Source organism: Pseudoalteromonas sp. SCSIO 43101 (assembly GCF_023650775.1).
Taxonomy (GTDB): Bacteria; Pseudomonadota; Gammaproteobacteria; order Enterobacterales; family Alteromonadaceae; genus Pseudoalteromonas; species Pseudoalteromonas apostichopi.
On sequence record NZ_CP072673.1, the window covers coordinates 57,672 to 114,390 of the forward strand.

The 56,719-nt window shown below is 41.5% G+C and carries 57 protein-coding genes and 2 tRNA genes (2 of these 59 only partly in view); 24 read left to right on the forward strand and 35 right to left on the reverse strand.

The window, feature by feature from the left end; genetic code table 11:
• From J8Z25_RS00305 to J8Z25_RS00320, 4 genes are all read right to left on the reverse strand, one after another.
• Nucleotides 1-402: the 5' portion of a DUF4124 domain-containing protein gene (locus J8Z25_RS00305; protein ID WP_167658791.1), read on the reverse strand. 99 nt of this gene lie to the left of the window's left edge; only the first 402 of its 501 coding nucleotides appear in the window; the start codon lies at nt 400-402; the stop codon falls past the left edge of the window.
• A gap of 109 nt (nt 403-511) precedes the next feature.
• Nucleotides 512-604: transfer RNA gene (locus J8Z25_RS00310), tRNA-Ser, on the reverse strand.
• A 53-nt stretch (nt 605-657) separates the two neighbouring features.
• Nucleotides 658-748: transfer RNA gene (locus J8Z25_RS00315), tRNA-Ser, on the reverse strand.
• A gap of 226 nt (nt 749-974) precedes the next feature.
• On the reverse strand, nt 975-1,115 hold the full coding sequence (locus J8Z25_RS00320; protein ID WP_166341396.1) for a hypothetical protein: 141 nt from the start codon (nt 1,113-1,115) through the stop codon (nt 975-977).
• 323 nt (nt 1,116-1,438) lie between these two features.
• Between J8Z25_RS00320 and J8Z25_RS00325 the strand changes: the two genes are divergently transcribed.
• A complete protein-coding gene (locus J8Z25_RS00325; protein ID WP_239976717.1) occupies nt 1,439-2,287 on the forward strand; it encodes a diacylglycerol/lipid kinase family protein in 849 nt (282 codons plus the stop codon).
• A gap of 54 nt (nt 2,288-2,341) precedes the next feature.
• On the opposite strand, the gene J8Z25_RS00330 is transcribed toward J8Z25_RS00325, so the two are convergent.
• The gene (locus tag J8Z25_RS00330; protein ID WP_130050080.1) at nt 2,342-3,271 is read right to left on the reverse strand and encodes a DMT family transporter; all 930 of its coding nucleotides are present in this window, start codon (nt 3,269-3,271) and stop codon (nt 2,342-2,344) included.
• A gap of 101 nt (nt 3,272-3,372) precedes the next feature.
• Between J8Z25_RS00330 and J8Z25_RS00335 the strand changes: the two genes are divergently transcribed.
• The gene (locus J8Z25_RS00335; protein WP_130050079.1) at nt 3,373-4,815 is read left to right on the forward strand and encodes an aminotransferase-like domain-containing protein; all 1,443 of its coding nucleotides are present in this window, start codon (nt 3,373-3,375) and stop codon (nt 4,813-4,815) included.
• A gap of 74 nt (nt 4,816-4,889) precedes the next feature.
• Here the strand turns inward: J8Z25_RS00335 and J8Z25_RS00340 are convergent, their stop codons facing one another.
• The gene (locus J8Z25_RS00340) at nt 4,890-5,690 is read right to left on the reverse strand and encodes a YggN family protein (RefSeq protein ID WP_167658793.1); all 801 of its coding nucleotides are present in this window, start codon (nt 5,688-5,690) and stop codon (nt 4,890-4,892) included.
• A 391-nt stretch (nt 5,691-6,081) separates the two neighbouring features.
• Between J8Z25_RS00340 and J8Z25_RS00345 the strand changes: the two genes are divergently transcribed.
• Nucleotides 6,082-6,270, forward strand: coding sequence for a PA3496 family putative envelope integrity protein (locus J8Z25_RS00345; protein WP_082389337.1), 189 nt, complete (start codon nt 6,082-6,084; stop codon nt 6,268-6,270).
• A gap of 52 nt (nt 6,271-6,322) precedes the next feature.
• On the opposite strand, the gene J8Z25_RS00350 is transcribed toward J8Z25_RS00345, so the two are convergent.
• Together J8Z25_RS00350 and J8Z25_RS00355 are read right to left on the reverse strand one after the other, a co-directional pair.
• Nucleotides 6,323-6,805 carry a glutathione peroxidase gene (locus J8Z25_RS00350; RefSeq protein WP_167658794.1) on the reverse strand — a complete coding sequence of 161 codons (483 nt, stop codon included), beginning with the start codon at nt 6,803-6,805 and terminating at the stop codon, nt 6,323-6,325.
• Between the two features lie 67 nt (nt 6,806-6,872).
• Complete coding sequence (locus J8Z25_RS00355) at nt 6,873-7,739, reverse strand: LysR family transcriptional regulator (RefSeq protein ID WP_130050076.1); 867 nt, start codon at nt 7,737-7,739, stop codon at nt 6,873-6,875.
• A gap of 160 nt (nt 7,740-7,899) precedes the next feature.
• Between J8Z25_RS00355 and J8Z25_RS00360 the strand changes: the two genes are divergently transcribed.
• The gene (locus J8Z25_RS00360) at nt 7,900-9,054 is read left to right on the forward strand and encodes an iron-containing alcohol dehydrogenase (RefSeq protein WP_250661497.1); all 1,155 of its coding nucleotides are present in this window, start codon (nt 7,900-7,902) and stop codon (nt 9,052-9,054) included.
• Here J8Z25_RS00360 and J8Z25_RS00365 read toward each other — a convergent pair.
• On the reverse strand, nt 9,051-9,350 hold the full coding sequence (locus J8Z25_RS00365) for an AzlD domain-containing protein (RefSeq protein ID WP_130050074.1): 300 nt from the start codon (nt 9,348-9,350) through the stop codon (nt 9,051-9,053). The genes J8Z25_RS00360 and J8Z25_RS00365 overlap by 4 nt on opposite strands.
• Nucleotides 9,347-10,066 (reverse strand): AzlC family ABC transporter permease, encoded by a 720-nt coding sequence (locus J8Z25_RS00370; protein ID WP_250661498.1) that lies wholly within the window; start codon nt 10,064-10,066, stop codon nt 9,347-9,349. The genes J8Z25_RS00365 and J8Z25_RS00370 overlap by 4 nt, the downstream gene beginning before the upstream one ends.
• A 139-nt stretch (nt 10,067-10,205) precedes the next feature.
• On the opposite strand from J8Z25_RS00370, the gene J8Z25_RS00375 reads away from it, so the two are divergent.
• Complete coding sequence (locus J8Z25_RS00375) at nt 10,206-10,856, forward strand: cytochrome b/b6 domain-containing protein (RefSeq protein ID WP_130050072.1); 651 nt, start codon at nt 10,206-10,208, stop codon at nt 10,854-10,856.
• A gap of 59 nt (nt 10,857-10,915) precedes the next feature.
• Here J8Z25_RS00375 and J8Z25_RS00380 read toward each other — a convergent pair whose 3' ends face one another.
• Nucleotides 10,916-11,368 (reverse strand): c-type cytochrome, encoded by a 453-nt coding sequence (locus J8Z25_RS00380; protein ID WP_130050071.1) that lies wholly within the window; start codon nt 11,366-11,368, stop codon nt 10,916-10,918.
• A 159-nt stretch (nt 11,369-11,527) separates the two neighbouring features.
• Nucleotides 11,528-11,998 (reverse strand): DUF2721 domain-containing protein, encoded by a 471-nt coding sequence (locus J8Z25_RS00385; protein WP_250661499.1) that lies wholly within the window; start codon nt 11,996-11,998, stop codon nt 11,528-11,530.
• A gap of 248 nt (nt 11,999-12,246) precedes the next feature.
• Here J8Z25_RS00385 and J8Z25_RS00390 point away from each other — a divergent pair, with 248 nt between their 5' ends.
• Nucleotides 12,247-15,948, forward strand: coding sequence for a S8 family serine peptidase (locus J8Z25_RS00390; RefSeq protein WP_250661500.1), 3,702 nt, complete (start codon nt 12,247-12,249; stop codon nt 15,946-15,948).
• Between the two features lie 129 nt (nt 15,949-16,077).
• Nucleotides 16,078-18,243 (forward strand): S9 family peptidase, encoded by a 2,166-nt coding sequence (locus J8Z25_RS00395; protein WP_250661501.1) that lies wholly within the window; start codon nt 16,078-16,080, stop codon nt 18,241-18,243.
• Between the two features lie 21 nt (nt 18,244-18,264).
• Here J8Z25_RS00395 and J8Z25_RS00400 read toward each other — a convergent pair whose 3' ends face one another.
• Genes J8Z25_RS00400 through J8Z25_RS00415 form a run of 4 tightly spaced genes read right to left on the reverse strand, consistent with a single transcriptional unit; the run spans nt 18,265 to nt 21,963 of the window.
• Entirely contained in the window at nt 18,265-19,740 is a 1,476-nt protein-coding gene (locus tag J8Z25_RS00400) for a sensor histidine kinase (RefSeq protein WP_130050068.1), read from the reverse strand.
• The gene (locus tag J8Z25_RS00405; protein ID WP_130050067.1) at nt 19,740-20,465 is read right to left on the reverse strand and encodes a response regulator transcription factor; all 726 of its coding nucleotides are present in this window, start codon (nt 20,463-20,465) and stop codon (nt 19,740-19,742) included. Before J8Z25_RS00405 ends, J8Z25_RS00400 begins: the two co-directional genes overlap by 1 nt.
• Before the next feature lie 58 nt (nt 20,466-20,523).
• Nucleotides 20,524-21,252 carry a spondin domain-containing protein gene (locus J8Z25_RS00410; RefSeq protein ID WP_130050066.1) on the reverse strand — a complete coding sequence of 243 codons (729 nt, stop codon included), beginning with the start codon at nt 21,250-21,252 and terminating at the stop codon, nt 20,524-20,526.
• Between the two features lie 9 nt (nt 21,253-21,261).
• Nucleotides 21,262-21,963 carry a spondin domain-containing protein gene (locus J8Z25_RS00415; RefSeq protein ID WP_250661502.1) on the reverse strand — a complete coding sequence of 234 codons (702 nt, stop codon included), beginning with the start codon at nt 21,961-21,963 and terminating at the stop codon, nt 21,262-21,264.
• A 205-nt stretch (nt 21,964-22,168) separates the two neighbouring features.
• Between J8Z25_RS00415 and J8Z25_RS00420 the strand changes: the two genes are divergently transcribed.
• Together J8Z25_RS00420 and J8Z25_RS00425 are read left to right on the forward strand one after the other, a co-directional pair.
• Entirely contained in the window at nt 22,169-22,540 is a 372-nt protein-coding gene (locus tag J8Z25_RS00420; RefSeq protein WP_130050064.1) for a DUF4870 domain-containing protein, read from the forward strand.
• A gap of 57 nt (nt 22,541-22,597) precedes the next feature.
• Nucleotides 22,598-23,032 (forward strand): YqaA family protein, encoded by a 435-nt coding sequence (locus tag J8Z25_RS00425; RefSeq protein WP_130052219.1) that lies wholly within the window; start codon nt 22,598-22,600, stop codon nt 23,030-23,032.
• Here J8Z25_RS00425 and folX read toward each other — a convergent pair.
• From folX to folM, 3 genes are read right to left on the reverse strand one after another with little or no spacing between them, the layout of a single operon-like run.
• A complete protein-coding gene (gene folX, locus J8Z25_RS00430; RefSeq protein ID WP_054554637.1) occupies nt 23,029-23,388 on the reverse strand; it encodes a dihydroneopterin triphosphate 2'-epimerase in 360 nt (119 codons plus the stop codon). The two genes, J8Z25_RS00425 and folX, sit on opposite strands and share 4 nt — an antisense overlap.
• A 2-nt stretch (nt 23,389-23,390) precedes the next feature.
• Nucleotides 23,391-23,945, reverse strand: a complete 555-nt coding sequence (folE, locus tag J8Z25_RS00435) for a GTP cyclohydrolase I FolE (RefSeq protein WP_063700628.1) — start codon at nt 23,943-23,945, stop codon at nt 23,391-23,393.
• A gap of 18 nt (nt 23,946-23,963) precedes the next feature.
• On the reverse strand, nt 23,964-24,683 hold the full coding sequence (folM, locus tag J8Z25_RS00440; protein WP_130050063.1) for a dihydromonapterin reductase: 720 nt from the start codon (nt 24,681-24,683) through the stop codon (nt 23,964-23,966).
• 305 nt (nt 24,684-24,988) lie between these two features.
• Between folM and J8Z25_RS00445 the strand changes: the two genes are divergently transcribed.
• Nucleotides 24,989-25,783, forward strand: a complete 795-nt coding sequence (locus tag J8Z25_RS00445) for a sulfite exporter TauE/SafE family protein (RefSeq protein ID WP_240701295.1) — start codon at nt 24,989-24,991, stop codon at nt 25,781-25,783.
• Here the strand turns inward: J8Z25_RS00445 and nadE are convergent.
• From nadE to J8Z25_RS00460, 3 genes are all read right to left on the reverse strand, one after another.
• Entirely contained in the window at nt 25,780-26,616 is an 837-nt protein-coding gene (nadE, locus tag J8Z25_RS00450; protein ID WP_130050062.1) for an NAD(+) synthase, read from the reverse strand. The two genes, J8Z25_RS00445 and nadE, sit on opposite strands and share 4 nt — an antisense overlap.
• A gap of 67 nt (nt 26,617-26,683) precedes the next feature.
• The gene (locus J8Z25_RS00455; protein WP_130050061.1) at nt 26,684-27,310 is read right to left on the reverse strand and encodes a YceH family protein; all 627 of its coding nucleotides are present in this window, start codon (nt 27,308-27,310) and stop codon (nt 26,684-26,686) included.
• Nucleotides 27,311-27,327: 17 nt separating this feature from the next.
• A complete protein-coding gene (locus J8Z25_RS00460) occupies nt 27,328-30,693 on the reverse strand; it encodes an ATP-binding protein (protein WP_250661503.1) in 3,366 nt (1,121 codons plus the stop codon).
• Between the two features lie 178 nt (nt 30,694-30,871).
• On the opposite strand from J8Z25_RS00460, the gene J8Z25_RS00465 reads away from it, so the two are divergent.
• Entirely contained in the window at nt 30,872-33,154 is a 2,283-nt protein-coding gene (locus J8Z25_RS00465) for a penicillin acylase family protein (protein WP_250661504.1), read from the forward strand.
• Here the strand turns inward: J8Z25_RS00465 and J8Z25_RS00470 are convergent.
• A complete protein-coding gene (locus J8Z25_RS00470) occupies nt 33,147-34,247 on the reverse strand; it encodes a GGDEF domain-containing protein (RefSeq protein WP_175580476.1) in 1,101 nt (366 codons plus the stop codon). The genes J8Z25_RS00465 and J8Z25_RS00470 overlap by 8 nt on opposite strands.
• A 263-nt stretch (nt 34,248-34,510) precedes the next feature.
• On the opposite strand from J8Z25_RS00470, the gene J8Z25_RS00475 reads away from it, so the two are divergent.
• Together J8Z25_RS00475 and J8Z25_RS00480 are read left to right on the forward strand one after the other, a co-directional pair.
• Nucleotides 34,511-36,043: a carbon-nitrogen hydrolase family protein gene (locus J8Z25_RS00475; RefSeq protein ID WP_130050058.1), complete on the forward strand. Its 1,533-nt coding sequence runs from the start codon at nt 34,511-34,513 to the stop codon at nt 36,041-36,043.
• Complete coding sequence (locus J8Z25_RS00480) at nt 36,043-36,360, forward strand: DMT family transporter (protein ID WP_250661505.1); 318 nt, start codon at nt 36,043-36,045, stop codon at nt 36,358-36,360. Before J8Z25_RS00475 ends, J8Z25_RS00480 begins: the two co-directional genes overlap by 1 nt.
• A gap of 47 nt (nt 36,361-36,407) precedes the next feature.
• Here the strand turns inward: J8Z25_RS00480 and J8Z25_RS00485 are convergent, their stop codons facing one another.
• Entirely contained in the window at nt 36,408-37,286 is an 879-nt protein-coding gene (locus J8Z25_RS00485) for a DMT family transporter (protein WP_178926463.1), read from the reverse strand.
• 235 nt (nt 37,287-37,521) lie between these two features.
• Between J8Z25_RS00485 and J8Z25_RS00490 the strand changes: the two genes are divergently transcribed.
• Complete coding sequence (locus tag J8Z25_RS00490) at nt 37,522-37,905, forward strand: MAPEG family protein (protein WP_178926464.1); 384 nt, start codon at nt 37,522-37,524, stop codon at nt 37,903-37,905.
• Between the two features lie 79 nt (nt 37,906-37,984).
• On the opposite strand, the gene J8Z25_RS00495 is transcribed toward J8Z25_RS00490, so the two are convergent.
• The 3 genes from J8Z25_RS00495 to J8Z25_RS00505 all read right to left on the reverse strand — a co-directional run bounded on the left by J8Z25_RS00495 (nt 37,985) and on the right by J8Z25_RS00505 (nt 40,329).
• Nucleotides 37,985-39,190, reverse strand: a complete 1,206-nt coding sequence (locus J8Z25_RS00495) for a M56 family metallopeptidase (RefSeq protein ID WP_250661506.1) — start codon at nt 39,188-39,190, stop codon at nt 37,985-37,987.
• 9 nt (nt 39,191-39,199) lie between these two features.
• Nucleotides 39,200-39,574, reverse strand: coding sequence for a BlaI/MecI/CopY family transcriptional regulator (locus J8Z25_RS00500; protein WP_054554650.1), 375 nt, complete (start codon nt 39,572-39,574; stop codon nt 39,200-39,202).
• 68 nt (nt 39,575-39,642) lie between these two features.
• Nucleotides 39,643-40,329, reverse strand: a complete 687-nt coding sequence (locus J8Z25_RS00505; RefSeq protein ID WP_130052216.1) for a pseudouridine synthase — start codon at nt 40,327-40,329, stop codon at nt 39,643-39,645.
• 81 nt (nt 40,330-40,410) lie between these two features.
• Between J8Z25_RS00505 and J8Z25_RS00510 the strand changes: the two genes are divergently transcribed.
• Both J8Z25_RS00510 and J8Z25_RS00515 read left to right on the forward strand, forming a co-directional pair.
• Nucleotides 40,411-40,716, forward strand: coding sequence for a DUF6482 family protein (locus J8Z25_RS00510; RefSeq protein WP_063700650.1), 306 nt, complete (start codon nt 40,411-40,413; stop codon nt 40,714-40,716).
• Nucleotides 40,717-40,763: 47 nt separating this feature from the next.
• Nucleotides 40,764-41,171, forward strand: a complete 408-nt coding sequence (locus tag J8Z25_RS00515; protein ID WP_178926466.1) for a GNAT family N-acetyltransferase — start codon at nt 40,764-40,766, stop codon at nt 41,169-41,171.
• Between the two features lie 14 nt (nt 41,172-41,185).
• Here J8Z25_RS00515 and J8Z25_RS00520 read toward each other — a convergent pair whose 3' ends face one another.
• The 8 genes from J8Z25_RS00520 to lptM form a co-directional block, all read right to left on the reverse strand.
• Complete coding sequence (locus tag J8Z25_RS00520) at nt 41,186-41,545, reverse strand: HopJ type III effector protein (protein ID WP_250661507.1); 360 nt, start codon at nt 41,543-41,545, stop codon at nt 41,186-41,188.
• Between the two features lie 9 nt (nt 41,546-41,554).
• On the reverse strand, nt 41,555-42,667 hold the full coding sequence (locus J8Z25_RS00525) for a retropepsin-like aspartic protease family protein (RefSeq protein ID WP_250661508.1): 1,113 nt from the start codon (nt 42,665-42,667) through the stop codon (nt 41,555-41,557).
• A gap of 66 nt (nt 42,668-42,733) precedes the next feature.
• Entirely contained in the window at nt 42,734-43,444 is a 711-nt protein-coding gene (locus tag J8Z25_RS00530; protein ID WP_167658810.1) for an HAD-IA family hydrolase, read from the reverse strand.
• Between the two features lie 12 nt (nt 43,445-43,456).
• Nucleotides 43,457-44,410 (reverse strand): tyrosine recombinase XerC, encoded by a 954-nt coding sequence (locus J8Z25_RS00535; protein WP_250661509.1) that lies wholly within the window; start codon nt 44,408-44,410, stop codon nt 43,457-43,459.
• Nucleotides 44,407-45,018 (reverse strand): DUF484 family protein, encoded by a 612-nt coding sequence (locus tag J8Z25_RS00540; protein WP_130050048.1) that lies wholly within the window; start codon nt 45,016-45,018, stop codon nt 44,407-44,409. Before J8Z25_RS00540 ends, J8Z25_RS00535 begins: the two co-directional genes overlap by 4 nt.
• Nucleotides 45,015-45,845 (reverse strand): diaminopimelate epimerase, encoded by an 831-nt coding sequence (gene dapF / locus J8Z25_RS00545; RefSeq protein ID WP_130050047.1) that lies wholly within the window; start codon nt 45,843-45,845, stop codon nt 45,015-45,017. Before dapF ends, J8Z25_RS00540 begins: the two co-directional genes overlap by 4 nt.
• Nucleotides 45,846-45,909: 64 nt before the next feature.
• Nucleotides 45,910-47,163, reverse strand: a complete 1,254-nt coding sequence (lysA, locus tag J8Z25_RS00550; protein WP_130050046.1) for a diaminopimelate decarboxylase — start codon at nt 47,161-47,163, stop codon at nt 45,910-45,912.
• Nucleotides 47,164-47,343 carry an LPS translocon maturation chaperone LptM gene (gene lptM / locus J8Z25_RS00555; RefSeq protein ID WP_130050045.1) on the reverse strand — a complete coding sequence of 60 codons (180 nt, stop codon included), beginning with the start codon at nt 47,341-47,343 and terminating at the stop codon, nt 47,164-47,166.
• A 148-nt stretch (nt 47,344-47,491) separates the two neighbouring features.
• Here lptM and cyaY point away from each other — a divergent pair, with 148 nt between their 5' ends.
• The 8 genes from cyaY to add all read left to right on the forward strand — a co-directional run.
• The gene (gene cyaY, locus J8Z25_RS00560) at nt 47,492-47,815 is read left to right on the forward strand and encodes an iron donor protein CyaY (RefSeq protein ID WP_036974421.1); all 324 of its coding nucleotides are present in this window, start codon (nt 47,492-47,494) and stop codon (nt 47,813-47,815) included.
• Nucleotides 47,812-48,468 carry an alpha/beta hydrolase gene (locus tag J8Z25_RS00565; RefSeq protein ID WP_130050044.1) on the forward strand — a complete coding sequence of 219 codons (657 nt, stop codon included), beginning with the start codon at nt 47,812-47,814 and terminating at the stop codon, nt 48,466-48,468. The genes cyaY and J8Z25_RS00565 overlap by 4 nt, the downstream gene beginning before the upstream one ends.
• Nucleotides 48,469-48,489: 21 nt before the next feature.
• Nucleotides 48,490-49,380, forward strand: coding sequence for a DUF2914 domain-containing protein (locus tag J8Z25_RS00570; RefSeq protein ID WP_250661510.1), 891 nt, complete (start codon nt 48,490-48,492; stop codon nt 49,378-49,380).
• A gap of 36 nt (nt 49,381-49,416) precedes the next feature.
• Nucleotides 49,417-50,355 (forward strand): hydroxymethylbilane synthase, encoded by a 939-nt coding sequence (gene hemC, locus J8Z25_RS00575; protein WP_130050042.1) that lies wholly within the window; start codon nt 49,417-49,419, stop codon nt 50,353-50,355.
• A 1-nt stretch (nt 50,356) separates the two neighbouring features.
• On the forward strand, nt 50,357-52,177 hold the full coding sequence (locus J8Z25_RS00580; RefSeq protein WP_130050041.1) for a uroporphyrinogen-III synthase: 1,821 nt from the start codon (nt 50,357-50,359) through the stop codon (nt 52,175-52,177).
• Nucleotides 52,174-53,283 carry a heme biosynthesis HemY N-terminal domain-containing protein gene (locus tag J8Z25_RS00585; RefSeq protein ID WP_250661511.1) on the forward strand — a complete coding sequence of 370 codons (1,110 nt, stop codon included), beginning with the start codon at nt 52,174-52,176 and terminating at the stop codon, nt 53,281-53,283. The genes J8Z25_RS00580 and J8Z25_RS00585 overlap by 4 nt, the downstream gene beginning before the upstream one ends.
• Before the next feature lie 30 nt (nt 53,284-53,313).
• Complete coding sequence (locus J8Z25_RS00590) at nt 53,314-56,010, forward strand: ATP-binding protein (RefSeq protein ID WP_250661512.1); 2,697 nt, start codon at nt 53,314-53,316, stop codon at nt 56,008-56,010.
• A gap of 103 nt (nt 56,011-56,113) precedes the next feature.
• Nucleotides 56,114-56,719 carry the 5' portion of an adenosine deaminase gene (gene add / locus J8Z25_RS00595; RefSeq protein ID WP_250661513.1) on the forward strand. Its footprint extends 396 nt past the window's final position, so the window shows 606 of its 1,002 coding nt (coding positions 1-606); its start codon is at nt 56,114-56,116; the stop codon falls past the right edge of the window.

A 56,719-nucleotide genomic window follows, 5' to 3' on the forward strand; every position in this document is an offset into this window, starting at 1 on the left:
GTTAATACGTTTGCTTTGTTTACTTATAGCGTCATCAATAGACTTTGCACCTAACCTGTTCGCAGCATCTTGGGTCATATTATTAAGTCTGTTAATACGCTCATTTTGCTGTTTTTGCAGCTCTTTGATTTCTAACTGAAGGCGGTCTATTTCGCGATCCGCTTTTTGAATCTTTAAGTAATCCTCGACACTTAAGTCGGTTGGTTTTTGTTGTTTCTGTTCTTGCTCTGTGGCTGGAGTGAGATTACTTACTGGTGATGGTGTAATTTTTACGATTTCTGCATCCTTACCACAAGGCTTCTCTGTAAAGGTGGCAACCCCGTCAATCATGCACTTATAAATAGTGGCTTGGCTGTAGGTGCTGGCAAATAGAGCAAGAGTAAACAGAGCAAAACGAAACATAGCATCACTTTGTGTAGCAAATAGATACTTAGCATGCATGAAATATAATGAGGTGTGCAAGTTTTTTGGGCATAAAAAAACCGCTTAAAAGCGGTTTTTAACAATAAAATGGTGGAGAAGGAGGGATTCGAACCCTCGATAGAGCTACAAACCCTATACTCCCTTAGCAGGGGAGCGCCTTCGGCCACTCGGCCACCTCTCCAGCGCATAATTCTGATTGTAATTTGCTGAAATAAATCAGCAAATAAAAATAAGTGGTGGAGAGATAGGGATTTGAACCCTAGAGGGGCTACAAACCCCTGCCGGTTTTCAAGACCGGTGCATTCGACCACTCTGCCATCTCTCCACGTCGTGATGCGAGAATAATACTTAGCTGAATCGGCTGTGTAAATAGGAAAAAGTTTGTTTGCTTGTTTTTTGAGCGTAAAGAGGGCGTTTTTTTGTAAAAAGGTTTAATTTTTTCTGTTTTTCACTGAAAAGAAGGGGATGGGGCAGTAAACGGAGGAGCTAAAGAAGGATCTTCGTTAGTGGTTGGGTGTTTACTGCACCTAAAAAGTAACCATGGTTGGGGATTACTTATGTTGTACTGCGCCGCCAAGTGCTAACTTTTTGCCGTAGCGATTAAGTTTTGCCAACATTTTAGCTTTGCGGTTTGTTGGTTTTACGGCAACATGAGTTGCAGCGTTTTGGTTTAATGTATTAATTGGGTTCATTACTTTGCTCCGGGTTGTGTTTGGTTGAAAACGTGGGTATTTTGCAATCAAACTGGACAAAAATAAAACGATAAAAATTGAGTCTGCCAGATAACTTTTTCTAATCCGAAAGTGTTTTATTAACATAGGGTTAAGCTTTTGCACTTACTCTTGTTTGCATGGTTATGCAGTTGTGTTTGTAGTGAAGTGCAGGTAAATAAAGGTTTTTAACTTTTTGTATTTTTATTTATGCGTTTTTAAAGTGAGAAAGTGACTAATTATTCAGATTAATATAATTTGAGTGAGCTTGGGTTTTCGCCACGTAAGAAAAGAAGTAACCGTTGATGTTGATAATAATAAAGCCAAGTGACAAAAAAAATCATAAAAACAGTGTTGATTGGCTACTAAACGAATGTAAAAAAAGAGAGATAGAACCAGAGCTATATTTAACTACAGGCAACTTTGAGAATGATTGCGCTGAAATTGCTCTTTTAGCTAGGAGCCAGACTCAAGTTGTGGTAATTGGTGGTGATGGGACTTTGCATTTAGCTGTTAATGCATTAATGACGAGTAGCTGTTCTATTGCGCTAATTCCGGCTGGCACGGGAAATGATTTTGCTCGTGGCTTTGCTTGTCAGCAACAGGCTTGGTATGAGGCTATTTTCAATAGCCGTACTAAGTTAATTGATATTGGCCAAATCAATCAGCGCTATTTTGTTAATGTTGCGGGTATTGGTTTTGACGCTGAAGTGGTCGTCGAATTAAACAAAGCTGGTCATTTTAGCTCGTTTGGTTATACATGGCAGGGCATTAAACAGCTATTTTCATTTCAGGCTCAGCCTCTTCAGGGAAAGTTTAATGGTAAAGCTCTCTCTTACAGTAATTTAGCGACGATTTTTGCCAATCATCACTACTTTGGAGGTGGTTTGAAAATTGCCCCTCAGGCAAAGTTAAACGATGGTCAACTGGACTGTTACTGCATGCCAGCTGGCGGCTTGTTGAAAAACCTGATCAGCTTTTTATATTTACTGCTAGTGAAGCACCACCGCTTGCAAGCACTGGAATATACCCGTTTAACAAGTGCTGAAGTAACCACGAAAGGGTTGGTTATTGAAGCCGATGGTGAGTTTGTGGGTTTTACACCTGCTAAAGTTAAGGTACACAAACAAGCGTTACGTTTTCATGTACCATAAAAAAGCGCCGGCAATATTTGCCAGCGCTTGGTGTTAGAGGCGACATAGTCACTTCTAACTGGGGACGGTGCTTTTTTGTTGCAGGTTACGTGCAGCAAAAAATGCTTTAATTTGTCGAGTTGGAGTCAGCACGATAGCATTACCAAATAACACTAGGCTAAATCCCATAAAGGTGTTCGCTTGCCATTCGAATCCTTCAAATAAGGTACTTAATACCACTGCAACCAGCGGGAATAATACAATGACATAGCTTGCGCGCTCAGGGCCGATATTTTTTAGTAGTGCAAAGTAACAAGCAAATGCGATTACGGTACCAAACACTGCTAAGTACAAGAGCGATATCCAATAACTGGCCGGGGCATTCAATGTAAGCTCAACATCGCTCACTAAAACGTAAGCTGCTAGGCTTAAAGCGCTGTATAACATACCCCAGGCATTGCCCTGAAGTACGCCAATATTGCGCTGAGAATTTCGGACGCTGACCATATTACCCAATGAAGCCACAAAGGTCCCAGATAGCGCAAGTAGTAACCCGACCAACGCACCATTACTCAAGTCGAATTGCTGAATTTGTGGCCAAAACAAACTGGCAATACCTAATACGCCCAATAAAGCGCCAAAGTAAATTCGTTTAGCAATCGGCTTTGCGAAGAATAGTCTGGTATTAATAATGTTCATTAATAGCAACATAGAGAACGCAATTGAGGCCATTGCAGAGCTGAGGTAGTTCTGCGCCCAATACAGTACTAAATAATTTAAACCAAAGTTAAATAAAGCCAATAATGCAAAAAATCCGTGATCACGCAGTGAATATTGCATAGGTAGTTTTTTCGCTAGCACAAAGGTCCACATTAAAATGGCTGCAATGGCAAAACGATAAAATAAAGAGACCTCAACTGCGACATCACCTAGTTGAAACTCAATAGCTAGCCAAGTCGATCCCCAGATCAGCACTGTAGCAAGGTAGAGAGCGGCGCTTTTCATAGTTAGTACCTAAAAATTGAAAGTATGTTCATTTTAATCTGCTTCTGTATACTTAACATATACAGAAAACTAAAAATGCAACCTATACAGTTTGGTGGGCTATGTCACAAGTTATCAGTCGCAGTAACAGTGAGTTCTTATATCAACAAGTTATTCAGCTAGTTAGAGATCTTTGCTTGCAGGGCTCGCTATTACCGGGTGAGAAATTACCTTCGCTCAGAAAAATGGCAGATAAGCTAAACATTAGCATTCCTACGGTAAAACAAGCTTATCAATTACTTGAAGGGCAAGGATTGATTGAAGCGAGAGAAAAGTCTGGGTACTTTTTAAAGTCTTCTCAGTTAAATCAATCTCGGCCAAAGCGAGTCAGGCTTAGTCGAGAGCCAACCACAGTAAACAAGCAAGGATTGATTGAGCAAGTTTATGGTGCCATCCATAAAGCCAATGTGGTGCCATTTGGCATTGCTAACCCAGTAGCCGCAGCTCCGACAGATAAGGCGCTGGCAAGAACAATGCGCCGAGTAATGACACTGGCTGGCGCATCGGCAATTAATTACGGCCCGATGGATGGTTTTGCACCACTTAAAAAACAACTCATTCATCGCTATTTGGACTTTGGCATTGGTGTTGATAGCGATGAGTTAGTGATCACCAATGGTGCCCAAGAGGCGTTGGCTATTGCCCTGAAGTGCGTTGCTAAACCCGGGGATGTTATTGCTATCGAGTCGCCTTGTTATTTTGGCATTATTGAATTAATTGAGAGCTTAGGCTTGAAGGCACTGGAAATACCGCTGTGCCCCGATGAAGGAATATGGCTTGATGACTTGGTTCAAGCACTCGATGAGCATGATATAAAAGCGTGTGTGTTTTCAACCTCATTAAATAACCCAGTTGGCAGTTTTATGCCTGATGCCAAGCGTGAGCAATTAGTGGCACTTTTAGAGCAGCGCGAGGTGGTGCTCATTGAAGATGATGTTTATGGCGACCTACATTTTACAGCTAAGCGTGCCACTCCTGCACAAGCTTATTCAAAAAAGGGGTTAGTGATCACCTGTGCCTCATTTTCAAAAACAGCCGCACCTAGTTACCGCATAGGTTGGATCATTGCAGGTAAGTTTGCTGAACAAGCAAGGCGACACAAGCGCGCGCTTAGTTGCTCTGCGCCGCTTATAAATCAGTGGACCTTGTATGAGTTTATAGCCAGTGGTGAGTACGACCGTAATATACGCTTGCTAAGACAGCGCTTGAGTACCAACAAAGAGCGTATGATTTGGTGCCTGCAGCAATATATGCCAAGTTGTGCGCGTATTAGTAACCCGCAAGGGGGCTGTGTTATCTGGGTTGATCTTGGTAGCCAATATGATGCGGTAAAACTATTTCATTTGGCACTTGAGGCAGGGATTAGTATTACCCCTGGGTTGATATTCTCAGCGGGTAAAAAGTACCGTAGTTGTTTTCGCTTAAGCTATGGTTTGCCTTGGTCTGAAAGTTTGGAACAGGCGATTAAAACGTTATCGCAACTGACCGTGCTGGCCAAAAAATAAAAAAGCGCAGAGCAAGCTCTGCGCGAAAGGACCAAGTGTTTTGGTTCAGGGATGTTAATTTCTTAACTGGTCAATTACTCTGCGTTCTGTTTAAAAGTAAATAATTGATATTCTTTTAGCTGTGGTACTAGAACCACTAATTCTTGTTCTTTATGAGCGATATCAGCAAAACTGCCACATAATGCATCTGCTCGCTCTTCTAGCTGAGCTGCTTGGGTTTCTACGCGAGCTTCGATTTGTGCGCCCATGTTTTCCATACGTTGCTCAAACTCATCCATGTCGCCACCCGAACCTAAAAGCTCAGAGCCAAGAGCCACTAAAATACTGCCCATCGATTGCATCATGGCTGACTCTACTGCTGATTCGATTTGCTCATCGAATTGATCTTCAAAGTTTTGGCCAAATTTTTCAAAGTTTTGTTGACCCATTGTGAACGCACCTTGTTGGTAGAAAGCGTTTTGCACTTCTACGCTGATATCGTCCATTAATTCTGAAATGTCACTTAGGCCATCAATGTTGAAAGCATTTGATACTTCTTCGATTGCTACGCCGGCTATTTTTACACCATCAAGTGCGATATTAGCTACTTCAGGAAGTTGGCTGCGCAAGCTGTCTGAGTAATCTGCAATTGCTTGCTGTTGTGAAGCATTAAGGGATACGCTTTGGCCATCGATATATAAAGTATGTTGGTCGATGATTTTCATGCTGCGATTATCGGCTGTGTATACTTCTAACTCACTTGGAGTGATACGCACATCATTTATAAATTCGACATCACATTGCTCACCGCTGAATGAAATATTTGTATCATTATCGTTATGAGCCATTGCGCTGGTAGCGATAAATAAAGAACTTAGTAACAATAACTTTTTCATTTTTTTCTTTCCTGTTTGAAATGACATAAAAATATAATCAAATAGGATGCCAAATATTATAAATTCATTTATTTCATTGGCTTATGGTGTTTTAGGGTTTTTATTGGAAGTGCACGGAATAATTTTTTAACCATTTTTTAGTCAAATTAACTAAAAAATACACATGCATAAATGACTTTTATCGAAACGATAAAAAACTCTCACTTTTCAGAAATCAAATTTAGCGCTATTTATTCACAATATTGACATATGACCTATTTAGCATGGGTGTATGGCTTTATTTTGGTGGTTTTTTAGATACTAAATAACTACTGAGCTTTTTAATCTTTGCCAATTCATCAAGCAAATTTTAATCTCAAGAATTGGTCTCAAACACTTTATGGAGTGGGTTGTGGGTAAGACATTTAGTTATGACGCGCTAGATGACGATTTTGTTGAAGACGAGTACGAAATGGTCGGGCGTAATCAACACGACAAGAAAAAGCAACGCGTTAAGAAGAAGTTGGAAGACTATCTTGAACAAAAACGCTTGCGTAGAAACTTAGGCGATGACGACTTTGATGAGTACTTGAACGACTAAGCATAAATTTAAATAAAGAGGCTATTTGCCTCTTTATTGCTTTAAGGCCTTATTACTTGCTCAAAGCGGCAAGAATGTCTGATTCGAACTGCTCAGGTTTTGTAAGTGGCGCGTATCGTTTAATTGCTTTGCCGTCTTTACCAATTAAAAATTTGGTGAAGTTCCATTTTATTTTGCGGGTAATAAAACCAGGCAGCTCTGATTTTAGATATCTAAACACAGGGTGAGCATGCTCGCCATTTACGTCAACCTTACTCATCATCAAAAAGCTCACACCATAGTTAATTAAGCAGCCTTCTTTTATTTCTTTAGCATCACCAGGTTCTTGTTTACCAAATTGATTACATGGAAAGCCAATTATTACCAAGCCTTGTTCATGGTACTTATCATGAAGTACTTGTAAGCCTTCGTATTGCGGGGTGAAACCGCATTTACTCGCTGTATTTACAACAAGTACGACCTTATTTTCAAAATCAGAAAAATCGACAGTTTGGCCTTGTAGGCTGGTGGCAGAGAGTTGGTGAAATTCGCTCATAATGATAACTTTTTATTATTGTTACACTGATTCTAACTTGCTTGTCATATTTCTAAAAGAGCAAATATTAATCAGCAAATGCATTGGTTAAATGTTCTATTAGTAAACGTACACGAAACGGTAATAGATCTTTTCTTGGGTAGACTAACCAAGATGCGTTATCGCCAACCTGAAACTCTTCAAGAATGCTTACTAATTGCCCATTATTTAAAAAAGGTTCCACGATATCTAACGCTAAATGGGCAATGCCAACTCCTGCTACTGCGGCATTTAAAATAGCCTGCGGGTGGTTGCTACGCCAATTACCATCGATACGAACTTCTTTAATTTGATCGTCAATATTAAATCGCCAGCGCTTTCGCATGGTAATTAAGCAGTTATGCTCAGCAAGGTCATAAGGCGTTTTAAGAGAAGGGTGACTGGCTATGTATTCAGGGCTAGCAACGAGGGTCATGACGCGCTTACATAAAGGGCGTGCAATTAAGTTTGAGTCTTGCATCCTGCCAAAGCGAATGGCTAAATCAAAGCCTTCTTCAACTAAGTTGACATTGCGACTATTAAAGTCGAGATCGACCTCTACCTCAGGGTAGCGTTTTACAAATTCTGCGACTTTGGGGGCGATTTGGTTAGCTACAAACTCGCCCGCACCCGTTATTCTTATTAGTCCTTTTGGTTGGCGCTGCTCACCTTGTAATTGATTGTTTGCATCAATTAACTCTTGGCGTATAGCTTTTAACTTAACAGCGTATTCACGCCCTGCATCAGTGAGACTAATTTTACGAGTGGTGCGCTGAAATAGCACAGAACCTAAACGATTTTCAAGTTGTTGTACTTGCCGACTGATATGTGAAGTTGATACTTCCATAGCTTTAGCTGCGTGTGTAAAACTGCCGTGCTCAACAACATATAAAAATTCCTCTAAGCCTTGCCACATTATCTTTACCCTAAGTTTTTCAGTAAATTTAAAGCAGTTTAAGTGGTTTATTATTGCATGTCTGCAAAAGTGATTATTTATTTGCTCCCTTTATCCCTGTATAAAAATAACTACAATAGTTGTGTCACTGATTAATACTCACAAATATAAGGGAGTAAGCATGTTAAATTTTAGCTTTGAGAATCCAACCAAAATTTATTTTGGTGAGCAGCAAATTAAAGAAATTCAAAACGAGATCCCAAAGAATGCCAAGGTACTTGTTACTTATGGTGGCGGCAGCATTAAGAAAAATGGCGTTTATGATCAAGTTAAAGCCGCATTGATTGAACATACTTGGTTTGAATTTGCGGGAATTGAGCCAAATCCAAGCTACCAAACATGCATGAAAGCTGTAGAGCTAGTTAAAGAGCAGCAAATTGACTATATCCTTGCTGTCGGCGGTGGCTCTGTCGTGGACGGAAGTAAATTTATTGCTGCTGCGGCTGAGTTTGCTGGCGAACCATGGGATATTTTAGCAAAAGGTGCTGAAGTGAAATCAGCAGTGGCACTGGGCGTTGTTCTAACACTGCCTGCAACAGGTTCTGAATCAAACACTTTCAGTGTGGTATCAAACTTAGATACTCAAGATAAGTTGCCGTTTGCAAGTGAGTTTGTGCGGCCTCGCTTTGCTGTCTTAGATCCCGCGGTGACATTCTCATTGCCTGAGCGTCAGGTAACTAATGGGATTGTTGATGCGTTTGTGCACACAATGGAGCAATACCTTACTTATGATGTCGGTGCCAAATTACAAGACCGCTTTGCTGAGGGGATTTTAATGACCCTTATTGAAGAAGGTCCGAAGGCATTCTCTGAGCCAGATAACTATCAAGTACGCGCGAATATTATGTGGTCAGCGACTATGGCACTTAATGGTTTGATTGGTGCTGGTGTGCCACAAGACTGGGCGACTCATATGATTGGTCATGAAATGACCGCGGTGTACGGTTTGGACCATGCACAAACATTAGCGATTGTATTACCTCGTATGATGGCTGAACAAAAAGACACCAAGCGTGGCAAGTTATTACAATATGCTGAGCGAGTATTAGGCCTTGATATCAGCGATGAAGATGCGGCTATTGATAGCGCAATTGCTGCGACAGAAGCATTTTTCCATAGTGTTAAAATGCCAACTCGTTTAAGCGACTATAAGCTCGATGAAAGTGTCGCAGATAAACTTGTCGCTCAGCTGGAACGCCACGGTATGACGGCTCTAGGTGAGCGTGAGCAAGTTACACTTGAGAAAAGCCACGCAATTTTACTTGCCAGTGTTTAACTTAAGATTATAAATAATCCCATCCCTGCTAGTGTTGTGTAGTAAATGTTATGTGTTCTATAAGCCACTATAACAGATACTACCGCAGCACTTAGGTAGGGATTTTGCCAATCTAAATTTATCCCTTCGTCATTAATAAACACAATGGGTACCCAAATCGCGGTAAGTACTGCTGGGGCGCTAAAACTTAAGAATTGCTGCATTTTCGGGCCAACTTTAAAGGGTAATGCGCGGTGCAAAAATAAGTAACGTGTGAAGAAGGTGATACACGCCATCAATAAAATAGTGGTCATCATTGTGTATGCTCCTCTTTTGCTTGCCAGCGACTAATTAGGTAACCGACAGTCATGGCAATAAGGGCTGCTGTGACAAGCCAAAGTTGAAAGCCCTGACTTTTTAATAGTGTTGCAACAACACCTGCTGTGATCACAGTAGCTAGTGTCGCTAGGTTTTTTACACCAGGAATAACTAAAGCAATAAAAGTGGCAGCGATAGCAAAATCAAGCCCCAGGTGCGTTAAATCAGGTAGTAAGCTACCTGCGACGATACCAAGCAGAGTCCATATATTCCAAGCAATATAAAAGCTAAACCCGGCACTTAGCGCGTAAATCAAGCGCACTTTCGTTCTATACGCTCTGTGATGATGCGAAAAAGCAAACAATTCATCAGTAAGTACAAAGCTAACTGGAAGTCGCCAACGAAACGGCTGGTCTATGACTTTGTGACGAATAGCTAAACCATACAAAAAGTGCCGCGAGCTAATAATGAGTGTGGTAAACAAAATTGTTAATAGCGGGGTATTTCCAGCCATTAACTCAATTGCGACGAGCTGAGCAGAACCAGCAAATACCAATAGCGACATAGCTTGTGTTTCAAAAGCACTAAAACCATTTTGAACGGCTAAAGAACCACATAAAATCCCCCAAGGTAACACCGCAAGACATAAAGGAAGCATGTCGAAAAACCCTTTTAGTAAGGCTCTTAATGTTGAATTATGCATCTTATCGCTCATGTTTGTTGTTATGGCTCAGATCAAAACAGCTGAAATAGAGGTGTGTCAAAATAACTGAAGTTTGTAATAATGTATAGCCGAACCCGTTATTGAAATTTCTGTCTGCAAGTCATTAGCGTCTTTTAAAGGGAAAGTTACAATGTCTAAAGTTAAAGTTTGGGATGGCTTTATAAGAAGCTTCCATTGGTTATTAGTTGCGGCCATCGCAACACTCTATTTTAGTGCTGAAGAAGGTATGTTGGAGCTGCATTTTGCTGCAGGCTACTTTACCTTGGCGCTTATTATCACACGTATTATTTGGGGTTTTATTGGTAGTCAAACGGCGAAGCTCTCTGCGCTCATTCATTCTCCTGTTGCTGCTATTAAGTCGTTTACAAGCAATGAGCACAAAGCGGGTCATGGTGCTGCGGGTAGTTATATGGTGATAGCCTTTTTTGCTTTACTCATCGTGCAGTTAACTTCGGGTCTAATGACCAGTGACGATATTTTAACGGATGGCCCTCTAGTAGAGCATGTTTCTTCAGATACTGTAGAGTTTGCGGGTTGGTTACATCATTTAAATTTTGATATTTTGTTGTACGCAATTGTGCTGCACGTTTTGGCGATTGTTATTTACCGTATTAAGGGTAAAAACTTAGTGAAACCTATGTTGACCGGAAATAGCGAGCAAGTCTCAATCACTGAGCCAGTTACTAAATCACCAGTGATTGCTTTTATTATCTTTGCAGTGTGTTTAGTGGTGTTATTTACGACTTGGGGTGCTGAGCCGCTCAGCTATTTACTTGGGTAAGTTGCCATAAGGCATTAAAAAAGGCGCTTCTTAGCGCCTTTTTTAATTTAAACTGCTAACTAGTCTTTGAAAGACTTATGGCAATCTTTACAACCTTTAGCCCATGCGCCGAATGCTTTGCCAATAACTTTTTTATCGCCACTTTGTGCTGCGACAGCTAATTCATCGGCATATTGCTGGAAAGCAACCGCTTTTTTCATAAAGGTTTCGTTGTCGCTCCAAACAGCTGCAAGCGCAGAAGTATCACCTTTATCAGAACCCGCTACAAAAGCTTCCCAAGGCATTTTTGATAGCGCTGCTGCATTGTTGGCACGCTTTTGAAAACGTTCTGCATCAAAAGGTACTTTTCCTTTTAACATATCGCCCATATCGCCAATTTGCACACGGATCATTGAAAATGCAGCCTGACGGTACTCAATTGCATCGCTTGGTTCTTCAAAAACTGAGTTTGCAGATGCACTTAGCGCCATTGTCGATAGCATAGCACCTAATACTAATTGTTTTAATTTCATTCCTTTTGCCCCTTAAAGTGTCATAAAGATAAACTAACTGAGTTTGTATCTTAGCTTAGTGTATTATTCAAGTGTATTGCGGCTAATCTTAACTTAAGTTTAATCTAGGGCGTGTTGACCTTTGTGGATTAAAATTAATCGCAAAAGGTCAATTACGGCCTAATCATTTATATCAATATCGGCGAAGATCATACCTCGGCGCATGCTTCTCGTTGCTAAGAAAACCTCGCCTAGTAAAGATAAAAAGCCAAAGATTAACAGTGCCATAGCAGCGACAAAGCAGCTTGCAATTGTCACACTCAAGTTAATTGATTGGATATGTGATAAAAATAGACACATAACCACAGCGCACACTAATAAGGCACTGAGTACGCTTAAACTAAACGCGATATGGATGCAGCGTGAGCGTTTCAACAATGCCCTTAGTTCTGTTGTTAGTGACTTATTGAAGTCTTCATCGGTACTGACTTTAAGCTTACGTTCTAACTGTCTCGCTCGATCGGTAATACGCGCTAAGCGGTTGGAAAGTACTCCTAACGTTGCTGCAATACCTGTAATTAAAAATACCGGTGCAACCGCTGTTTGAATTACTTTTGCCATGGTAAGAATGTTGATTACTTCTGAATTCATCTGACAGTACTCTACTTTATCAAAACTCAATACATCATATTCATTTACAAATATTTACAACTCAAAAAGTCATAATAAAGTACTTAATAAACAGTTAGTTAAAGCTTTAAGTGCGCTTTATGTTGTAAAAAATGTAATTGTTTTGTAACTGTAATGTTGTTCTTGCTTATGTTTCCGATTTATATTGGTGCTGAAACTTTGTTTCAATCACTATTTAGACGATAACATAACATATCCCAGGGGAACCCATGTCTAAAAATCTAATAAAAAGAACTGCAGTTGCTTTGGCTGTAACGAGTGCTATGTGCGCTAGTGCGCAAGCCAATGATTTTTCTAAGTATAATCTTGCTGGTAAAAAGTTAATTAAAGCGAGTGCGGTAACAAAAAAAGAACAAAAAGTACGCAGTGAAGCGACTAGTTGGCTAGTTAAGTTAAATGCTCCAGCATCAATTAATGCTAAAACAATGGGTGTTGATGTAGCCTCTGTTCAAGCACAAGCAAAAGTAGCGCAAGCAAGCGTAGAGCAAGCTATTAATAGCATGGACTTACCACTTGAGGTTGTTGCAAAAACATCAACACTAGTAAGCTCAATCGTAGTTAATGGTAACAAGCAAGATGTTGCTAAGTTATTATCAAACTCTCAAGTAGAGGGTATTTACCCAGTATACGATTATGAATTGCATGTTGCTGACAGCGCTGACTATATTGAAGCGACTCCATTAGTATCTAATGGATTAGCGACAGGTGAAGGTGTTCGTGTTGCTGTTCTTGATACGGGTATCGATTACACCCATAAAGCCTTTGGTGGTGCGGGTACTGATGAAGCTTATGCTGCTGCAATTGCTGATCCTGCTTCTGTAGATTGGCCACAAGGTAAAGTATTAGGCGGTTATGACTACATCAATTATGACAACGATCCAATTGATGTGACAACTAACCACGGTACACACGTTTCTCACTCGGTTAACGGTATTGCGCCAAACGTAGATCTATTCGTTTACTCTGTATGTAACAGTGGTTGTCCTGGTCTTGCACAACTTCTCGCGCTTGAAAGCGCAATGGACCCTGATGGTAATGGTGACATTAGCGACCGTGTTGATGTAATTAACATGTCTTTAGGTGGTGACTACGGTGATATTGCCAATGATGCTGTTGGTCTATTCATCAACCAAGCTGTTAAGCTTGGCACAAACGTTGTAATTTCAGCGGGTAATGACGGTGCATATCCTTTCATCGTTGGTGGCCCAAGTACCACTGAGAACGCACTTTCAGTAGGTGCGATGACTCACCCTACCGGTGAAGAGTCAATTGGTAGCGGTACAATTAATGGCGAAGAAGCAATTGTTCAGCCTGCAAGCTTTGGTCCGCAAACTGCATTTAGCTACACTAATGAAAACTTGGATCTTGTTTACCCAGATGCAAACCAGACAGCGTGTGAAGCGTTTGCTGATGACGTAGATTTCACAGGTAAAGGCGTTATCATCGACCGTGGTGCATGTGCATTTACAGTTAAGGTATTAGCTGCACAAGCTAAAGGCGCTGAGTTTGTTATTATTGCAAACAACACTGATGATGGCACGCCAGCACCTATGGGTGGTTCAGATCCTGCTGTTACTATACCTTCAATAGGTGTAACGTTTGCAGCGGGTACTGCTTTAAAAGCGGGTGGTACATTCAACCTAACAGTTGAGCGTTTAGTTCTATCTGGTGCAATTGCAGACTTCACATCGCGTGGCCCTTCAATGGGTGGTCTATTAAAACCTGAAATTACAGCACCAGGCGTAAACATCATGACTGCTCATCCTGGTCTAGGTGATGGCCTTACTGGCGCAACAGGTACTTCATTCTCTGGTCCTATCACAGCAGGTGCGGTGAGCTTATTAAAAGAAGCGCTACCAGAGCGTAATGCGCTTGAAATCAAAGCGACGTTAATGAACACTGCTAACCTAAATGTGACTATGGAGCCGTTAGCAATTAACCCGGATGCAGAACTTGCGCCAATTAGTTATATCGGTGCGGGTCTTGTTGATGTAAACAAAGCTGCAAATTTACCTGTAGCTGCGTGGGCAGCTGATACTAAGCAAGCGGCACTTTCGTTTGGTTTAGTAAGTGCATCAGAAACTGTTGAGCTAACGAAAACTGTTCAAGTTAAGAACTTCTCTAATGAAGACAAAGTTTACACACTTTCTCTTGAACAACGTTATGCAGATGACGTTGAGCGTGGTTCATTCTCACTTGATTACCCAGATTCAATCACTGTTCCTGCGGGTCAAACTATGTCATTTGATGTGACAGCAACAATTGATCCGGCAACGTTACCAGAATGGACATTAACGGATGATAATATCGGCTCACAAGATGCAACGGCTGATTTAACCAAACTAGAGCTTGATGGTGCGCTAATCTTCTCTGATGGTAGCGATGAAGCATTCCACCTTGTTTACCATGTATTACCAAAAGCAAATGCTGCGATGAGCTTCATGCCTGTATTGACAGACAATGGTGTTGCTCATCAGATAACAAATACAGGTGCGGTAGCACTTGAACCAGTGTTTGCTCCTACTGTAATGACTGATGATGTAGATGAAGACCAACGTTTTGATTTAGTGGGTGCATCTATTGAAACATTTGCAGTACCAACAGATATCTGTGATAGCGGCTATGTTACATTAACCACGATGGTTATGAATGAAGGTATTACACACTCTTACGTGGGTGGTTTCATGGCTGACTTCGATATTGACCAAGATGGTACATACGATGTTACAGTGCAAAATGGTAAACTAGAGTGGTTCTATGATGTAGAGCCGGGTACTGCGATTACCTTTACTCACGGCTATGGCAGCTCTTCGGGTAACCTCAACAATGTTTATCAAATTATTGGTAACAATCACCTTACAATGCAAAGCTGTCTAGGCGCATTTGGCCTTACTGCTGATGATATTGGTAAAGCGACTGCAAATGTACGTTTCCGTACAGAAGAAGAAACGTGGACGCCAATTGCATCAGGTGAAGGTGATGTTGCAATGGGTACATATACATTTACTGATGCATCAAGTGACGTATATGCAGCACTTGTTGATGAAGCTGGTGAAGTCGTTAGCTCATTAGAGCCTGGTGCTTCTGCAACATTATTGAATGCTGGTGCAGACTTCATGATCTTATCTGACTCAGGTTCAAAAGCGTTCGCAGCAACACCAAGCGAAGATGCTGACGTTGCTCCAGTTCTTGCTGACGCGTCATTCTCTGTAGACGAAAACACAGCGGTAGATACTGTGATTGGTTCACTAGAAGCAACTTATGGTGCTGAGCTTGCTAACCCAATCGCTGAATATATTGTAGTTAATTCTACTTCTACAGCTGTTTCAGTGACTGCATCAGGTGATGTTGTTGTTATGAATAGCGACATGCTTGACTACGATGCTGGCATGATGAGTATTGAACTTGAAGTTGTTGCAGTAGATTCTGCAGGCAATATCTCTGAGCCAGCGATGGTGACTGTTGAGGTAATGAACGTTGCTGACGAGCCAGAAGAAGTTAACCCTGTGATCGATGCTGAGCTTGGTGAATTCACGGTTCAAGAAAACGCTGCGGAAGGTACTGTAATTGGCACTGTGACTGCGACTGACCCAGATGCAGACCTGACTCCTATCGCAACATATGAAGTGACAGGTAGTGATAGCATCAGCATCAGTGATGCGGGTGAGTTAATGGTTGCTGGCGCTATCGATTATGAGCAAACAACCTCTATCGAAGTATCAGTAACTGCGGTTGACTCTGCAGGCAACATGTCAGAAGCGGTTACTATTACTATTGCAGTGACACAAGACCCGGCAGAAGATGTTGTAGCTGAAGAACCAGCGAAGAAAAAATCTTCTTCAGGTTCACTAGCATGGTTAACATTACTTGCTGCACCGTTCGCATTTATGCGTCGTCGTAAGCAAAAGTAATTACTTGATAAGTAAACAATAAAAGGGAGCTTCGGCTCCCTTTTTACATTGCTTCACAAAGGCTACTTATATGTTGCCGTTTTTTTACTTATATTGGAGACAGAATAATAAAACTAATACAGGAATCCCATGAAAGTTGGCCATTCACTTTGCCTTGCGGCACTCTCTTTAGCTGTTCTATCAGCGTGTAATAAAGTCCCAGATAATAAAGAGCAAGCCGTTATAACAGAGCAAGTTCAGGTTGTAGCTCCGCTTGCTAAAAAAATACCTCATGAAATGACCATTCATGGTGACACACGTATCGATAACTACTACTGGATGCGTGATGATGAGCGCAAAGATGCCGCTGTTATTACCCATTTAAATGCAGAAAATGCGTATGTTGAAAGCAAGCTGGCACATACTCAAACGCTACAAAACACCTTGTACGAAGAGCTTAAAGGACGTATTGAAAAGGATGACGATACCGTACCGACAAAAAAAGGCGATTATTACTACTTCTCACAAACGCGCGGTGATGACGAATACCCAGTGTATGTGCGCAGCAAAGATAGCCAAGGAGAGGATAAGCAGGTTATCTTAAATGTGAATGAGCTGGCTAAAAATCATGACTATTTTGCCGTAACAGGTTTAGCTGTCAGCCCAAATGGCAATTTGCTGGCTTATGGTGAAGACACTGTGAGTCGCCGTATTTACACAATTAAAGTAAAAGATTTAACCACAGGTAAAATGCTCACAGAAAGCCTTGAAGGCACGGAAGGTGATGTAGTCTGGGCAAATGACAACAAAACCTTTTACTACATCAAAAAAGACCTACAAACACTGTTAGGCTACCAAGTATATCGCCATACGCTAGGCACCCCGCAAGCCGACGACGAACTAGTTTACGAAGAGAAAAACACCAGTTACTACACCAGTATTTATAAGAGTAAAGACCAACAAGAAATCTATATTAGTCATGGCAGCACCAGTGCTTCGGGTGTCTCGGTTATTGATGCTAATGATGTCAAAGCAATGCCAAAACGTTTTATTGAACGCGAAGCAGGGCTTGAATATGACATCAAAAAGTTAGGTGATTGGTATTACATCGTTACTAATTTAAATGCTGTTAACTTCCAACTGATGAAAGTGCATCGCGATAAAGCTCATGATAAAGCACAATGGCAAACGATAATTGCTGGTCGTGATAACGTGAAACTTGAAGGCATTGAGTTATTTAACAATCATTTAGTTTACGAAGAGCGAGAAATGGGGCAAACCCGAATCACTATTCGCGACCTTCGTAACCAACAAGAGCAAGTCGTTGCGTTTAATGACCCAACTTATATGGTCTTTAGTTATGGTAATCGTGAGTTAGATAACCCTAACTTACGTGTTTACTATTCAAGTATGACGACGCCAGGCAGCAGCTACGATATCAACCTAGAAAGTGGCGAAAAAACACTGCTTAAACAGCGTAAAGTGTTAGGTGTTTTTAACCCTGACAACTATGCCTCTGAGCGAGTTTATGTGACTACCCGAGATGGTGTCGATGTTCCTGTTAGCCTTGTTTATCGTAAAGACAAGTTCAAAAAAGACGGCTCTAATCCGCTTATGCAATATGGTTATGGTTCGTATGGTGCGACCATGGATCCGAGCTTTTCAAGTTCACGCTTAAGTTTGCTTGATCGTGGTTTTGTGTTTGCGATTGCGCATATTCGTGGCTCGCAAATGCTGGGTCGCCCTTGGTACGAAGACGGCAAGTTGCTGAAGAAACAAAACACCTTTAATGATTTTATAGATGTGACTAAGTCTCTAGCTGCTCAAAAGTATGCTGATAAAGATAATATTTTTGCCATGGGTGGCAGTGCGGGTGGCTTGCTAATGGGGGCTGTTGTTAATCAAGCGCCTGAGCTATATAAAGGGGTGATTGCCGCAGTACCCTTTGTTGATGTAGTTACGACTATGCTTGATGCCAGCTTACCACTCACAACGAATGAGTATGACGAGTGGGGTAACCCGAACGATAAAGTCTATTATGATTACATGCTGTCATATTCGCCGTACGACCAAGTTAAGAAGCAGGCTTACCCAAATATGTTAGTTACTACCGGTTTGCACGACTCACAAGTGCAGTATTTTGAGCCGGCAAAATGGGTTGCTAAGCTACGTGAATATAAAACCGATGATAACCTGTTGCTGTTCAAAACTGACATGGAAGCAGGGCATGGCGGTGCTTCTGGGCGCTTTAAAAGCTTGCAAGATACTGCTTTATATTACGCCTTTATGCTCGATTTGGCGGGTATCGAAAAATAATAACAACACAGGCATCCGTGATTAAGCGGGTGCCTGCATAGCTAAATTAAAACGAAATTCACTGCCTTTTCCTAAGGTACTTTTTACGTTTATTTCACTATCCATTAGGGTGAGCAGTTGCTTGCAAATAGCGAGCCCTAAGCCTGTTGAGCCTCGTTTTATACTATTACGCGCCTGATAGTGAGGTTCGAAAATCGCATTGAGTTCATCCTCATGAATACCAACCCCGGTATCAGACACTGCCACGTATAACTGATCACTTTGTTGGCTAACCTTAACGGCAATTTCACCGCCATTTGGTGTGTGCCGAATGGCATTTTCGATTAAGTTTGTAAGCACCCGCTCTAATTTTGCGATGTCTGCCGTCACGGTAAAATCGCAAATTTCGGGAATAACCTTGAGTGAAATTCCTGCTGATTGCGCTGTTAGAGCAAGCTTTGCTACACAATCATAAATCAACTCGCCCAAATTAAAGGTCTCGGATTGTATTTTTACTTGGCCGCATTCTAAATTAGCCAATTCAAAAATTTGCTCAATCAGCTGTTTTAGTTGCTGGCAATTATCCATTGCAAGGTTGAGATAATGACGTTGCTCAGGCTCGTTTAAGTGGCTATTCGGTTTATTGATCACCTCCAGAAAGCCGTGCAGTGAAGATAGCGGCGTACGTAAATCGTGTGATAAGTGAGTGAGTAACTCTCGGCGTTGTTTATCGGCTTGCTGTAATGACTGAAACTGCTCATCAATACGCGCCAGCATGGCGTTGACGCCTTTACTTAAATTGCCTATTTCATCATGAGCTGTGTAGCTAGAATCCAATGACATTTTGGTTAGGCTGTAGTTAGCCGCTTCTATTTTATTAAGCTCTTTATTGAGTTTTTTTAGTGGTAAGGTGAAAAACCGAAATAACAGCAACATCGCAATAAAGAGCGCAACTAAGGCGGCTACAAACCACATAGCGGCAAGCCAAAGGTTATCATTGGCTTTAATGTTTTTAAGGGTTGTATCGTAATCTTGCCCGCCAATAATCACGTATAAATAGCCTTGCAGCTGTTGCTGATTATGAACCGGCGCAGTTGAAAATATTTTTACGCCATCTTTGCTGCGCGGATCGTCACCATAAATCGGTGTGGCAGTTGGGTCTTCAATTAGTTTCTGTATTGGGCCTAAGTTTATTTGTTGCCTAACGACTTGCCCCGGCTTGGCTGAATAAGTCAGTAAATGACCTTCAGGGTCTACAAAATAAAACTCAAAAGCTGGGCCAAGTATCATTAGTGTGTGGAATAGGTTTTCTAGCGCATCATAGTCATACACACCTTGTTTGATCAGTGGATTGTCGTGCACTAAATGCTCGGCTAGTTGGAGGTGCAAGTTTTGCTGGGCATGGTGTACAGAGCTTTGCTCTAATTGCTTGCTCCAATTTAAAACCAGCGCACATAACAGGCTAAAAATAAGCACCAATGACCAAGCAAGTTTTTGATAAAGCGTCATTGATTTCATTAGCTTGCACTCAACTGACCTGGATTTAGTTTATAACCTACACCCCAGACTGTTTCTATAAAGGTTGCTGGGTGATGCTGCTCAAATTTACTACGTAAACGGTTTATATGAGAATTGACTGTATGCTCGTAGCCGCTGTGTTGATAACCCCATACTTGGTCAAGTAACTGTTGGCGACTAAAAACATGATTTGGGTGCTTGGCAAAGTAAACGAGTAAATCAAATTCGGTAGCGGTTAAGTTAATTGCCTTATCAGCTAAAAATGCTTGGTGGCTGGTAAATTCAATGTGAAGCTCTCCAAGTTGAATTGCCGCTTGAGCGCTGTCTTCATGATGTGATTGGGCTGCTATTAGTTGCGACCTATGCCGTAATTGAGTTTTTATTCGTGCTTGTAACTCTCTAGCGAAAAAAGGTTTGCAAATGTAATCATCAGCGCCCATTTCCAGACCAATCACTCTGTCCATGTCACTACTGAGTGCGGTTAGTAAAATAACAGCAATGCTTGGGTAGTGCTCTTTAATTTTGCGACATAAGCTCAAGCCATCCATTTGTGGTAGGTTGATATCGAGCAGTACTAAGCCATAGCTCGAGCTGGCAAGCTTCTTTATTGCAGCCTCTGCGCTCGATGCTTCATCAATATGTAAGTTCAGGCAATGTAATTGCGTGCTGATAAGTTGGCGTATTGCTCTATCATCTTCGACGATTAATAATTTTTCTTGGCGCATTGCTTACTCCAAATCACAGAGGCACATCCTTATGACCTCGGTGTAAGGAGTGCGATTATTATTGCGTCCGCGTTATCTTGATCCGAGCAACCGGGTTATCAAACTTATGCTGGCTAGTGAGCACTGAGTTTGCAAGGCCATCATCTTGACTAACCACACCTGGGTGCATTGCAACACGGTTAGTATCGTCGCGCATTTCGTTGTAACCTTCGCCTGAGTCAGCAGGACCAGGGATCGTGCCTTGTGCTTCAGAGTTAGCTTCTGTGCCTGCATCATAGGCAAAACTAGTGCGAGACAGTGACTCATTAACCGCTAACGAAGACACGTCTATAGCATTAAGACCGGTAAACGCGTCATTTGTATTCACCAACATGGTTGCTAAGCTGATTTTTAATGAATCAAGCTCACCTGTCGTCAGGGTCAATGTGACTTGCTCCCCAGGTGGTAATGGGCTTTCGTCGGAAGCTGCTTGCATTGTCATTTCTGCAGCGAGTAGCTCGCTGTTATCGCCGCCTTCAGCCATAATTTCAAGAGCTTCAGATGCTGGCTCGCCAATTTGCCAAAGCATGCCTTCTGTGTGAGCAATCACAGCAATGGGAGAAAATGGCTGGGCAGCAGTGAGGTTGACTACCTCCACCATAAATTGATGATTTGTCGCCATCTCACCCATTTCCATTGTCATTTCTTCAAGCGCTTCATCCATGTTGTCTGATGATTTATCTGAATCCCCACAGGCTGCAAGGCCGGCGCTCAATGCGAGGATAATTAAGCTTTTTGAAAAGCGCATAATAACCTCCTATTTAACCGTAACTGTTAGCATCGCAACTGGGTTTAACCATCTGTGTACTGTGTTATCGAGATCGCTCATCCCCGCTTCTAAATCGTCGTCACCTAAATTACCCGGATGAATATGCACCATCATATTTGTTTCGCTACTGGTGACGCCGCTGCCATTCATACCCGCATTGCCACCCGGTGCAGCAGGAATGCCTGGCGTGCCCGGCATGCCTGAGCCCTCAACAACAAGCTCATCATTGGCTTCGGTACCCGCATCATACGCATTGAGATAAACAGTGTAGGTACCAGCTTCTGCTGGGATCATCCAACTATCTAAACCTACAAAGCCATCATTGGTAGGCAGTAGCATTGCTGTTAGAGATAAGTAGTTATTGCCATCCGTGGTGGATAAGCTAGCCATCGTTGAGCTTGCTGGTGCCAGTAAACCTTCAGCTGGGTTGGCAACCATATCGCTGTTTGCGGCTGTGGCTTCACTCATTAACGGCTCGAGATTGCCGCCCTCAGCCATCGTTTGTAAGGCTGTAGAAGCAGGCATTGCAACGCTGAAAAGTTTGTTGTCACTGTTATGAGCAGTAATGAGAATAGGGGTAAAGTGTAAACCTTGCGTGAGGTTAGTTAGTTTTATATCAAGCTCAGCAGCGTGGCTTGCAAGGCTGGTTACTGCGCATGCAGCGAACAAAGTTAAAGGTAAAGCTTTCATATTAGATTCCTGTTTTTGATGATTCAATATCAGTATCGAATAGCAATATCCAGAAACCTTCACGAAGTTATCACATTTTTATCACAACGTTGATTACAGCCTTTTGTGTTGGTTGAGAGCTTTAAATTTAATCAATTTAGCTAGGGTAAAAGGTCATTAAGGTTTATAGTAGAGAAATAAACAGACCCATAACAAGGAATTTAAAATGGATGATAATCAAAAAGTTGAAATAATTGTGGCAGATAAAGAGCAGCGCATGTGGGCAATGTTTTGTCACTTAAGTGCCTTAGCTGGCTTGCTTTTCCCGTTCGGCTCGGTAATTGGGCCTTTGATTGTTTGGCTTGTAAAAAAAGAAGAAATGCCGCTCGTTGCAGAGCATGGCCGCAAGTCATTAAACTTTCAATTAACCATGATGATCGCCTACATTGTCTGCTTCATGCTGATGTTTGTTGTCATTGGTGTCATTCTGCTGCCATTGGTAGCGCTATTCTCATTAATTATGGTGGTCGTATCGGCGATTAAAGCCAACGATGGTAAAGAAGTTAAATACCCAATGGCGATAGAATTTATAAAGTAAGGTGGTTTGGGTATATTAAAAGCTCAGCCGTTTGCTGAGCTTTTTTATGTGATGTTTATGGCCTATTTATCGTTATTTCTCAGCGCGTTTATTTCCGCAACCTTATTACCTAGCTCTTCAGAATTAGTGATGACTGCTATGATAGCCAGTGGTGACTATCTACTTTGGTTGTTATGGCTAAGTGCAACCCTGGGCAATGTGCTTGGGAGTTGCGTGAATTATTGGCTGGGCACGCAAGTCATGCGATTTAAAGACCGCAAATGGTTTCCCGTTTCAGAAAAGTCGATAGACAAAGCCGAAAAGCAATTCAATAAGTACGGTATTTACAGTTTGTTGTTTGCTTGGTTGCCTATTGTCGGGGACCCTTTAACGGTTGTTGGCGGAATTTTTAGGGTTAAGTTTTCGCTCTTTTTGTTTCTCGTAACCCTAGGCAAAGGCGCACGTTATTTAGCTGTGCTTGCCTTTGCGGTAGGGCTAGAAAAACTATTTTAGCTTTTTTGCCAATCAAGGGTCAGTGATACTGAATCAGCAAAACGCAGCGCATGAGGTTTATCGACGCGCACTTTGGCATAGTGAACACTTTGATGCTGGTGGCAAATTGCTAAAATTTCAGCAACCAATTTTTCTAACAGCAAAAAGTGGCCTTCTTCGACAAGGCTGATCACTTCTTTGGTGATGGTCTTGTAGTTTAGTGCTTTATCAACCGCATCAGTCTCACAAGCTTGATCAGCAGGGTAATGAATTTCTAAATTAATCACTACATCTTGTTTTTTCTCACGTTCCTCAGGGTTAAAACCAATAAAGGTTCGTAGCCTGAGATTAGTGACATTAATAATTGCGTTGGCCATCATTACCCTCTAACTAGTTGTAAGAACTCGTTACGGGTTTTTGGATCGGCTCTGAAGTTACCTAACATAACTGATGTACGCATACTCGAGTTTTGCTTTTCAACACCGCGCATCATCATACACATGTGCTTTGCTTCAACAATTACGCCAACGCCTTTCGCACCAGTCACTTCTTCAACCGCTTTAGCAATTTGGTGGGTTAGCTGTTCTTGAATTTGAAAACGACGAGCATACATGTCAACAATACGAGCAAACTTTGACAAGCCAAGTACTTTACCGTTTGGAATATAAGCAATATGACAGCGGCCAACAAACGGCAGTAAGTGATGTTCACACATAGAGTAAAGCTCAATGTCTTGGATCAATACCATATCATCGGCATCTGAAGTAAATACCGCATTGTTGGTGATTTCATCTAATGTTTGACGATAGCCTTTAGTCAGATACTCCATCGCTTTTGCAGCGCGCTTTGGTGTGTCGAGTAATCCTTCACGAGCAGGATCTTCACCCACTGCGCTAATTATTTGCTGGTAACTGTTTTTTAAATCATCGTGCATAGCTTTCTCAGTAATTCGTTATTTTAAATGTCTGCCACCATCAACAGGCATAGAACGACCTGTGATGTAGTGACTGTTTAGTAATAGTTCTACGCTGTTAATAATCTCGGCGCAGCCGGGCTCAATGCCCATTAGCGATTTCTTTAATGTTTTTGCTTTGTACTCGTCGCTGTCGTGTTCGTTAAAAATGATCAACGAAGGCGCAATTGCATTTACTTTAATGGCAGGTGCGAATTTAGCAGCAAACGACTTGGTTAAATTATCAAGCGCCGCTTTACTTGCAGCATAAGCTAGGTGTTTAGGACTGCCTTTCTCAACGACATAATCGGTTAAATGAATAATATCTGCGGCTTGGCCACTGTTTTGCTGATAATGTAATAGCAAGTCAGAGGCTGCTAAATTGATTAAATAGGGCGCTTTGGCGTGAATACGCATCATGTTGTCAAATAGGTCTGCGTAATCGTGGTTATTTGCTTCACAGTCCCAGCTAGACGCATTATGGATAATTGCTTTGAGTTGGTTGGTATGGGTTTTTAATTCTTCAATAAAATGCCCGATAGCTTGGTCATTATTAAAATCGGCATGGATACAAATGGCACCTTTACCTGCAAGCACATCAATCGCTTCATGACGGGTACGGTAAGTTACTATTATTTCTTGCCCTTGCGCTAAAAAGTGCTCGGCCACAGCGAGTCCAATACGTTGGCCTGCGCCAGTAATTAAAATGGGCGATGACATAAACTAATATAAAACCTTAGATTTTTGATTTGAAAAGTAATGTATTTAACTGTAACAACTATAAACCAAATTACAGAACTATTTCACCTTTACTGCATTCATGTTGCCAAACATTCTACGCAATACTGGCAATCATAGATCAGTTGCCCGGTTTTCAGTCTCAGGCATAATAGCCATACTTGATACTTTTCTTTTTCATTATGCTTGCTGTCATTAAATCATTTAGCTGGCTACGAACCGTACCATGGCTATTTATTATCGCTGTTTATTGTACTTTATTGCTTTTGCAAGGCCCCGCTAATGCAGTGAGTAATTTTGTGACGCAATTGAGTATTGCTGCAACGATGGCGGTTGGCTCATTTGTCGCTGGTGGCACTGCTCTGGGAGGCGGTGCGGTAGCGTTTCCGGTAATGACCAAAATATTAGCGATAGAACCTGCGACAGCGAAAGTGTTTTCTCTTGCTATACAAAGCTTTGGTATGACAGCTGCTGCTTTAACAATTATTTTTAGCCGTATCCCTTATTACAAACAAGTGGTATTAATCGCGACGCCAATGGCTATTTTCGGCGCTATATTGAGTTTATTTTTCATTGCTGATCACTTACCAAGGTTAGCGGTGAAAGCGGTCTTTAGCGCACTATTATTATGTTTTGCGTTGACCTTAGCGTGGCGTATTTATCGGCGAGCTCAGCATATTTGTAGCCAGACAAAGATCACCGTAAATAAAACGCGAGTCGCGTTGATAGCTACGCTTGGTGGTGTTGCATCAGGATTGGTTGGGTCGGGCGCCGATATTGCTGTTTTTGCGCTGTTAGTTATTGCATATAACGCGAATATTCAACGTGCAACGGCAACCACAGTGATCATTATGGCTGTGACGTCTGTCGTAGCAAGTGTTATGAATTATTTTTACCTCGAGACTATTAACCCACAAATTCAAGCCTATCTATTAGCTGCTATTCCTGTTGTGGTGCTGGGCGCACCGCTAGGTGCTTATGTGTGTGCAAGAGTGAAAAGTGGGCAACTCATTAGCTTTTTACTGCTACTCATTGCCCTAGAAGTGTCGTTTACTATTTATGAATTATTGATCGTTATTTAAAGCGCATCGTAAACCGTTGGGATTGCTTGGCGCTTATGCTGAGTACGTAAGTAAATAGCTGTTAGCTTTTCTTCGACTTCATTGCTGACATCTTTACCTTCTAAGAAATCATCAATTTGATCGTAAGTTAAGCCAAGCGCTTCTTCATCGGTAAGGCCTGGGCGGTCACACTCTAAGTCAGCGGTTGGGGCTTTATGTACTAGTACAGCTGGCGCACCTAAGTGCTCAGCAAGCGCACGAACTTGGCGTTTTGATAAACCAAATAACGGTGCTAAATCACACGCTCCGTCACCAAATTTAGTGTAAAAGCCAGTGATGTTTTCTGCACTGTGATCGGTACCAACCACTAAGCCTTGACAGAAACCGGCAATTTCGTATTGCGCAACCATGCGTTGGCGCGCTTTTACATTACCTTTGATAAAGTCGATTTTAGCTTGCTCTGGTAATTCAGCATTACCACCAACAACCGCAGCCATTGCTTGCTCATGCATGCCATCTACAGCAGCTTTGATATTAACCGTCATACGCTTACTCGGTTGAATAAAATCAACCGCGAGTTGCGCTTCGTCTTCGTCTGCTTGTACGCCATAAGGTAAGCGTACTGCAATAAATTGATATTCGTTGGTGTTGTGCTCTTGGTTTAGTTCATCAACAGCTAATTGGCATAAACGGCCACAGGTTGATGAGTCAACACCACCACTGATCCCTAATACAAGTGAGCGAGAGTGCGCAGCAATAAGTCGGCTTTTAAGAAAGTTAACGCGACGGGTAATTTCCGCTTTTACATCAATAGTTGGTTGGACTTTCATTTCCGCCAGAATGTCGGCACGCATGGTAGAGCTCCTATTTTTCGTTGTGGTTGTCAGCGTTTTATACATTATGTTACGGGCGTGATTTTTATTAAAGACCTAAATGCGCTTTTATTGCGTTAATTTGTTGCTTAAGATCTTCGATTTCGCTTCGTAATTGTTGCACTTCACTACTGTTGTCCTGAAAAGGCTCATTAGCTGCCATGTCTTCAGTAATGCTGTCTGGGTCTACAAATAAGTGCATGTAACGGCTTTCTCGTTTGCCTGGCTCTCGTGCTAAGCGTGCAACATATTCTTGCTCGATGAGTGCATTTAATGCTGCTTCGACTTCATTGACATTACTAAACTCAGCCAGTCGGTTGCTGCGAGTTCTTAGTTCTCCCGGTGTTTGCGGGCCTCGTAATAGTAACAAACAAATAATGGCGCGTTGCTGCTCACTAAATTGCAAACTGCCAAATTCGGTATTACAAAAGCGATGAGCATATTTATTTACACGCCCTGACAGTCCTTCATCAACCGTTACCAAGCGTGATGCAATAAGTTCATCAAGGGTATCTTGGACTTGCGCTTCAGTTAGAGACATTACTGGCTCACGGTTAGATTTTTGATTACATGCATTAGTAAGTGAGTTTAAAGATAATGGGTAATGTTCGGGTGTTGTACTTTGCTTTTCGAGTAAACAGCCAATAACGCGTTGTTGAATTGATGATAATTGCATGGTTTTACTCTCTTTCTTTATTCTTCAGTGCTTAGCCACACTGTTAACTTTTTATTGAGCGAGTCAAATTTAAGGGGCTTGGTGACGTAGTCGTTCATACCAGCGTTTAAACAACGTTCTTTGTCACCTTGCATTGCATTTGCTGTCAGTGCGACGATATTAACCCCTTGATGAGCTGCACCTGCTTTACCAGCACGAATGGCCCGTGTTGCTTGGTAACCATCCATTTCTGGCATTTGGCAATCCATTAACACTAAAAGATAAGGCCTTTGCTCACGACTTGAAAGTTTTGCAATTGCTTCAAGACCATTTTCGGCAATATCAAAACTAAGGCCTGCTTGTTTTAATAATGAGCCGGCGACCATCTGATTCACTTTATTATCTTCAACGAGCAAAACCTGTGACTCTGTATTACTGTTATTGGTTACAGCCTTGGTTATTAACGTTTCTTTACTGACTTGCTGCTGTTCAATGTACTTGTCATTTACTAGTGAATTAAATAAATCAGACTGTGTTAATGGTTTGAAGATAATACTCTCAACTTTTATTGTTTGTCTTGTTTGTTTTTCCGTAAGGTTCATTGGTGCCATCAGAATTCGTTTGCAGCTAGTGGCATTAAAGTACTTTAAGAACGCTTGTTGGTGCTCTTTTGTTGCGCTGCTATAAAACTGATAATCAACTAAAATGGCATCACAACCTTTATTGTCAGGCATTGAAGCAAAATTGAGTAAGCTTGACATATCGCTATATGCTTCTACTTCAGCACCCCACAACTGCAACTGTTTTTTGGTGATATTGATACTTAGCCTACAGTTATCAGCAATTAAAATATGCTTTTTATCTAAGATGTGGCTAGGTTCAGGTGCTTGTTTTGTGTGATCACGTTTAACTTTTACAGAAAAATTAAAGGTGCTGCCTTCCCCATATGAGCTAATTACACTGACATCCCCCTCCATTAACTGGCAGAGCTGTTTTACAATCGCAAGCCCAAGTCCTGTCCCGCCGTATTGACGTGTGGTTGATGCATCTGCTTGTGTGAATGAGTCAAATAAGGTGGCTTGTTTTTCAGGTTTAATCCCAACGCCAGAATCAATAACAGAGCAGTTCAAAAACAACTCTTCGTCGCTTGTTTCGAGTTTGGCGATGACGATAATTTCACCATCTTTGGTGAATTTAACGGCATTACTCACTAAATTATTGATGATTTGTCTAATACGATTCGGGTCACTAATAATAAACCCATGATTAAGTTGTGTAGTATCTAACAGTAACTTGGTATTGTTTTGCTCTGCTTTGATAGCAAACGATTCAATCGTATCGCCAAGTAGTTTTAATACGTTGAAGCTCACATTTTCAATATCGAGTTTACCAGCCTCAATTTTAGAAAAGTCTAGAATATCATTAATGATATGCAGTAAAGACTCAGCCGATGATTGCGCCAAATCGATATGATGGCTTTGCTGGTTGTCTAATTTGGTTTGCTTAATGATATTGAGCATCCCAATCACGCCATTCATGGGTGTGCGGATCTCATGACTCATGCTCGCTAAAAATTCACTTTTGGCTTTTACTGCTTGTTCAGCTGCCTCTTTTGCTTGGACTAGCTGATGCTCAGTCTCTATACGGCGCTGACTTGCGTGTAAACTTCCAATTAACGCAGCAACAGCGATTAAAAAGCTCTCTTCATTTTTACTCCAATGTCTGCGGTTATGGCATTTTTCAGCGCACACTACCCCCATCGTTTTGCTTCCTGTTGGAATTATCACGGTGAGCATTGAGCGTATATTAAACCAATCTAGGTAATTGCTACGTAAATCGCTAGTCAGTGGGTGTTGCTGTGCATCACTGGCATTTATCACAGCGTGATTATTAATGGCATCAAAATAATTTTGAAATTCAATTTGTTGTAGTGATATTGCTTCACTAAATTCAGGCTGACTCTGGTCGTGAATCGCAAAGGTGTTGAGCGATTGACGATCGTCACTGAATAACCAAATACTCGCGCGATCAATATCGAATGCATGGCAAATAGCTTGCACAATGACATGTTTAGAAAGGTTAAGGTTACCTGTCAGTACAGCATCATTGACGGTTAATGATGCAAGGATCTCGTTATGTAAGGCGATCTTGTTATTTTCGAGCTCTACTCGCTTACGGGTATCAATATTTTGCAGTGAGCCAAATAATTTTATACAGCGGCCATTTTTATGCTCAGCTTCTCCGTGTAACAGTACCCAAACTTCATCACCTTCAGCAGTGATAATCTCTACTTGTGTTTCAAAACTTTCACCATACTTAATTGCGCGCTCGTTAAGGCGGCGAATTTTTTCACGACTTTCACCGGCTTTGAAAAGAGTATAATTCGTAGGCCATTCAGGCTGGACATTTAGGGGAAGCTTAAATATTTGCTTGGTCATGTCAGACCAATATACGGTTTTTTTCTCAAGGTTGAATGACCAAGCACCGACTTTGGCGAGGCTACTCATGGTTTCTAGCATTCGCTCGCTCTTGTGCTGTCGTTCAACCATACGTAAGAAGAATACTGAAGCGCCAGCAAACAAAATACAGAATGAAATGATGGCTAGTCTCAGTGGCCAAATTGCAGAGCTTGGAGGCTGCCATCCAGATTTAGGTGTGACATACATTTGCCACTCACCACCTGGAAAGTTAATTCTAAAACTCAGAGGGTTGGTGTTGAGCACGTCTTTAGAACCGTAAAAAAAGTCACCTTTTGAACCGCGGCCGTTGCGCCCTTGCAGCGCAACTTCATAATGTTGACTCAGTGCAATTAAACCTGAGTTACTGTAGATCTTATCTATATCGAGTACCACCGAGAGTAATCCCCAAAAAGTGAGCTCGGGTGGTGTGAATACGGGCATTCTTGCTATCAGCGCTTGGCCACCTTGCACCAGCTCTAATGGGCCAGCCATAACAATACGGTTTTCATCTCGTGCTCTAATTGCATCATCGCGTTGCTGAGGGGCTTCTAAAAAGTTTAGTCCAATAGATTTCTCATTCCCCGCAAGAGGGTAAGTCATCTGGATAATCATATCTGGGGCTGCGCCGATGTTTCTGAGCTCTGAGGAGGTTGAAAATAAGGGGCTAGCTATTTGCGTAAAACGAGCTTGGTCTAAATTTGGCTCGGCAGCAACGGCAACAGCAAGGCCGCGCACAAGTTGAATGTTAGAAACCATCTTTGCTTCGAGTTCTGCGCGATAAGCGCTTATTTTCGCTAGTTCTTGAGAGCGAAAAGCATCTTTTTCACGATTGTAATTAATTTGCTCGATTAAAAGACCAATTACCACGATACAGGCAAGTGATAACCAGAAGGCTAGCTTCAATTTTTGTAGTTTTTTATTATCTGCTTCGGTCGCTAGCGGCATGAGAAATATCAGGTTTTATACTATCTACCTACTATAGACAATTTCTGTGGTAATTAACAATGAACAGCTAACCTAGGACGTTAAATTTAATTATTTGTATCGCAACACTATTTTTTCATAAAACTCAGGTTAATATACCAGGTTAATACAGTGTTACTTCAGCGCAAGGAAAATTGGCATGTTTAAGATAATCAAATGGTTACTCATAGGCCTGTTTGTATTGGTGTTACTGGCAACCGGGCTTGTTTATGGCGTATTAAATTTAAGTTTACCGACACTTGATGGCCGGGGTAAAAGTGATGCTATTTCGCAATCAGTAAAGATTCAACGGGACTCCTTAGGGCAGGCTGTTATTCATGCCGAGAACCGTTTAGATGCGGCCTATGCCTTAGGCTTTGCTCATGGTCAGGACCGATTCTTTCAAATGGACTTACTGCGCCGCAATGCGGCAGGTGAACTTAGTGAGTTATTTGGTAAAGCTGCTGTTGGGCTTGATAAAAAAATGCGTTTTCATCAATTGCGAAAACGTAGCCAGATTGCAGTCGCGCAATTACCTGCTAAAGATAAAGTGCTATTGCAAGCATATGCAAATGGGGTCAATGAAGGCCATGCACAAGTTGGCTATGATAGCTTTGAATATTTGCTCACTGGCGCTGAAGCAAAACCTTGGCAAAGTGAAGACAGCTTACTAATCATTTTTAGCATGTACTTAGATTTACAAACTGCTACGTTTGAGCGTGACCAAACGCTGATCGAAATCGAAGACCTATATGGCAAAGCGATGGTCGACTTTATTACTCAGCCAAGCCAATATCAAGCCGCGCTCGATAACAGTCAGCTTGCACCTTATAACGGCGGTATTCCTGCGCTTAAAGACGCTTTATGGGCTTCGACCGAGATTGCAAACCGTAAAGAGCTTGGTAGTAATAACTGGGCAGTCACTGGGCAGCTAACTGAAACGGGTGCTGCAATGCTATCTGACGATATGCACTTATCATTTGCAGTGCCAATTATTTGGTATCGTGCGCAGCTTAATTACCCATTAAATGGTGAAATGCAACAAATAACTGGTGTGTCATTACCCGGGGCTCCAGCCATTGTTGTTGGTACCAATAATAAAATAGCTTGGGGATTTACTAATGGTTATCTAGATACTGCCGATTGGATTGCTCTTGAGAGTAAAGAGAAAACTTGGCTGATAGATGAACCCATCTTACTTAATGATGGCAACGTTGAAAATTATGCTTTAACCATGAGTGAGTATGGCCCTGTTAAAGAAATTAACGGCAAACCTTATGCCTTAAGTTGGGTTGCTCACCATGAGTATGCGGTTGATATGGAGTTGCTTAAGCTTGAGCAAGCAAACAATGTTGATGATGCATTAACGCTTGCTGCGGACGTTGGTATTCCAGTACAAAACCTGATAGTTGTTGATGATAAAGGTAATGCTGCTTGGAAAAATATGGGAGCAGTTCCCGCTCGTAAAATACCGCATCAATTAGCTGTTTCTGAGCAAGCGTATCCTGCTGCTTGGCATGAAAACGAAACGCAGCGTCCATTTGTAAAAAACCCAGAAAGTGGTCGGTTATGGACAGGAAACTCACGGGTTGTTTCTGCGCAAGATAATCAGCGTTTTGGTAATGGTGGCTATGCAATGGGGGCTCGCTCTGCACAAATTCGCGATCGCTTATTTGAAAAACAGCAGTTCAACGAACAAGATTTTTATGACTTACAACATGATAACGAAGCACGCTTCTTAACTGCTTGGCATCAATTACTAGTCAAACAGCTTAGCGCTGCAGGCGATAAATATGCCTTATATTTAAATGAATTAAACAATTGGCAGGCGTGCGCTTGTAGTGACTCAGTTGGCTATACCTTGGTAAAACGTTATCGCAGTGAAGTGATCAATGGTTTATTTAGTCCAATTGAGAATAAGCTAAAAGCTCTCGATAGTAGCTTAAAGCCAGTAAAACGAGACTTAGAGCCTGCCGTTTGGCAACTTATCAAAGCTCAGCCTCAAACATGGTTAAATCCTAAGTACGAAAATTGGCAGCAACAAATGTTAGGCGCCTTTGATCGCGTGATTACTAAACTCACAGAGCAGTACGGCAACAATCCACACAGTTGGCAATGGGGTAAGGTCAACGAATTAGTGATTGAGCACCCGTTTGCCAAACAAATACCCGTACTTAAAAGCTTGTTAAATATGCCTGTAGCCCCTGGTTTTGGTGATACCTTTATGCCTGCGGTACAAGGGCGTAGCTTTGGTGCTTCGCAGCGTTTTATTGTACAACCAGGACACTTAGATAATGCCATTATGGCTATACCTGGTGGTCAATCGGGACATCCATTGTCGGAATTTTATAGAGCTGGATTCAACGACTATGTCAGCAATGGTTTAACGCCATTATTGCCTCAAGAGATTGCTCACAGTATCACCATTGATGCGGTTAATTAACCGCATCAGCATCCTTAAAAGCAGGACATTCTCCCTTGGCAACGGTCGTTTGGTTGCGTCCTGCATGCTTGCTTCTATAAAGAGCCTCATCGGCATGTTGCAACATTTTTTCTATCGAAGCGAGTGGTTGCCACTCAATGAGTCCAAAGCTCATAGTTACATTGATATCAGGGAAATCAGGATGCGCTTCTAGCTCGGCGATTTTTATACGCAAAGTTTCAATTTTTGCGTAGGCTTGTTTTGCATCTGTATTGGTTAATAATAATAAAAATTCTTCGCCGCCCCAGCGTACAGCAATATCTTCATCATTGATGAATTGGCTAATTAGTTTGGCAACATTAATGAGTATCGTATCACCCTTATCATGGCCGTAGTTGTCATTGATATTTTTAAACTTATCGATATCTGCCATAACAATACAAATATTGCTATCTTGCTCAATACTTTTCTTATGTGCTGAGGTAATTAATTTTTTTGCAAAACGACGATTATAAAGTTTGGTGAGAGGATCGCGGGCTGCCATTTCTGTTAACTCAATTCGTTGTGATATGGTGATTTCTCTAATTAAACCCATGCCGTATACCATGGGTAAGCCAGCAATAATAATATTTATCACATTAACGTGTGGAAGTAATTCTGGGTAAGCAAAGCTGTACTGAACGTCCGCAAAAAACACATAGAGAAGGGCGAATGTGGCAATCATTACTAAGCTATAGATTGCCGCTCGTTTAAAAGTTAATTGGTAGTCGATCATTAAAATACAAGAGACTGTCCACAAGTAAAACTGAAACCCCGCACCTAAACCAAGGGTGGCACAGACAATCACAGCATGAATAATTACTTCAAGGCAAAATACTCGAAGTGCCAGGGAAGTCAGTCCTTGCTTAATTAAAAAGATGCCGCTGGCCCAAGCGAGAACACTCAAAATATTAACTAAAGCAAGCATGTTTGCACCTATATGGGCAAACGCGGGGATTAGCAAGACATGAACAATGAGCGCGAAATAGGCAATTTTACAAATAATTAGAAACTTAACGTGCTCAATCTCTTCTAAGCCAGATTGCTTTGATTGTTTTAGTAGACGTTTGATCAATCCCACCTCAAATACACATGGAGTGTAGCGTAATTATAGATGAAAAGTTGAGCAATGCAGGTTTATAATTGATCGCTTTTGCTGTGTAAACGCTTGCAGCGAATGTTTATCAGTGAAGATAAGCGTTTGTTCACATCACGTTTGTTAAGCTTTGGGTCTTGGCAGAGTGGGGATTTGATGCCACTCTAGTTAAAGCTAATCTAGAAACATGCTGACTGAATGTTTGCTTTGCTTGTTATCTCGTGCCTAAAAAAGGAGTATCTATGCCGGCCGAAAAAACGCATTTAGAGATCTGTAATCTAACTAAAGAACAGTACCCACAAATAAAAACTCTTATGGACCAAGCATATCCAGGGCTTGGCGGTGCATGGCCAAGCCACACCATTTTTAGGCTGATAGATCAGTTTCCAGAAGGACAAATAGGCATTGTTGACGATGGTGTTTTAGTGGGCATCGCGTTAAGTGTTCAGGTAGATTACGCTCGTTTTTCGAACCCGCATACCTATGAAGATATTGTTGATGGCCATGACCGAGTATTTAGTGACCCTGAAGGCGATGCGCTTTATGGTTTAGATGTGGTTATATCATCAACTCACCGAGGGATGCGACTTGGGCGCCGTTTATACGATGCACGTAAAGAGCTGTGCCGTCAGTATAACTTACGCGCTATTTTAGCGGGTGGTCGAATTCCGCGTTATTACAATCACAGTGCAGAAATGTCGCCAATGGAGTACATCGAAAAAGTTGACCACAAAGAGCTTTATGATCCGATTTTAAGTTTTCAGCTTTCTAATGACTTCCAAGTAAAACGTTTACTCAAAAAGTACCTTCCTGAAGATCAAGAATCTGTCGGTTATGCCACTTTACTAGAGTGGAATAACATTATGTTTGAGCCGACTGATACGGTACTTGAGTCAACCAAGTCAATTGTCCGAGTCGGTGCTGTACAATGGCAAATGCGTTGTGTTGAGTCTGTTGAAGAGCTTCTCAAACAGGTGGAGTATTTTGTTGATACGGTATCTGATTATAAAAGTGACTTTATTCTGTTTCCGGAATTCTTCAATGCGCCATTAATGGGCCTTACTGAGCAAAGTAATCAAACTGAGGCAATTCGTTATTTAGCGGAGTACACAGAAACTTTTCGTGATGCAATGTCGCGTATGGCAGTTGAATATAATGCCAATATTATCACCGGATCTATGCCGCTAGCTGAAGGCGATAAGATTTATAATGTCAGCTATTTATGTCACCGAAGCGGTAAGATTGATGAGCAGCGTAAAATTCATATTACGCCTCACGAACAAAATGACTGGGTGATCCAAGGGGGTGACAAAATTGCTGTATTTGAAACAGATGCAGGTCGTGTCGGTATTCAAATTTGTTACGATGTCGAGTTTCCTGAGCTTTCACGTATTCTTGCAAAGCAAGGGTTAGATATCTTATTTGTGCCATTTTGGACTGATACTAAAAACAGTTACCTACGTGTTCGTCATTGTGCACAAGCGCGTGCAATTGAAAATGAATGTTATGTTGTGATTGCGGGTTCTGTTGGTAATTTACCTGAGGTAGAGAGTTTAGATGTACAGTATTCTCAATCGGCTGTTCTTACCCCTTCTGATTTTTCGTTTCCGCATGATGCAACCTTGAATGAAGCAACACCTAATACTGAAATGCTGTTATTCAGTGATCTAGATATGGATAAGCTGAAAATCCTTCACAGTGAAGGTACAGTTAGAAACTTAAAAGACCGCCGTGAAGACTTATATGACGTGATCTTGAAAAAACGAGACCAATAATGGCGTGGTTGTATTTAGTTGTTGCTGGACTGCTAGAGATTGGCTGGCCAGTTGGTCTTAAAATGTCTCAAGAAGCTGACAGTCGCTGGTTAGGTATTGCGATAGCCGTTGCCTTTATGGTCGCAAGTGGCTTTATGTTGTGGTTGGCGCAAAAAGATATCCCAATGGGAACATCCTATGCTGTATGGACTGGTATAGGGGCAGCAGGCACCTTCTTGGTGGGTATTTTATTTTATGGTGATGCTGCGACATTTGGACGCATTGCCGGAGTACTTTTAATAATAAGTGGTGTGATAACTCTTAAAATTAGTCATTAACGAAATTAAAAGCGGCATAGCCGCTTTTTTAATGACAAAAAATGTAACTAACTAGGTAGCATAACAAGAATGGCTGCCAGTGCAATTAACAGAAGCCCTGCTGTATCTTGGCGTTTTAATGGCTGCTTTAGCCAAAGTATCGATACCATAATGGTAAAGAAAACTTCAACTTGTCCTAGTGTTTTTACATAAGCAACGTGCTGCAAACTCATAGCACTAAACCAACCTATCGAGCCTAAGCAGCTACAAACACTGACTGCCGTGGTAGTGCCTTTGTGATGCCACATCTTTTTAAACGTATCGCGCTCTTTGAATGCAATATACACGCACAGCATCAACGTTTGTAAGCTAATTATCAGCAGCAATACCCACGCAGCTGAGTGCGGGAAAGTCAGTCCTGAATTTAAGCTTGCCTCACGGATCCATGAAGATGAAAGCGCAAATGAAGTGCCACAAGCCAGCCCAAGTAGGGCAGTGCCTAAATTAAAGTGTTTAACATTCGCGATGCCACTCAATAGCAGTACGGCGATAGCACCAATAAATACCCCAATCCAGCCAAGTAATGAAAGTGCAGAGCCAAAAAACATAACACCTAAAATCGCTGCCATTAGCGCTTCACTTTTGGCAAGCCCGGCACCCACAGCAAAGTTATTCATTTTAAAAAGCTTTACCATCAAACCAGTGGCAACGATTTGAACAATACTGGCACCAACAATGTAGCTAATAAAAGCTAAGTTAAAGTCAGGAAAAGCTGCATCTTGGTATTGATATAGTGCTAATAAATAAAGGGCCGCTATAGGACTGGCAACAATGAAGCGAGCAAGTGTTACCCCAGCAACACTGACCGTCGCACTGAGTTTACTTTGAAGCGCATTGCGCCATGACTGCATAAATGCTGCAAAAATGGTTAAGAAAATCCAAGTCATATTGAAAATAAATTAATTAGGAGAGGCAATTAGAGTAACAAAACCAAAGAATGAGAGCATTAGCTTATCGACCAACTTGAGAAAAACTCAGCTGTGACAATATGCCGCAGGGCTTTTAGGTAAGCATTAGGCTATAGTGACAATGATGCTATTGCTGGCCGCTGCTGTTATAAGTAGCGGCTTTTTTTTGTTTACGATAGGGTAGAGAGTAATTTAAACAAGATAAGGAAATATCATGACAACACTGATTATCTGCGCACTCATCGCAGTACTCATTCCCTATTTAGCTAAAGCACCTGTGGCTTTTGCACAAAATAAGTTGTCAGGCTATGACAACAAGCACCCACGTGAACAACAAGCAAAACTAACCGGCTTTGGTGCTCGTGCATTGGCTGCACACCAAAATAGCTTTGAATCGTTGATTATTTTTGCAGTAGCGCTGGCGGTCGTAATCGGTAGCAATAATATCTATCAGGTGACTGAAACCCTTGCGATTATGCATGTTATTGCCCGTGTGTTGTATTGTATTTTTTACTACATAAACCAGGATATTTTGCGCTCACTAGTCTGGCTAGTGGGTTATGTTTGTGCTGTGGCTATGATTGCACTTTGCCTCTAGTCACAAGGCTATGAGTTAAAAACCACAAAGCAAGCGGCTTAAATAAGGCGCTTGCTTTAGGGTCTTAAGTTGTTACTGCTTATTTCGAACTAACTTTAATTTTCTCAATTAAATCATTTGCTTGATAGTTTTCGTCTAAGGCAAAGTCGAGTTGTACTAAGGCGTTTTTAAAGCCAGATTCAGATGGCGCATATTGCCATTGTTTTAAGGCTCTTTTCGCTTCTCGATTGAAAACATCTTCAGGCTCCGCACTTACCACACTAACATTGCTGGTGGCGCCACTTGGTAAAATATCGTATTTCAAAACGACTGAACCGCTAATGCCTTGCTCTGCAGCTTGAATTGGGTATATCGGCTCTACGCGCATAACCGCTTGATAGTCTTTTGTCTTTTCAACTGACATAGGCTGTTTTGCAATGGCAAAGCTGCTAAGCATGCCCGCTGTAAAAATAACTAACGCTGTTTTTGCGATAAATGAGCTGTTGTCGATCTGCTTTATTTGATTTAGACGTTGTAACATGGTGTTTTTATCTCCGTATTGTGAATAAGCCATTAAGCCTGCTCTACTAAAGCTTGCACAGTGCACTAATGCCTTACTGTATAAAATTCGTTGTTCTGTCGATTTATTTTTGAGTACTTGTTCATCACATGAAAGCTCTTGAATACGGCGCAAGCTCGCATAACCAAGCCACGCAAGAGGGTTAAACCACAGCAAAATAGTGGCACTTAAAGCGATGGCGTTTATTAGGTTGTCTTTGCGTTTAATGTGCACTGATTCATGTTCTAAAATAAGTGCTAAAGCAAGGTTGTCGTAGTGACTATGGTAATTTGTTGGCAGCACTAACTTGGTGTTAATAACGCCCACAACCATAGGTGAACTTATTTGTTTACTTTGATATAAGCACAGACTTTGGATACTGTGATGGTCGACTGTAATCTGCTCTAATTGCAGTTTGGCTAAAAAGCGGTAATGAAAGTAAACGGCAGTGAGTAGCAGCGCAGCAGTTACAAGGGCATAAACAGCGAACCAAGTTGGTGTAAATTGCGGCATTATTGCTGTGTTTGGCGTGATAGTCAGCTTACTGATAAAGTTGTTTTGTATCGGCTTTAAGTGATCTGGTAGGTTCGCTAAAAATAAACCAATAGGTAAAAGCGCCCAAAGTGTATAAACCAAGCGTGCCGACAGCTGACTTAGTAGCTTTCGCTCTAGCAGCAATAAAAACATAATTGCAGATGAGATCAAAAGCTGTTGATCTAACAGCCAATTAAAAAATGCATCTAACATAACAAAGCCTTACTTTTGCTGTTTTTCCCAATCATCAATGACCTTTTTTAGCTCATCAATATCATGTTGCGAGAGTTGCTCTGATTTAGCAAAACCACTCACTAATGGCGCAATACGGCCATTAAAGAAGCGTTCAATAAAGCTTTGGCTTTCTTTTAATGTGTATTCTTCACGGGCGATGCAAGGGGTGTAGTTATATTGGCGACCTTGTTTTTCGAAGCTTAGTGCGCCTTTTTTAACTAAACGGCTCAACAGTGTTTTAATGGTTTTTTCGTGCCATTCTTTATCGTCACTTAAACGCGCAATTACTTCACTTGCAGTGGCAGGGTAGCCAAGCCATACCGCATCTAATACTTCGAATTCTGCTTTAGAAAGTTCAATCATTTTTATACCTACAGATGTAATCTTTATTTTAAGATTACACTTGTAATCAATTAATGCAAACTTTTTTGTTAGAGAATGTCACTTTTTTTGATACTGACTATGTGCCCTTCGGGCAAATTCAGCGTGGTGAGTGAAAGCTTTGCGATATCTGTGCGGTAAAGGTCTATGACTTTGTAGCCACAATAACGTGTCATTTTTCGTATTTGCCGGTTTAAGCCTTGTTTTAAGACGATGTAAAACTGCGTTTCGGTCACTTGAGTCACCTCACAAGGAAGGGTTATTTGCTTATCTACGGGTACGCCATCTGCCATTTTGTCACAGAAGACGCTATCAAGAGGCTTATCTACCGTAACTAAATAGCGTTTGGGTTGATGATAATCAGGGTGGATCAGTTGATTACAAAACTCACCGTCATTGGTCAAAATCAACAAACCTCGGGAGTCCTTGTCGAGCCGGCCAATTGGGTAAACGCGAGTGGTTTTAGGCAGACTATGAATAAGACTGGTTGGGTCGTCAGCATTTAATTTGCAATCAATACCAACGGGTTTGTGATACGCAAAGTAGGTTAGTGGCGCTTTTTCTGAAATTTTCTCGCCACGTACAATCACATCATCATGTTCATCAACGTGATCTATATGATTTGCAGCACGGCCATTTACTGTTACCTCACCTTGATCTATCAAGCGCGATGCTTGTTTTCGAGAGCAAACACCTGCATGGGCAATAAATTTGGCAAGTCGTACTTTTTCAGTCATGAGTGATTTTTGTACAATTAATTTGATCACAGTATATCAAACCCGCGTATAAGAAGTACTACCATACAAAAGGGGTTCGACATGGCAATTAAGTTATCTGAACTTGCAGCGCACCAACCACTGCAAAAAGTTATCCTTCATTCGTTGGAAATGGCGCTGTATCAGGTGTCTGTGGTGATCAATAACGTTGAATATTATGTTACTGATGAGCAAGGTGAGTTTATCCGCGATATTAGCCCGTTGCACATTCAAAAGCGTCTCGATCATTTAAGTTATGGTGACATGGTATTACGCCACACAAGTGCTTATGATGAAATGTGTGGTCAGCCAGAAAAGCTGGCTAGTAATATGCTCGAAGTTCCTTATGGTAAGAACCACTTATACTGATTAAGGATATAAGCGTATACTGAGTCATAACATTTTAAAGGTATGCTATGTATCAATTAAAAAGTGATGACTCAGCTGAACTAAACAACCAGCTAAGAGAACATATTGTTGCTTACAATGCTGGGCATTTTAATGCCGAACGTATTCCTCTTGGTTTTAAGTTCATAGCTAAAAACAGCAGTGTTGTAGCCGGTATTCACGGCCAAGTGTTTGGCAACTGGCTGATAATAAGTTGGCTTTGGTGTGATGATAAGACGCGTGGTAAAGGCCTTGCGACACGATTGTTAGCCGAATTAGAGAGTAAGGCTAAAGCGCTTGGTGCAAACACCGCGCAACTCGATACTCTCGATTTTCAAGCCAAACCTTTCTACGAAAAGAACGGCTACCAAGTAAAGTATGAGATGAGAAATTACCCGCTCGACGGTTGCCGTTATTTTATGGAAAAAAGCCTTTGATTATTGTGCTTAGATTACTTCGCTTTAAGTACTTTTTGCTCGGTAAATGTAATTCCTAAGAAAGGGGTGGCTTCAGGAGCAAGCATAAAGGTACGAATGTTCATGTGGTCTTGCCCTTCAGGGTTCTTTAATACTTCTTCACGATAAAATGCGCCAAAACAATCTAGGGTATTTTGCTTACTTAGTTGATTAAGTTTTGCAAAGGCAAAAATTTTGCACGAGCCATTATTTTCATTTGCTTCGCTAAGCAGCCCATGATTGTTAAAACCGCTTGGAATAAAGTCATAATTGTTGTCTATTACTGCCATTGTATCGGTAAACTCAATCTGTTGCGGTGAGCTTGCTAATTTCGAAAGAAATTCATTAAGAGTCATTGCTTGTCCTTAAAAATTGTTCTTTGTTAACTCTAACTCATTCACTTGCTGATTGATATTAAACTTAAAATTCTCTAAAAAGTTCATACCTAGTAAGCCATAATCAGCATGATTTTCTATTACCAACACTTCAAAATTACTGATGCGCTGTTGTCCGATTTGAAACGACTCGAGCTGATAACGCTGAGCTTCAATAACGCCGTTAGCTGTGTTTACTTGCAATGTGCCAAGGTAATTAGGAGGGGTATTAAGCGAGTTTAATAATGTTTGGTTTATGACCGTAAAACTAGCGCCAGTGTCGATCATTAGCTCGGTTTCGACATCATCATTGATGATGCCGGTTATTAGATAGTGTGAACCTCGAGCGGTTAATTTTATAACTTCAACACCTGCTAAGGCTTGTTGTATCAATTGGCGTAATTGCTCAGCTTGCTGTTTAAATTCATGATTTTCAGGAAGTTGATCTAGGATGATTTGACTAGCTACATAATCTTCTAAATGGTAGTTTGCTAATGCATTGGCATATAGGTAATGTGCGTTACCTGGGGCGTAATCAAGCCAGTGTTGACTGCTACTATGTAATACCTGCCACTGTTGTGCCGCTATAAGCTCACCAATAAAGGATGTGCTTAGCTCGTCTATTTGTTTGCTAAGTTGTTGCTTTTTATTGCTGTCTAACTGGTTGCTAAGAGCCAGTAAATTGATAATTCCCTGTTGGGTATCACCTTGTGCTATTAAACGCTTAGCATCAAATTCAAGCATGCTGACATCGTATGGGTGGCTATTTAAAAAAGCCGTTAAAAATAGCTCACTTAAGGTGAAATTTTTATGGGAAAGCCATGACTCAAGTTGCTGTTGCCAAGCTTGTTTAAGTTGTTTTGCATAGTGTGGATCATTGGTGAGTAGTTGCGTGTATTCAGCAACAGCTTTGTCGAATAAGTGGTTACTAAACAACACAACCGCTTGCTGAAAGTGGGCTGGTAAAACAGCGCTTTTCTTTACTTTAGGCGTTGGTGCGTCTGCCTCTAGTATTACTGGTTTTTCAGGGGAAAATAACTGCCATATGAAGTAACCATTTAAGCTAAGAGAACACAGTAATATTAATTTAAGTAGAGCCTTCATTCTTCTGCCATAAGCTTTCTATTTTTGTTTGTTATTTACTCAGCATAAAGCAAATTTTGAAAGAAGTTACTTTTTAACTAAATGATTGAGTGCCATGATATTGCGTATCTCAATATCAGCTAACCCAAGATAACGATATTGAGTTGCTTGGTTGTTTAGCCAAACACTTTGGCAACCTGCATTATTTGCACCTTGTACGTCAGTATCTAGGCTATCGCCGATATGTAAAATTTCATTATGAGTAACCTCTAACTGTTTTGCAGCGTTATCAAATAAAGCGCTGTGCGGCTTCGCTTTTCCGTGTGGACCGGCTTGTAGTACTAACTCAAAAATGCCATGAAGGTTAAACTTTTCTACCTCGACATTGCCATTGGTGATGGCGATGAGGCGGTAGTGTTTGCTGAGATTAGTAAGTAATTCAAGTACCTCATCAGATACGGTTATTTTACTACGGGCATCAGCGAATGCCTGATATGCATTTTCGGCATGAAACTTAGCTTGCTCAGCAGAAAAACCAAGGTTGGTCATGGCATAGTGTAAGGCTGTTTGTCGCCAGCGCGTAACGTCATCGATTAGAGTCGCATCTTGTCTTAAAGCATTATCGCGGCATTCTAACCAATAGCTCATGCTATCCGCTGGCCATTGTTCTAACGCTTCAAGGTAATCAGCTTGTGCTTGCAAGGCTGATTTAATGATCGGATGGTTGTTATAAAGTGTGTCGTCTAAATCAAAACTTAAAACAGAAACTGGCGATAAGGCACGGTTAAATCGGATCATAATTACAAGAGTTTACTCTGATGTTGGGCGCTTTTTAGCGCGTGGATGGGTGTTATCGTACACTTTAGCTAAATGTTGAAAATCTAAATGCGTATAAACTTGAGTTGCAGACAAACTACTGTGTCCTAATAATTCTTGTACGGCACGTAGATCTCCTGACGACTCTAAGATATGTGAAGCAAAAGAGTGGCGTAACTTATGTGGATGCACTTGCGAGCTGATCCCTTGTTTGATACCCCATTCTTGCATACGAAGGCGAACTTGGCGCACGGAAATTCGCTTCTTTTGGCTGCTAACAAATACCGCTATTTCATCTGGATGCGCAAATTGAGGACGAATTTTCAACCATGCTTTTAATGCACTGAGTGCTTTACTGCCAACAGGTAATAAACGTTCTTTGTTACCTTTACCACGGACTAAAATTTCACCTTCAGTAGGGTTTATATCCTGTATGTTAGCGCCAACTAACTCGCTAATTCGCAGACCTGATGAATACATTAATTCCATCATAGCTTTGTCACGAATAGCTAAAGGATCATCATCTGGCAATTCTAGTAGTTTAGCCATTTGATCAACGTCTAAATTTTTGGGTAAAGGCTTGGAAAATTTAGGCCCTTTAATGGCTTCTGCCGGATTATGATAATGTGCCTGACTGGCAATATTTTTGGCTTTTAAAAATTTATATAAACTGCGAATACAGCTCAGTTTTAAACTGATTGTGCGGCCGCTTAATTGTTTGCTACGCATTTGCATGCTGTAACGACGAATATGCTCACCTTGTACCGCAAACCAGTTTTCACAGAGTTTACTAAAGTACAACGCTGCAAAGCCTAGTTGGCTCGTGTATTGGTTAACTGTGTGCGCTGAGTATTGTTTTTCGTAGCGTAAGTAGTCTGCAAAAAGTTGGATGGGTGTTCGCCAAGCATCACTTAATTCATCAATCTCTGGCGTCTTCACATCGCTCATGCAAGTTCCAGTAAGCGCAGTTGTAATGAGCGCACAAACTCAAGGACAAAAAAGCTGTCTTTTGCCGGTTCAAAGTGACTTACGTCATCGCTACCAAACGCCAAAATTGCGACAGGGTGTTTCGTGTTACCAATTAGATATAAAGCAGTCGATTGAGTCGTGTCTGAGAATAGTAAGTCTCTTTCTTGCTGACTTACTCGGCCCAAGTAAATGCCGTCGTTTTGCAGGCGGTGAGCAATTAACTCATCAAACTTTTTATCGTACTTAACTAAGTGGCATTCGTTAATGGATGGATTTGTGCAGATAATATTGCGCAAGTTGCTAGCCAGTGTCGTAAAGTCATAGTTAGTCCATAACTGACGATGACAGTCGCTAAATAAGCGGTAAATTAACTCGTTTTCTTTTGCTTGTTCAACGAGCTGCTCAATCTTATTTTTTAATAACGTATTGTGTTCACGTAATTGGCGCTGTTGAATATGCACCAAAGACGTTGCACCAGCTGTTTGCTGTTGTAGTTCAACTTCAGCGAGTACATCAGGATTTTTAATAAAAAAATCAGGGTGTGCTTTTAAATATTCAGCAATTTGTTGTTCTGTTAGTTTGCTCATAATGCCACTTGTCCATCAAATACATGCTCAGCAGGGCCAGTCATCCGAACAGGATGGCCTTCGCCTTGCCAGCGTACTTGCAAACTCCCGCCTGGTAAGTCGACTTGTACGGTACTTGCGAGTTTACTTTGAATTTGTCCAACCACGACTGCGGCACAGGCACCTGTACCACATGCTAATGTTTCACTTACGCCACGCTCCCACACTCTAAGTTTAATGTGATCTTGTGAAATTACCTGCATAAAACCAACATTTGCGCGTTGTGGAAAACGTTCATGATTTTCAAGCAGTGGTCCTAGAGTGGTAACTTCTGCTGTATGAATGTCATCAACTTCTAAAACGCAATGTGGATTACCCATTGAAACTGCGCCGCTAAATACAGTATGTTCCTCAGTGCGAAGAATATAAGTTAGCTCACGCTTGCTGGCTTTAAATGGGATTTTGTTCGGCTCAAAATTTGGGTGACCCATATTCACCGTAACTTGGCCATCTTTTTCAATATAAAGAGTGAGGTTGCCAGATTTTGTTGAAACTGAAATCTTATGCTTATTGGTAAGACCTTTCATACGAACAAAGCGGGCGAAACAACGCGCACCATTGCCACACTGTTCAACTTCGTTACCATCGGCATTAAAAATACGATAATGGAAATCTAGATCAGGAGAGTAAGGGGCTTCAACCATAAGTAGTTGATCGAAGCCAATGCCGAAATGGCGATCTGCCAGCTTCTTTATTTGGTCACGAGATAAGAAAACATTTTGAGTAATGTTATCAATAACAACAAAGTCATTACCTAGGCCGTGCATTTTTGAGAAATTAACTAACATAACGCTCTAATTCAGGATTGCTCTGAGCTAATCATGCCACAGAGCTGCCCGGTTATAAAAACGTTTATGGTAAAATTTTCTCGCCTTGCCATAGGCTTTCTAAGGTTTCACGTTGACGAATTAAATGACTTTGCTGACCATCCACCATAATCTCTGCAACACGAGGGCGCGAGTTGTAGTTAGAGCTCATGGTAAAACCATACGCACCAGCGCTGCGCTGCGCTAAAAGGTCACCGGCTTGTAGCGCTAGTTCGCGGTCTTTACCCAAAAAGTCACCGGTTTCACAAACAGGGCCCACAATGTCGTAGTTGTGAGTAGGCGTATCATCTACGCGAGGTTCAACCGGCACAATATTTTGCCAAGCTTGATATAGCGATGGACGTAACATATCGTTCATACCCGCATCAACAATAGCAAAGAACTTATCTTGGTTTTGTTTAATAAACTCAACTTTGGTGACTAAAATGCCTGCGTTTGCAGCAATTGCACGACCAGGCTCAAAAATCAGCTCTAAATCTTGGTAATCTGCTAATCGAGCGGTAATTTTATCAACATATTCACTTGGATGAGGTGGTGTTTCGCCGTTATATGGCACACCCAGTCCGCCACCAATATCGAGGTGTGAAAGTGTTATGCCAGCGGCTTTTAACTCTTCGATAAGTGTTAGCACTTTTTCAAGTGCAGCTAAGAAAGGTTTAATTTCTGTTAGCTGCGAACCAATGTGGCAATCTACACCGGTAATTTTTAAACCAGGCAGAGATGCAGCGTGTTGATATACTGTCACCGCAGTTTGAATATCAATACCAAATTTATTCTCTTTTAAACCTGTTGAGATATAAGGATGCGTTTTAGCATCAATATCTGGGTTTACACGAATCGAAATAGGCGCTACATGGTTAAGAGAAGTAGCCACTTCTGAAATACGCTCAAGCTCAGCCACTGACTCAACGTTAAAACATTTGATCCCCAATTCAAGTGCATACGCAATTTCATCGGCTGTTTTTGCAACGCCAGAAAATACCACTTTACTGGCGTCCCCTCCAGCTTGGATTACACGAGCAAGCTCACCCTTTGAGACGATGTCAAAACCTGAACCAAGCCGCGCTAAAATATTGAGCACTGCAATATTAGAGTTGGCTTTTACGGCATAGCACACCAAACTTTTATGCGATTTTGCTGCATCAGCAAAGGCATGGTAATGGCGCTCAAAGGTTTTACGCGAATAGATATAACACGGTGTACCGTATTGCTCTGCCAGCTCTTTGACAGCGATGTCTTCAGCGAACAGCTGATTATTATTGTAGTTAAAAAAGTCCATCTATTGGTCCTGTTTTTGCTCTGGTTGTTCGGATGGATCAGCCTGCGGCTGAGATTCTTTAGGCTGTGCAGTATCATCTGGTAGATAAAGAGCACCACTTTGTCCGCAACCGGCGAGGGTTAGAAGTAGGGCGCTAAGTGGTAAGATTGTTTTTAATTTTTGGCTATGAGTCTCTTTCATTAGATTAATACGATTGCTGGCTTTATAATCGCAGAGTAACAGAATATTTAAAAAATGCAGCTATTCGCGGATGAATTTATTCCTGTTACACTTGATGTACACAATCTGCCTCCAGATCTAGGCTTAAAGCCAGTTAAAGGACATTAAAATGACTGATCATGAATACCACACACTAGCCGATGCATTAATGCTAACTATTGAAGAGCAAATCGATGAATGTGATGCCGACTTAGATTATGAATCAGCGTCAGGTATTTTAGAAATCATCTTCCCAGATCGCAGTAAAATAGTGATCAACAAGCAAGCACCACTTCATCAAGTTTGGGTTGCGACGAAATTTAATGGTCACCATTTTGAACTACGCGATGATAAGTGGATTGATAACCGCTCGGGTGCTGAGTTTTGGCAATTTATGTGTGATGCAGCAACACGTCAAGCGGGGCAACCTATCGAGTGGCGCTCAGAACTATGAGTTTAGAGTTTGTTGAATATCCAGCACAGAGTGAACATAAAGCAACAGTCATTTGGTTACACGGGTTAGGTGATTCAGGCGATGGTTTTGCGCCAGTGGCACCACAACTAGCACTACCAGCAGAGCTTGGAGTGCGTTTTGTGTTTCCTCATGCTCCTGTGCAACCCGTCACCATTAATGGTGGTATGGCGATGCGCTCTTGGTACGATATTAAATCAATGGATTTAGATAAGCGTGCCGATGAGCAAGGGGTTCGTGAATCCGCTGCAAAAGTGGCTGCGATTATTGATCAAGAAATTGCAAAAGGGATTGCTGCTAACAAAATTATTCTTGCAGGTTTTTCTCAAGGTGGTGTGGTATCGCTACACTTAGCGCCACGACTCGACTATAAATTAGCGGGTGTAATGGCACTATCAACCTATATGTGCGTGCCAGATAAATTAGCCGATGAAATCAAGCAGCAAGGCTTAAACATCTTTATGGCCCATGGTCGATTTGACGATGTGGTACCACATAATGCAGGTAGGCAGGCATTTGATGTGCTTAGCGCTAACAACATGGAAGTAAGCTGGCAAGATTACCCGATGGCGCACCAAGTTTGTGGTGAAGAACTAATCGCTATTCGTGAGTGGTTAATTGCTCGCTTGAGTTAATTTTTGGTTTTAGAGGCCAACATGACAAAGAAACTTGTAATTACAGCAAATATGAATACTGTTGAAGCAGTTAATTCAACTTCTACGGCGGTCACTTATCAATGGCATTGGCGACGTATTTTTATGGTCAGCAGTGTCATCTTAGTTGCACTGGCTATATTAGTGTATAGCTTTATTGGGGCTGTAAATGCTGAGCAATCAGCACAGGATGAGCCGCAATCGGAGCTTGCAAGTGTTGAGTTACAAGCTCCTTTAAATGATGCCAAACAAGAAGAACCAAAAGAAGTGACTGCATCACCAGTGAATGAGCAACCAGCGGTTACTAATAGTAAACAAAGTGCAATTACAGAGGTCGTTATCTCAGACGTAGCTGAACCTGAAGCAAATACAGTAGATACAGAGATCGTGAGTGAGCAGGTTTTTGATGGGCAACAGCTGCCTGAAACATCAGCTGTCACTCCCGATGAAGAACAACTGCAAACTGAAGAGCAAATAGAGGTTGCTGCAGTACCCGATGTTCAGCAGCAGTTTTCACACTCAGCACATATTGCCAGTGTTGCAATCGGCGCTAAAATAGATACAGACAAAGTAAGTCGCGCAGTATTAACAACCGATGTTGTTGATCGAGAACCAGTCAATGTTCTAAAAAACGATGTAAAATTAGCGCAAATTAGTAATAGCTTAAGCTTTTTTAGTGAGCTTAGAAATATGCAGGGGCAAACTGTTCGTCATCAATGGTATTACCAAGGCCAGCAGCTTGCTTCTATTGAATTAGCTGTAAGTAGCCCGCGTTTTCGTACTTATTCAACAAAAAACATTATGCCAGAGCAGCTCGGTGATTGGCGTGTTGAGGTTATTGACGCAGATGGCAACTTGCTGGCCCAAAAAGAGTTTAGAATTTTAGCTGAGTAACATTTAGTATCAGCCTGATAATTAATTGGATTTTTCATGACACAGACAACAAAACTAGTTCGTATCGCTACCCGTAAAAGTGCGCTTGCTTTATGGCAGGCAGAATTTGTTAAAGCTCAATTAGAGCACTTCCATGACGACGTAACGGTAGAGTTGGTTCCTATGTCGACGCAAGGCGATATTATCCTTGATACGCCACTGGCAAAGATTGGTGGTAAGGGTTTATTCGTAAAAGAGCTTGAACAAGCCATGCTTGATGGCCGCGCAGATATTGCGGTGCATTCAATGAAAGATGTACCTGTTGAGTTTCCTGAAGGCTTAGCCTTAAACACAATTTGTGAGCGTGAAGACCCTCGTGATGCATTTGTATCTAACAACTACAAAAGCTTAGATGAGTTACCACAAGGTGCTATTGTTGGTACGTCAAGCTTACGCCGCCAATGCCAAATTCGCGAAGCGCGTCCTGATTTAGATATTCGTGATTTACGCGGTAATGTTAACACCCGTTTAGCAAAACTAGATGATGGTCAATATGATGCAATTATCCTAGCTGCTGCGGGATTAATTCGTTTAGAAATGCCAGAACGCATCACTGCCTTTATTGAGCCTGAAGTATCATTACCTGCAAATGGTCAAGGCGCAGTAGGTATTGAATGTCGTATTGACGATGAGGTTACAAAAGCGCTACTAGCTCCGCTTGAGCATAATGAAACACGGATTCGTGTAAATGCCGAGCGTGCGATGAACCGCCATTTAGAAGGTGGCTGTCAGGTACCAATTGGTGCATTTGCACTAGTTGAGGGTGAGCAAGTGCATTTACGTGGTTTAGTGGGCGCTATTGATGGCAGCCAAATGCTGCGTGATGAAGTGACAGGTCCAGTGGCTGACGCAGAGCAGTTAGGTATTACACTTGCTGAAAAGCTACTTGAGCAAGGTGCCGATAAAATTTTAGCTGAAGTATATAGAGACGCTTAATATGCATATTTTGATAACTCGTCCAGAAGGAAAAGGCACTGAGCTTGCTCTTGAGCTTCAGCAGGCGGGTTATCAAACAACCCAATGTCCAGTCCTTACCTTAGATTACCTCACGGTTAATAGTAGTGAGCTTGCGCCGCTAGAAAATGCCGATAAAGTTATTTTTATCTCGCAAGATGCCGTACATGCCTTGTTAAAACTCACACCAACAATTAACAAAGCAGCCCAACTTTATGCGGTTGGTCAGCAAACTGCTGATGCGGTTTATGAGGCGTTTGGACGTCGAGCTGCTGTGCCAAAAAAACATGATTCAGAAGGTCTGCTCGAGCTAAAAACGCTGCAAGATGTAGAGCTGAGTAACATTGTATTAGTGAAAGGTGTAGGCGGGCGCACGACGATAGCGAAAACCTTAAAACAACGTGGTGCTTTATTGAATCAGTTGGTTGTTTACAAGCGTAGCGCAATTGAGAGCGAGCCTGGTAAGTGGATGGACCACTGGCAAACAGTTGATGTAGAAGGTATAGTCATTACTAGTAATGCAGCGGTGGATGCCATTTTTAATGGCTTAAATGAGCCTCAGCTTACATGGTTGAAAGAGCGACAATTTTTCGTTGCTAGTGAGCGTATCGCTGACTATTTAAAGCAACAAAAGGTCGCAAGAACACAGATACATATTGCTGCAGGGGCGAGCGATAGCGCTATGTTCACCTGCATTAATCAGCAAGGTAGCAAAATGAGTGAAGCAGAATCAAAACAACCCGCAAAGCCAGTGACTGCACAGCCAGATAAAAAAGCGCAAACGGTAAATACTGGGACGAAAGCGCCTGTGCAAGCAAAAAAAGGTATCAGCAAATCAGGTAGCTTAGCGTTACTTATTTCACTTTTAGTGGCTTCTACTGTTGGCTATGAGTTTTATCACAAATTAAATAGTGATCAGCAATCAGCTGTTGCATTTACTGAGCTGACAGATGAAAACCAACGCTTACAACAGCAGATTGATGCATTAAAAAGTGCGCAGCAAACATTACAACATTCGCTTTATAACAGTGAACAAAAAGTCTCTGAGGCGCTAAATGAAAGTGCTGAGCAAACTCAGCAGCAATTACAAGCGGCTTTAAAGCGCGCTGAGCAGCAAACTTTCACGCTTAATCCGCAAGAGGTTACAAGCCTGCAACGTATGGCCGAGTTTAAATTGTGGGCAGAGCACGATTACCAAGGAGCTGCCGCTGTGCTATCTCGCTTAGATAGCTTGCTAGCAGAACACCCGGGTACAGGAGCTATTCGCCAAGCAATTCACCAAGACTTGCAAACCTTGAATGCCATAGAGCCTGTTGCTGTTGAAGCAATTTATTTAAAACTGCATGGCATTAATCAAAAAGTTGATGAACTAGTATTTAATGCTATTTCACTACCTGAAGAAGTCGTCAAAGAAGATCCAAATCAATTGAGCGAAAATGTCAGTGAATGGCGTCAGAACCTTGCGAAATCATGGCAGCAGTTTAAAGACTTCTTTGTAGAAGTACGCACACGTGAAGATATGGTTATCGCACCATTTTTAAGTGAGCAAGAGCGCCACTTAGTTAAACAGCGCTTAAGCTTATACTTAGCTCAAGCGCAAGATGCTGTATTAAGTAAACAAAGCAGTGTGTATTTTAGCGCTGTTGATGCTGCACATAGCTTGGTAAAAGATTACTTTAAGCAAGATGATGCGCAAACAAAAGCGGCATTAAAAAGCCTCGCTGAGCTTTCAAAAGAGCAACTTGATTTCAGCCCAAAAGTGTCACTGCAAAGTACTGAGCAGGTGAAGGAGTGGGCACAATGATCCGCTTTTTATTAATCATTATTGCGATAGCCGTCTGTTTGGGAATTGCCCCCTTTTTTATTGATCAAAAGGGTTATGTATTAATTGCCTTTAATAAAACAACCATTGAAGGCACTATTTGGGGCGTTACAGCACTCTTACTGTTAGCACTTACTGCAATATATGTGCTTTATAAACTAGTTCGTTATTTATGGTCTTTGTATAGCCACACACGCCATCGCTTTTTTGCTCGTAGTGAAGAACGTAAACAAGCGGCTATTGAGCAAGGTGTATGGAGCTTAATAAATAACGATTATTCAGAGCTGGAGCTAGCCCTTGATAATAACAGTGTTGCAGACCAGTGGACCGATATACGTTATGCGCTTCTTGCTAAAGCGGCATTAGCGAGTAATGAGAACGAAAAGGCGATTAGCTACCTTGATAACATAAGTCAAAATAATCAACTAAAAGTGGCTAAGTTATGGATTGCCAGCGGTGAAACCAGCACTATTTTTGCTGATCTAAAAGCCTCAGCTGAACGCAAAAAAGCTACTCGTTTAGAGCTCAAAATGTATGCCCATGTTTTAGTGCAAGAGCAAAAATGGGCTGCACTTAATGACTTCATGCCTCGCTTATTACGCAAAAAAGCACTTTCAGAGCAGGAATGGCAGCAACTGTTTGATCGCTACTTTGCAGCGCAGTCAAGCGAGGATTTAACTGCGCGCTATGAGCAATTAGCGAAAAACCTTAAACCACACGCTGAAGTAAGTTATTTGGCAGCGATGGCAAAGGCAGGCGAATTAAATAAAATAGAGTTAAGCTTAATTAAAATGGTTAAAAAACCGCTACAGCATAAAGATTTAGCACGTATTTTACGTACCAGTGGCCCTGGCGATGCACTCAAGCTGCAAGCAAGTTTGCAAGATGTATTGAAAAAAGACACCGAGAATACAGATTTACTTCTAGCCCTAGCATGTTTAGCGAATGCTCATGGTGAGTACGATTTAGCTGCGCGGGTGTTTGATAAAGCACTTAATGCTGATAATCGTAATGCCTATTTGCAGCAAGCTGTACTCAGTTATAGTAAAAGTGCCCAGCCAGAAAAAGCATTGGTACTCTATCAATAATTTTACTCCAGCCAGCAAAGGAGCGATGGCTTGAAGAACTTATTTACACTGACCATAAGTATCGCACTTGCTTACTTTCTTACAGGGTATTTAAGTAATTCTTTGCTGGCGATTGATGGTTATGCGGTTGCTGCATGGCCGCCTTCAGGTATTGCTCTTGCCAGTATCTTGCTATTTCGAAATCGTGCCCTACCAGGAGTTTTGCTAGGGGCGTTCTTTGTAAACCTCATTCACCTTGATAAAGCCACTGATATTTTCCATTGGCAAATGATGCTGCAGGCTATCGGTGTAACAACAGCATCAACATTCCAAGCTTGGCTTGCCTATTACATTATTATTCATGTAGTTAAACGCCCGATTGAATTATCGTCATTAAAGCAAAGTATGCTTGGTTTAATGATTGGCGGCCCTTTGTGTAGCTTGATTGCGGCATCAATTGGCACAGCTTTACTGGTCATAAATAATGTTATTCCGAGTTATGCGGCACTTAATAATTTTATTGCATGGTGGATTGGTGACAGTATTGGGGTGCTGATTTTCACGCCATTAGTTTTAGCTGCATTTAGTTACCATCACACTCGCCAGCGGCTACAAATAATTGTGCCGTCGCTATTAATCTATATGGTTATTTGTGTCAGTTTTTATGGCGCAGCCAGTGTAAAAAAAGATAAAGACTTACAGCGCCAGCAAGCCAAAGTCAGTGCGATTCATACTAATCTTGAGCACCAAGTTGATGAAATTAAGTCACACTTAGCTTTATTAGCGACCTTTTTTGCTAGTAGCGATGCAGTTGATTTTGATGAATTTAAGCGCTTTACAGCACGTCAATTGCAATACAGTGAAGAGATACTTGCCTTTGAATGGGCGCCAAAGGTTATTCACTCGCAACTAACTAATTATCAAAATCTACTGCGTGATGAACTAGGCACCCACTATTACGTGAAAGAAAAAAATGCTGCAGGGCAATGGCAGCCGGTGAGTAAGCGAGCGGTGTATTTTCCGGTGCAATATGTTCACCCTTTAGAGGGCAACCAACCCGCTCAAGGTTTTGATTTGGCCTCAAACGAATTACGTAAACAAGCGCTTACAGACTCTCGGTTAATTAAAAATGTCACTGTGAGTGAACCAATCACCCTTATGCAAGGAGATGGCAGCGAAAAGGGCGTTTTGTTCTTTAACCCTGCTTATTCAGACATTAACCATCAAGTAGGTTTTAGAGGTTATGTTGTTGCTGTGGTCAATCTGGAAGTGTTGGCGCAAACACTTAACTTTAATCAAAACACCGAGATTGATGCCAGTTTTTTTGATGTTACCGATGGTACTAACCCTGTTGAAATTTACAGCCCTCATCGTGTTGGCACTACAGCAATCGCAAGCTTTAATTTTATTATTGGTGAGCGTGTTTGGCAGGTGAAACTATGGGAATCAGTAGCCCAGTCATCTTGGCTGTCTTATTGGCTTGCGCAAATAGTCGGAATGCTGTTTGTGTGGTTATTGATTACCTTTTTGATATCGGTAACAGGCACTAATATTCAAATTCGTCAGCAAGTAGCAAAGCAAACCCAAAGCCTTCGCGAAGAAAAACAAAAAGCCGATAAAGCTAGCCAAATTAAAAGTGAGTTCTTAGCTAATATGAGTCACGAAATACGCACGCCTATTAATGGTATTAAGGGGCTGCATTACTTAGCAATGCAAGAGCAAGATTGGCAACAAGCGCGTAGTTATATCGATCAAGCAGACGGTGCATTGAATGTTCTATTACGGGTGATAAATGATGTTTTAGATTTTTCTAAAATTGAAGCAGGGCGTCTGGAGTTACATCAAGAGCCTATTGATGTGAATGCGCTTGTGAGTGAATTAACGAACTTACTGCAGTTTGAACTTAACTCTCGCTCTTTAGAATTTAGAGTTGAGTTTGATGCTTCTGAACACCTACTGATCCATACCGATCCAATCCGTTTAAAACAAATATTATTGAATCTGCTAAATAATGCGGTGAAGTTCACTCAAGAGGGAACGATTACAGTGCGGATTTGGCAGCAGGGTGAATTTACTTACTTTAGTGTTATTGATACAGGTATTGGCATCAGTAAAGAGGCCCAGCAGCGCCTGTTTAAACCATTCTCACAAGCTGATAGCTCAACCTCTCGTCGCTTCGGTGGTACAGGTTTAGGCTTGAGTATTTGCCAAAAACTCATTGTTATGATGGGAGGCGAGATAAGCCTCAGTAGTACTGAGGGACAAGGCTCAACATTTACAATTTCGCTGCCATTTGAGTCTCCTCTTGAAGAGGTGGTTCATAGTGATGATGAGTTAGCTGATATAGATGTGACTACTGTTTCATTTGCCGATGATGCAATTCTATTGGTTGAAGATAACCCATTGAATCAACATGTGGCGAGTTCTATTTTAAAAACCAAAGGCTGCCAACCTGATATTGCTAAAGATGGCCGCGAGGCTATTAAGATGATCAGTGAAAAAAGCTATGACCTTGTGCTCATGGATATTCAAATGCCGAATATGGATGGCTTAGAAGCAACCAAAGTTATTCGCAATGAGTTGCTGATCACTGATTTACCGATCATTGGCTTATCGGCAAATGCCCAAGATGATGACCAAAAGAAAGGCTTAGCCAGTGGTATGAATGGTTATTTAACGAAGCCAATTGATGCTGATAAACTTTTTAAAACTTTGTGGCATTTCTTGCATAATGATAGCGGTCATTAAAGCAGACATTTGACCTCAAAAAAGTAAATAAAATCATCTAAACTTGAAATATCGTCGTGGGTACGTATGATCCGCGCAAATTTACTGAACCTGAGTGCTAATTATGATCAATAATAAACTTCCATTGCTTGATATTCACCGTCATCTAGATGGTAATGTTCGCCCACAAACGATCTTAGAACTTGGTCGTCAGTTCAACCTAGAATTACCAGCTGATAACATTGAAGCGCTTATTCCACACGTACAGGTTATCGACCCTGAACCTAATCTAATGGCATTTTTGCAAAAGTTAGATTGGGGTGTAAAAGTATTGGGTGATTACGATGCATGTCGTCGTATTGCTATCGAGAACGTTGAAGATGCTATTGCCCAAAAACTCGATTACGTAGAGCTTCGTTTTAGTCCATATTATATGGCGCAAAGCCAAGGTCTACACCCGCAAGGTGTTGTCGAAGCGGTAGTTGATGGTGTTAAAAGTGCGTGTCAAAACGCACCAATTAAAGCCAACCTAATTGGCATTATGTCGCGTACTTATGGTACTAAAATTTGTCAGCAAGAGCTTGATGCTCTGCTTGCTTTTAAAAATGATTTAGTGGCTGTTGATTTAGCTGGCGATGAAATTGGTTTTCCTGGTGAGTTATTTGTTGATCACTTTAAGCAAGTTCATGATGCATACTTAGCTGCCACTATTCACGCTGGTGAAGCGCGA

Excerpts from the sequence above, each read along its gene's own strand:
- J8Z25_RS00320 (WP_166341396.1), bottom strand. The coding sequence starts at position 1,115 with ATGAACCCAATTAATACATTAAACCAAAACGCTGCAACTCATGTTGCC.
- J8Z25_RS00325 (WP_239976717.1), top strand. The coding sequence starts at position 1,439 with ATGTTGATAATAATAAAGCCAAGTGACAAAAAAAATCATAAAAACAGT.
- J8Z25_RS00330 (WP_130050080.1), bottom strand. The coding sequence starts at position 3,271 with ATGAAAAGCGCCGCTCTCTACCTTGCTACAGTGCTGATCTGGGGATCG.
- J8Z25_RS00335 (WP_130050079.1), top strand. The coding sequence starts at position 3,373 with ATGTCACAAGTTATCAGTCGCAGTAACAGTGAGTTCTTATATCAACAA.
- J8Z25_RS00340 (WP_167658793.1), bottom strand. The coding sequence starts at position 5,690 with ATGAAAAAGTTATTGTTACTAAGTTCTTTATTTATCGCTACCAGCGCA.
- J8Z25_RS00350 (WP_167658794.1), bottom strand. The coding sequence starts at position 6,805 with ATGAGCGAATTTCACCAACTCTCTGCCACCAGCCTACAAGGCCAAACT.
- J8Z25_RS00355 (WP_130050076.1), bottom strand. The coding sequence starts at position 7,739 with ATGTGGCAAGGCTTAGAGGAATTTTTATATGTTGTTGAGCACGGCAGT.
- J8Z25_RS00360 (WP_250661497.1), top strand. The coding sequence starts at position 7,900 with ATGTTAAATTTTAGCTTTGAGAATCCAACCAAAATTTATTTTGGTGAG.
- J8Z25_RS00365 (WP_130050074.1), bottom strand. The coding sequence starts at position 9,350 with ATGATGACCACTATTTTATTGATGGCGTGTATCACCTTCTTCACACGT.
- J8Z25_RS00370 (WP_250661498.1), bottom strand. The coding sequence starts at position 10,066 with ATGAGCGATAAGATGCATAATTCAACATTAAGAGCCTTACTAAAAGGG.
- J8Z25_RS00375 (WP_130050072.1), top strand. The coding sequence starts at position 10,206 with ATGTCTAAAGTTAAAGTTTGGGATGGCTTTATAAGAAGCTTCCATTGG.
- J8Z25_RS00380 (WP_130050071.1), bottom strand. The coding sequence starts at position 11,368 with ATGAAATTAAAACAATTAGTATTAGGTGCTATGCTATCGACAATGGCG.
- J8Z25_RS00385 (WP_250661499.1), bottom strand. The coding sequence starts at position 11,998 with ATGAATTCAGAAGTAATCAACATTCTTACCATGGCAAAAGTAATTCAA.
- J8Z25_RS00390 (WP_250661500.1), top strand. The coding sequence starts at position 12,247 with ATGTCTAAAAATCTAATAAAAAGAACTGCAGTTGCTTTGGCTGTAACG.
- J8Z25_RS00395 (WP_250661501.1), top strand. The coding sequence starts at position 16,078 with ATGAAAGTTGGCCATTCACTTTGCCTTGCGGCACTCTCTTTAGCTGTT.
- J8Z25_RS00400 (WP_130050068.1), bottom strand. The coding sequence starts at position 19,740 with ATGAAATCAATGACGCTTTATCAAAAACTTGCTTGGTCATTGGTGCTT.
- J8Z25_RS00405 (WP_130050067.1), bottom strand. The coding sequence starts at position 20,465 with ATGCGCCAAGAAAAATTATTAATCGTCGAAGATGATAGAGCAATACGC.
- J8Z25_RS00410 (WP_130050066.1), bottom strand. The coding sequence starts at position 21,252 with ATGCGCTTTTCAAAAAGCTTAATTATCCTCGCATTGAGCGCCGGCCTT.
- J8Z25_RS00415 (WP_250661502.1), bottom strand. The coding sequence starts at position 21,963 with ATGAAAGCTTTACCTTTAACTTTGTTCGCTGCATGCGCAGTAACCAGC.
- J8Z25_RS00420 (WP_130050064.1), top strand. The coding sequence starts at position 22,169 with ATGGATGATAATCAAAAAGTTGAAATAATTGTGGCAGATAAAGAGCAG.
- J8Z25_RS00425 (WP_130052219.1), top strand. The coding sequence starts at position 22,598 with ATGGCCTATTTATCGTTATTTCTCAGCGCGTTTATTTCCGCAACCTTA.
- folX (WP_054554637.1), bottom strand. The coding sequence starts at position 23,388 with ATGGCCAACGCAATTATTAATGTCACTAATCTCAGGCTACGAACCTTT.
- folE (WP_063700628.1), bottom strand. The coding sequence starts at position 23,945 with ATGCACGATGATTTAAAAAACAGTTACCAGCAAATAATTAGCGCAGTG.
- folM (WP_130050063.1), bottom strand. The coding sequence starts at position 24,683 with ATGTCATCGCCCATTTTAATTACTGGCGCAGGCCAACGTATTGGACTC.
- nadE (WP_130050062.1), bottom strand. The coding sequence starts at position 26,616 with ATGCGTGCCGACATTCTGGCGGAAATGAAAGTCCAACCAACTATTGAT.
- J8Z25_RS00455 (WP_130050061.1), bottom strand. The coding sequence starts at position 27,310 with ATGCAATTATCATCAATTCAACAACGCGTTATTGGCTGTTTACTCGAA.
- J8Z25_RS00460 (WP_250661503.1), bottom strand. The coding sequence starts at position 30,693 with ATGCCGCTAGCGACCGAAGCAGATAATAAAAAACTACAAAAATTGAAG.
- J8Z25_RS00465 (WP_250661504.1), top strand. The coding sequence starts at position 30,872 with ATGTTTAAGATAATCAAATGGTTACTCATAGGCCTGTTTGTATTGGTG.
- J8Z25_RS00475 (WP_130050058.1), top strand. The coding sequence starts at position 34,511 with ATGCCGGCCGAAAAAACGCATTTAGAGATCTGTAATCTAACTAAAGAA.
- J8Z25_RS00480 (WP_250661505.1), top strand. The coding sequence starts at position 36,043 with ATGGCGTGGTTGTATTTAGTTGTTGCTGGACTGCTAGAGATTGGCTGG.
- J8Z25_RS00485 (WP_178926463.1), bottom strand. The coding sequence starts at position 37,286 with ATGACTTGGATTTTCTTAACCATTTTTGCAGCATTTATGCAGTCATGG.
- J8Z25_RS00490 (WP_178926464.1), top strand. The coding sequence starts at position 37,522 with ATGACAACACTGATTATCTGCGCACTCATCGCAGTACTCATTCCCTAT.
- J8Z25_RS00495 (WP_250661506.1), bottom strand. The coding sequence starts at position 39,190 with ATGTTAGATGCATTTTTTAATTGGCTGTTAGATCAACAGCTTTTGATC.
- J8Z25_RS00500 (WP_054554650.1), bottom strand. The coding sequence starts at position 39,574 with ATGATTGAACTTTCTAAAGCAGAATTCGAAGTATTAGATGCGGTATGG.
- J8Z25_RS00505 (WP_130052216.1), bottom strand. The coding sequence starts at position 40,329 with ATGACTGAAAAAGTACGACTTGCCAAATTTATTGCCCATGCAGGTGTT.
- J8Z25_RS00510 (WP_063700650.1), top strand. The coding sequence starts at position 40,411 with ATGGCAATTAAGTTATCTGAACTTGCAGCGCACCAACCACTGCAAAAA.
- J8Z25_RS00515 (WP_178926466.1), top strand. The coding sequence starts at position 40,764 with ATGTATCAATTAAAAAGTGATGACTCAGCTGAACTAAACAACCAGCTA.
- J8Z25_RS00520 (WP_250661507.1), bottom strand. The coding sequence starts at position 41,545 with ATGACTCTTAATGAATTTCTTTCGAAATTAGCAAGCTCACCGCAACAG.
- J8Z25_RS00525 (WP_250661508.1), bottom strand. The coding sequence starts at position 42,667 with ATGAAGGCTCTACTTAAATTAATATTACTGTGTTCTCTTAGCTTAAAT.
- J8Z25_RS00530 (WP_167658810.1), bottom strand. The coding sequence starts at position 43,444 with ATGATCCGATTTAACCGTGCCTTATCGCCAGTTTCTGTTTTAAGTTTT.
- J8Z25_RS00535 (WP_250661509.1), bottom strand. The coding sequence starts at position 44,410 with ATGAGCGATGTGAAGACGCCAGAGATTGATGAATTAAGTGATGCTTGG.
- J8Z25_RS00540 (WP_130050048.1), bottom strand. The coding sequence starts at position 45,018 with ATGAGCAAACTAACAGAACAACAAATTGCTGAATATTTAAAAGCACAC.
- dapF (WP_130050047.1), bottom strand. The coding sequence starts at position 45,845 with ATGTTAGTTAATTTCTCAAAAATGCACGGCCTAGGTAATGACTTTGTT.
- lysA (WP_130050046.1), bottom strand. The coding sequence starts at position 47,163 with ATGGACTTTTTTAACTACAATAATAATCAGCTGTTCGCTGAAGACATC.
- lptM (WP_130050045.1), bottom strand. The coding sequence starts at position 47,343 with ATGAAAGAGACTCATAGCCAAAAATTAAAAACAATCTTACCACTTAGC.
- cyaY (WP_036974421.1), top strand. The coding sequence starts at position 47,492 with ATGACTGATCATGAATACCACACACTAGCCGATGCATTAATGCTAACT.
- J8Z25_RS00565 (WP_130050044.1), top strand. The coding sequence starts at position 47,812 with ATGAGTTTAGAGTTTGTTGAATATCCAGCACAGAGTGAACATAAAGCA.
- J8Z25_RS00570 (WP_250661510.1), top strand. The coding sequence starts at position 48,490 with ATGACAAAGAAACTTGTAATTACAGCAAATATGAATACTGTTGAAGCA.
- hemC (WP_130050042.1), top strand. The coding sequence starts at position 49,417 with ATGACACAGACAACAAAACTAGTTCGTATCGCTACCCGTAAAAGTGCG.
- J8Z25_RS00580 (WP_130050041.1), top strand. The coding sequence starts at position 50,357 with ATGCATATTTTGATAACTCGTCCAGAAGGAAAAGGCACTGAGCTTGCT.
- J8Z25_RS00585 (WP_250661511.1), top strand. The coding sequence starts at position 52,174 with ATGATCCGCTTTTTATTAATCATTATTGCGATAGCCGTCTGTTTGGGA.